Source organism: Mesonia sp. K4-1 (assembly GCF_008017825.1).
Classification (GTDB): domain Bacteria; phylum Bacteroidota; class Bacteroidia; order Flavobacteriales; family Flavobacteriaceae; genus Mesonia.
Genome location: NZ_VRLS01000057.1, coordinates 1 through 57,671 on the forward strand (window position 1 = coordinate 1; position 57,671 = coordinate 57,671).

44 protein-coding genes (1 of these 44 running past the window's edge) are annotated in these 57,671 nt (G+C 32.5%); 16 read left to right on the top strand and 28 right to left on the bottom strand.

The window, feature by feature from the left end:
• Positions 1 to 154: 154 nt before the first annotated feature.
• From FT986_RS10185 to FT986_RS10215, 7 genes are all read right to left on the bottom strand, one after another.
• Positions 155 to 1,744 carry a type I restriction-modification system subunit M gene (locus tag FT986_RS10185; RefSeq protein WP_147864948.1) on the bottom strand — a complete coding sequence of 530 codons (1,590 nt, stop codon included), beginning with the start codon at positions 1,742 to 1,744 and terminating at the stop codon, positions 155 to 157.
• 130 nt (positions 1,745 to 1,874) lie between these two features.
• A complete protein-coding gene (locus FT986_RS10190) occupies positions 1,875 to 4,967 on the bottom strand; it encodes a metallophosphoesterase (RefSeq protein WP_147864949.1) in 3,093 nt (1,030 codons plus the stop codon).
• 133 nt (positions 4,968 to 5,100) lie between these two features.
• Positions 5,101 to 6,129 (bottom strand): hypothetical protein, encoded by a 1,029-nt coding sequence (locus FT986_RS10195; RefSeq protein WP_147864950.1) that lies wholly within the window; start codon positions 6,127 to 6,129, stop codon positions 5,101 to 5,103.
• On the bottom strand, positions 6,129 to 6,341 hold the full coding sequence (locus FT986_RS10200) for a KTSC domain-containing protein (protein ID WP_147864951.1): 213 nt from the start codon (positions 6,339 to 6,341) through the stop codon (positions 6,129 to 6,131). Before FT986_RS10200 ends, FT986_RS10195 begins: the two co-directional genes overlap by 1 nt.
• Positions 6,342 to 6,364: 23 nt before the next feature.
• Complete coding sequence (locus FT986_RS10205; protein WP_147864952.1) at positions 6,365 to 8,164, bottom strand: ATP-binding protein; 1,800 nt, start codon at positions 8,162 to 8,164, stop codon at positions 6,365 to 6,367.
• Positions 8,157 to 9,428 carry an SIR2 family protein gene (locus FT986_RS10210; RefSeq protein WP_147864953.1) on the bottom strand — a complete coding sequence of 424 codons (1,272 nt, stop codon included), beginning with the start codon at positions 9,426 to 9,428 and terminating at the stop codon, positions 8,157 to 8,159. Before FT986_RS10210 ends, FT986_RS10205 begins: the two co-directional genes overlap by 8 nt.
• Before the next feature lie 360 nt (positions 9,429 to 9,788).
• On the bottom strand, positions 9,789 to 10,007 hold the full coding sequence (locus tag FT986_RS10215; protein WP_147864954.1) for a helix-turn-helix transcriptional regulator: 219 nt from the start codon (positions 10,005 to 10,007) through the stop codon (positions 9,789 to 9,791).
• Between the two features lie 207 nt (positions 10,008 to 10,214).
• Here FT986_RS10215 and FT986_RS10220 point away from each other — a divergent pair, with 207 nt between their 5' ends.
• Together FT986_RS10220 and FT986_RS10225 are read left to right on the top strand one after the other, a co-directional pair.
• On the top strand, positions 10,215 to 11,024 hold the full coding sequence (locus FT986_RS10220; RefSeq protein WP_255505945.1) for an RNA polymerase sigma factor: 810 nt from the start codon (positions 10,215 to 10,217) through the stop codon (positions 11,022 to 11,024).
• Between the two features lies 1 nt (position 11,025).
• Positions 11,026 to 12,123 (top strand): transposase, encoded by a 1,098-nt coding sequence (locus FT986_RS10225; protein ID WP_147864955.1) that lies wholly within the window; start codon positions 11,026 to 11,028, stop codon positions 12,121 to 12,123.
• Positions 12,124 to 13,221: 1,098 nt separating this feature from the next.
• Here the strand turns inward: FT986_RS10225 and FT986_RS10230 are convergent.
• The 4 genes from FT986_RS10230 to FT986_RS10245 form a co-directional block, all read right to left on the bottom strand.
• Positions 13,222 to 13,419, bottom strand: a complete 198-nt coding sequence (locus FT986_RS10230) for a hypothetical protein (RefSeq protein ID WP_147864956.1) — start codon at positions 13,417 to 13,419, stop codon at positions 13,222 to 13,224.
• Positions 13,420 to 13,431: 12 nt separating this feature from the next.
• Complete coding sequence (locus tag FT986_RS10235) at positions 13,432 to 13,815, bottom strand: DUF6876 family protein (protein WP_147864957.1); 384 nt, start codon at positions 13,813 to 13,815, stop codon at positions 13,432 to 13,434.
• 121 nt (positions 13,816 to 13,936) lie between these two features.
• The gene (locus FT986_RS10240) at positions 13,937 to 14,281 is read right to left on the bottom strand and encodes a single-stranded DNA-binding protein (protein WP_147864958.1); all 345 of its coding nucleotides are present in this window, start codon (positions 14,279 to 14,281) and stop codon (positions 13,937 to 13,939) included.
• A 965-nt stretch (positions 14,282 to 15,246) separates the two neighbouring features.
• The gene (locus tag FT986_RS10245) at positions 15,247 to 18,207 is read right to left on the bottom strand and encodes a P-loop NTPase fold protein (RefSeq protein ID WP_147864959.1); all 2,961 of its coding nucleotides are present in this window, start codon (positions 18,205 to 18,207) and stop codon (positions 15,247 to 15,249) included.
• A gap of 275 nt (positions 18,208 to 18,482) precedes the next feature.
• Between FT986_RS10245 and FT986_RS10250 the strand changes: the two genes are divergently transcribed.
• Positions 18,483 to 18,971 (top strand): hypothetical protein, encoded by a 489-nt coding sequence (locus FT986_RS10250; protein WP_147864960.1) that lies wholly within the window; start codon positions 18,483 to 18,485, stop codon positions 18,969 to 18,971.
• A 295-nt stretch (positions 18,972 to 19,266) separates the two neighbouring features.
• Here FT986_RS10250 and FT986_RS10255 read toward each other — a convergent pair whose 3' ends face one another.
• From FT986_RS10255 to FT986_RS10280, 6 genes are all read right to left on the bottom strand, one after another.
• Positions 19,267 to 19,620, bottom strand: coding sequence for a hypothetical protein (locus tag FT986_RS10255; protein WP_147864961.1), 354 nt, complete (start codon positions 19,618 to 19,620; stop codon positions 19,267 to 19,269).
• A gap of 12 nt (positions 19,621 to 19,632) precedes the next feature.
• Positions 19,633 to 19,926 carry a hypothetical protein gene (locus tag FT986_RS10260; protein ID WP_147864962.1) on the bottom strand — a complete coding sequence of 98 codons (294 nt, stop codon included), beginning with the start codon at positions 19,924 to 19,926 and terminating at the stop codon, positions 19,633 to 19,635.
• Positions 19,927 to 20,377: 451 nt separating this feature from the next.
• Positions 20,378 to 20,650: a hypothetical protein gene (locus tag FT986_RS10265; RefSeq protein WP_147864963.1), complete on the bottom strand. Its 273-nt coding sequence runs from the start codon at positions 20,648 to 20,650 to the stop codon at positions 20,378 to 20,380.
• 15 nt (positions 20,651 to 20,665) lie between these two features.
• Complete coding sequence (locus FT986_RS10270) at positions 20,666 to 20,992, bottom strand: hypothetical protein (RefSeq protein WP_147864964.1); 327 nt, start codon at positions 20,990 to 20,992, stop codon at positions 20,666 to 20,668.
• A 13-nt stretch (positions 20,993 to 21,005) separates the two neighbouring features.
• On the bottom strand, positions 21,006 to 21,299 hold the full coding sequence (locus FT986_RS10275; RefSeq protein WP_147864965.1) for a hypothetical protein: 294 nt from the start codon (positions 21,297 to 21,299) through the stop codon (positions 21,006 to 21,008).
• A gap of 311 nt (positions 21,300 to 21,610) precedes the next feature.
• Entirely contained in the window at positions 21,611 to 21,955 is a 345-nt protein-coding gene (locus FT986_RS10280; protein WP_147864966.1) for a hypothetical protein, read from the bottom strand.
• A 543-nt stretch (positions 21,956 to 22,498) separates the two neighbouring features.
• On the opposite strand from FT986_RS10280, the gene FT986_RS10285 reads away from it, so the two are divergent.
• The 6 genes from FT986_RS10285 to FT986_RS10310 all read left to right on the top strand — a co-directional run bounded on the left by FT986_RS10285 (position 22,499) and on the right by FT986_RS10310 (position 40,662).
• Positions 22,499 to 25,921, top strand: coding sequence for a hypothetical protein (locus FT986_RS10285; protein WP_147864967.1), 3,423 nt, complete (start codon positions 22,499 to 22,501; stop codon positions 25,919 to 25,921).
• Complete coding sequence (locus FT986_RS10290) at positions 25,911 to 26,657, top strand: hypothetical protein (protein ID WP_147864968.1); 747 nt, start codon at positions 25,911 to 25,913, stop codon at positions 26,655 to 26,657. Before FT986_RS10285 ends, FT986_RS10290 begins: the two co-directional genes overlap by 11 nt.
• An 83-nt stretch (positions 26,658 to 26,740) precedes the next feature.
• Positions 26,741 to 27,316, top strand: coding sequence for a hypothetical protein (locus tag FT986_RS10295; RefSeq protein WP_147864969.1), 576 nt, complete (start codon positions 26,741 to 26,743; stop codon positions 27,314 to 27,316).
• A gap of 247 nt (positions 27,317 to 27,563) precedes the next feature.
• Entirely contained in the window at positions 27,564 to 33,653 is a 6,090-nt protein-coding gene (locus FT986_RS10300) for a hypothetical protein (protein ID WP_147864970.1), read from the top strand.
• A 10-nt stretch (positions 33,654 to 33,663) separates the two neighbouring features.
• Positions 33,664 to 39,939 (top strand): Ig-like domain-containing protein, encoded by a 6,276-nt coding sequence (locus FT986_RS10305; RefSeq protein ID WP_147864971.1) that lies wholly within the window; start codon positions 33,664 to 33,666, stop codon positions 39,937 to 39,939.
• Between the two features lie 60 nt (positions 39,940 to 39,999).
• On the top strand, positions 40,000 to 40,662 hold the full coding sequence (locus FT986_RS10310) for a hypothetical protein (RefSeq protein WP_147864972.1): 663 nt from the start codon (positions 40,000 to 40,002) through the stop codon (positions 40,660 to 40,662).
• Positions 40,663 to 40,957: 295 nt separating this feature from the next.
• On the opposite strand, the gene FT986_RS10315 is transcribed toward FT986_RS10310, so the two are convergent.
• Positions 40,958 to 42,289 carry a tyrosine-type recombinase/integrase gene (locus FT986_RS10315; protein WP_147864973.1) on the bottom strand — a complete coding sequence of 444 codons (1,332 nt, stop codon included), beginning with the start codon at positions 42,287 to 42,289 and terminating at the stop codon, positions 40,958 to 40,960.
• 597 nt (positions 42,290 to 42,886) lie between these two features.
• Here FT986_RS10315 and FT986_RS10320 point away from each other — a divergent pair.
• Positions 42,887 to 44,065, top strand: a complete 1,179-nt coding sequence (locus FT986_RS10320) for a hypothetical protein (RefSeq protein WP_147864974.1) — start codon at positions 42,887 to 42,889, stop codon at positions 44,063 to 44,065.
• A 534-nt stretch (positions 44,066 to 44,599) separates the two neighbouring features.
• Here the strand turns inward: FT986_RS10320 and hisS are convergent.
• Positions 44,600 to 45,970: a histidine--tRNA ligase gene (hisS, locus tag FT986_RS10325; protein ID WP_147864975.1), complete on the bottom strand. Its 1,371-nt coding sequence runs from the start codon at positions 45,968 to 45,970 to the stop codon at positions 44,600 to 44,602.
• A gap of 99 nt (positions 45,971 to 46,069) precedes the next feature.
• On the opposite strand from hisS, the gene FT986_RS10330 reads away from it, so the two are divergent.
• Positions 46,070 to 47,311 carry an ABC transporter permease gene (locus FT986_RS10330; RefSeq protein WP_147864976.1) on the top strand — a complete coding sequence of 414 codons (1,242 nt, stop codon included), beginning with the start codon at positions 46,070 to 46,072 and terminating at the stop codon, positions 47,309 to 47,311.
• An 11-nt stretch (positions 47,312 to 47,322) separates the two neighbouring features.
• On the opposite strand, the gene FT986_RS10335 is transcribed toward FT986_RS10330, so the two are convergent.
• The 4 genes from FT986_RS10335 to rpsF form a co-directional block, all read right to left on the bottom strand.
• A complete protein-coding gene (locus FT986_RS10335) occupies positions 47,323 to 47,799 on the bottom strand; it encodes a DUF6495 family protein (protein WP_147864977.1) in 477 nt (158 codons plus the stop codon).
• A 76-nt stretch (positions 47,800 to 47,875) separates the two neighbouring features.
• A complete protein-coding gene (gene rplI / locus FT986_RS10340) occupies positions 47,876 to 48,328 on the bottom strand; it encodes a 50S ribosomal protein L9 (protein ID WP_111541635.1) in 453 nt (150 codons plus the stop codon).
• A 13-nt stretch (positions 48,329 to 48,341) separates the two neighbouring features.
• Positions 48,342 to 48,638: a 30S ribosomal protein S18 gene (gene rpsR / locus FT986_RS10345; protein ID WP_111541634.1), complete on the bottom strand. Its 297-nt coding sequence runs from the start codon at positions 48,636 to 48,638 to the stop codon at positions 48,342 to 48,344.
• A 3-nt stretch (positions 48,639 to 48,641) separates the two neighbouring features.
• Positions 48,642 to 48,980, bottom strand: coding sequence for a 30S ribosomal protein S6 (rpsF, locus tag FT986_RS10350; RefSeq protein ID WP_111541684.1), 339 nt, complete (start codon positions 48,978 to 48,980; stop codon positions 48,642 to 48,644).
• Between the two features lie 260 nt (positions 48,981 to 49,240).
• Between rpsF and FT986_RS10355 the strand changes: the two genes are divergently transcribed.
• Entirely contained in the window at positions 49,241 to 49,960 is a 720-nt protein-coding gene (locus FT986_RS10355) for a LytTR family DNA-binding domain-containing protein (protein WP_147864978.1), read from the top strand.
• Here FT986_RS10355 and priA read toward each other — a convergent pair.
• From priA to nadC, 5 genes are all read right to left on the bottom strand, one after another.
• Complete coding sequence (gene priA / locus FT986_RS10360; protein WP_147864979.1) at positions 49,957 to 52,407, bottom strand: primosomal protein N'; 2,451 nt, start codon at positions 52,405 to 52,407, stop codon at positions 49,957 to 49,959. The two genes, FT986_RS10355 and priA, sit on opposite strands and share 4 nt — an antisense overlap.
• 107 nt (positions 52,408 to 52,514) lie before the next feature.
• Positions 52,515 to 52,940: a DUF2147 domain-containing protein gene (locus FT986_RS10365; protein WP_147864980.1), complete on the bottom strand. Its 426-nt coding sequence runs from the start codon at positions 52,938 to 52,940 to the stop codon at positions 52,515 to 52,517.
• A 38-nt stretch (positions 52,941 to 52,978) separates the two neighbouring features.
• A complete protein-coding gene (locus tag FT986_RS10370) occupies positions 52,979 to 53,542 on the bottom strand; it encodes a chalcone isomerase family protein (protein ID WP_147864981.1) in 564 nt (187 codons plus the stop codon).
• Positions 53,543 to 53,577: 35 nt separating this feature from the next.
• Positions 53,578 to 54,498: a YihY/virulence factor BrkB family protein gene (locus FT986_RS10375; RefSeq protein ID WP_147864982.1), complete on the bottom strand. Its 921-nt coding sequence runs from the start codon at positions 54,496 to 54,498 to the stop codon at positions 53,578 to 53,580.
• On the bottom strand, positions 54,499 to 55,359 hold the full coding sequence (gene nadC / locus FT986_RS10380; protein ID WP_147864983.1) for a carboxylating nicotinate-nucleotide diphosphorylase: 861 nt from the start codon (positions 55,357 to 55,359) through the stop codon (positions 54,499 to 54,501).
• A gap of 46 nt (positions 55,360 to 55,405) precedes the next feature.
• Here nadC and FT986_RS10385 point away from each other — a divergent pair, with 46 nt between their 5' ends.
• The 4 genes from FT986_RS10385 to FT986_RS10400 form a co-directional block, all read left to right on the top strand.
• Complete coding sequence (locus tag FT986_RS10385; protein ID WP_147864984.1) at positions 55,406 to 56,272, top strand: hypothetical protein; 867 nt, start codon at positions 55,406 to 55,408, stop codon at positions 56,270 to 56,272.
• Complete coding sequence (gene rlmH, locus FT986_RS10390; RefSeq protein ID WP_147864985.1) at positions 56,272 to 56,745, top strand: 23S rRNA (pseudouridine(1915)-N(3))-methyltransferase RlmH; 474 nt, start codon at positions 56,272 to 56,274, stop codon at positions 56,743 to 56,745. The genes FT986_RS10385 and rlmH overlap by 1 nt, the downstream gene beginning before the upstream one ends.
• A gap of 36 nt (positions 56,746 to 56,781) precedes the next feature.
• Positions 56,782 to 57,354: a non-canonical purine NTP diphosphatase gene (locus tag FT986_RS10395; protein ID WP_147864986.1), complete on the top strand. Its 573-nt coding sequence runs from the start codon at positions 56,782 to 56,784 to the stop codon at positions 57,352 to 57,354.
• Positions 57,355 to 57,420: 66 nt separating this feature from the next.
• Positions 57,421 to 57,671, top strand: partial view of a DEAD/DEAH box helicase gene (locus tag FT986_RS10400; RefSeq protein ID WP_111541683.1) — the beginning only. Its footprint extends 1,558 nt past the window's final position; 251 of the gene's 1,809 nt are visible here — the first part of the coding sequence; its start codon is at positions 57,421 to 57,423; its stop codon lies off the right edge, out of view.

Sequence of the window (57,671 nt, forward strand, 5' to 3'; positions counted from 1 at the left end):
GAAATAAAACTAGAAATGTCTCCTAATCGAATTTCTTTCCACTCACTCTCAAAACCCGGGAATCTTAAATTGGGGACATTAGGTGTATTTTTGCTACTTTTTTTCATCTTGATTATTCCGTTACTTTTTAAAATTACCTTAAGGATTTTCGGACTTAAAATGCAAGCCCCAATTCTTGAAAATAGCCTTCAATTTCTTTGTCCAGTTCTGCTCGTTCGGCTTCCAAGATTTTAATTTCCTTCATCACCAAGTCAATATCAACTGGTTCTTCTTCCTCGAACGTATCAACATAACGTGGAATATTCAGGTTATAATCATTTTCCTTGATTTCTTCCAATCTTGCTCGGTAACTGAATTTTTCAATTTCCTCCCGACTGGTATAGCAATCGGTAATTTTATCAATATGTTCCGGGAGCAAACGGTTTTTATTACCCTGTTTTTCAAATTCTTTACTCGCATCAATAAACAACACATCTTCATCTACTTCACGACATTTTTTGATGACCAGAATACAAGTAGGAATACTTGTACCAAAAAAGATATTCGCCGGTAATCCAATAATGGCATCGATATAATTACGGTCTTCGATTAAGTATTTACGGATATGCCCTTCGGCAGCTCCCCTAAACAACACGCCGTGTGGTAACACGGTTGCCATAATCCCGCTTTCATCCAAATGATGAATCATATGTTGAACAAAGGCAAAATCGGCTTTGCTTTTTGGGGCTAATTTCCCATACTGACTAAAACGATCATCACTTGAAAATATGCCTTTCGCACTCCAATTTGCCGAAAACGGCGGATTGGCAACGATGGCTTCCGCTTGTACGTCCAAGTGTTGCGGTTCTTCTAAAGTATCTTCTTGCTTTAAGTCAAATTTTGAAAAATGCACATCGTGCAAAATCATATTCATTCGGGCTAAGTTATAGGTAGTTCTGTTCAACTCTTGCCCATAAAAATAACCCACATCTTCTACTTCTTTGGCCACTCGTAATAATAATGAACCCGAACCACAAGTAGGGTCATATACCGATTTAATGCGTTTTTTACGAGAGGTAACGATCTTCGCTAAAATGGTCGAAACTTCCTGAGGCGTATAAAATTCCCCTGCCTTTTTTCCTCCGCTTTCGGCAAACTGTCCGATTAGGTATTCATAGGCATCGCCTAATACATCACTTTCCAAATCTTCCAATTGAAAATCAATCTGATTCAGATGCGCCAGTATTTTTGCAATCAGTTCATTTTTAGCTTTGAGTGTTCTTCCCAATTTAGAAGACGTTAAATCTAAGTCTTCAAACAAACGTACAAAATCATCTTCACTATCGGTGCCCATGGTACTCTGCTCAATATTGTTGAGAATACGTTCTAAATCTTCAATAATAAAAAACTGTGTAGCCTCGTCGTTATCGTTGGTTTCTACTTCCGTTAAATTAAAACCTTTGCTAGCGATACTGATAAACAACTCCGAAGGTTTTAAAAAATACCCTAAATTCTTAATACAGGCTTTTTTAACCGCTTCAATATAGAGTTTTCCGTTCTCTGAATGCTCATCGATATCTTGGTACTTTAGTTGATCGGGCGCCAGAATATCATTAGCATAAAGATGCAGTTTTTCCGATAAATACTTAAAGAAAATAAATCCTAAAATATAGTTACGGTAATCATCGGCATCCATTTTCCCGCGTAACAAATTGGCAATAGCCCATAATTGTTTTTCGAGTGCTTTCTTTTGTTCTTCAGACATATATTGATTGGATTAATGTTTATGGATATAAAATTTTTTATATTTCTTTTATATATAAATCATGGTACTCTTTGATTTTTTTAAGCTTATCTGCCCCCATTTATATATTCTTTAGTTTTAAGATATAAGTTTAGTAATTTCTATTTGTCTTATTAACACTTTGTATTCGTTGCTCAATTGCACCAATCCTTTGGTTGTTATCTATTTTTAATTCTTGCTTTTTTATAAGTTTTTCAATCTTCTCTTTTAAATATTTATTTCCGTTACATTTAAAACTCAGATATAAATACATTTTGAATACTGTTGTTTGCTTCAAAATAGGAATATTAATTTCATCAATTATATCTTCTAGATATCTAAAATGTTCTTTTAAGTCTAAATCAACTAATGAAAAATAAAGGATAAGAAGTTTAAGCTCATTTCCTTTTTTAAATTTTTTTAACTCCTCAATTTTTTCTATTAAAATCACTTCAAGATTACTTTGTATACTCATATCGTAAAAAAAGGTCTGAGCCACGATTGGAAGAAATTGAGTTAATAATTTGATAAGGTTTTCTTCAGAAATATCATCACCCATCTCTGTAACATTCTGTGAGCCGATCTCTTCAATTAGTGAAAGAGAAAAAGTACAAGTTGAATCTAATATAAAATCAAATAGTTTTTCATTGAATGCGTCATTTCTTTTCAACTTAGAGTTTCTAAATACTCTTCCCAAAATATAAAGTGCATTCTCTAGATCATCAGAATCATTACTGATTTCAAGATAGAATTTTTTTTGTTTAACATCTGAAATTCTTTGAACGGAAGGCGATATACTTTCAAGTATTGAATCTTGCTGCTCAGGCTTTAAAGAGTCAGTTATAGTTTCTTTCAATATCTTGCTTACTCCACTACTAAGGTTAAACGTATTTGCTACTTTACTAATTAGCAAATTATCAATAGTGTTATTTTCTAAGATTTTATTAGTACCTTCAAATATTAACACTGTTTTATTATAAATTTTTTCTACGAACTCATGATTTTGAGGAATTAGTCCCGCACATACTTCAAATTCATTTTTAAAGGATAAATAAAAATGGTCGTCTCGAATTGCTTTATTTCTAAAGTTTTCATCATAAGCCATATAATGACCTACAAAATATTCAAAAACACCATTGAGCCTAAATGTATATTTATCACTATCTATTGATTTCACTATCCCTTTTTCGATAAGTAAATCAGCTAAGTCTTTTGTATTTATAACAAACCTTTTATTATCAAATTTGTATTCTTCAATAAATTTGATAAAATTGGAGTATTTCATTAAATAACTACTCTTATGGTAATTTGTAATTAATTCATGAGCAAGAGAAGCTAAAAAATCTTTTAAATCATCAAAATCAATTTTGTATTTATTAGACAATATAAAATTATCTTTATCTAACAGACTATCTATGTATAACTCGATCAATTGAAAGTTATTCCCTAAGTTAGCATCAATATTTTTCTCAAAAATCCAAATGAATAAAGATACCGTCCAATAATTAGAGGGTATATTCAGCTGACTAAAAACAGTATGAATTTTTTCGATAACTTTTTCTCTCTTATTGGGAGAGATATTAGGCCATTTATCAGCTAACAATCTAATTTCTACTCGAGTTATATCATGGATATACCTACTCACGAAATCTATATCACCAATTAAGCCACCAGTAAAAGAGACAAATAAAGTTTCATTACCTAAAGCTATTATTGAAGAGTTTTTATTAGCTTTTATATAATTTTCTATTGGATTTAGAATAATAGATTCATTTTCTTTAAAATTATCTAATAAGATTTTTATGTGATATTTTTCTGATAATTCGTTTGCAGTCTTTCGATTGATTTCATAAAAATTTTTCAATAAATCGACAACATCTATTTCACTTTCTTTTTTTATATAAACATTACAATCAATTAGTAATGGAAGCATCTGTAATTCATTAAAATCTCTTAAAATATCTAAAGCAATTTTATATACAATCGCTGATTTACCACTTTTATCTTTTCCAAAAATCACTTGATTCTCATTTAAATTAGAAATTATATTTTCTATATTAAATTTAGTTTTATTCTTAGGTTTTGGATTTGTTTGAGAATTTAGTCTAATGATTGGTGGCGTAAACAAATTAAGGAAATCATTCTCTTCTTTTATTTCTTTATATGAAAGAAATAACTTGTTGGCTTCATTAGAAAGACTTTCGAAACGTTTTCTTATAGTTTTTCTTAGTTTATTTTGATCTCGCTTTTCTTCGTCTAATGGGATTTGTACTATCTTGGCTTTTCCAAAATAAAATTGTTCTTCATTCTTATTGTAGATGGTATTAGTAATATTTAATTCAAAAGACTCTTGGTTAAGGTCAATTATAGAATAGCCCATCGAATCATTTTTTGAGCTTAAAGTAGCAGCTGACGTACAATGATAAATCCCTATCCCTGAAGTTATATGAATTGAATCTCTATTGTTATGCACATGTCCCGAAAACATTAAGTCATAATCCTTATATATAATATCTTCTAATGCAAATTGATTCCAATGTTTAAAATCGTGCAAAGGATGATGAAGCATTAAAATCTTAATATCACAATTTTTAATTTCTCTTATTGCCTCTTTTAGATAAGTGATTGGAAACATTAAATTTCCACTATCCGTTTCTGAATCATTAGATCTCCAAGCTGAATTAATGGTAGTAATCCCTACATTTTTTCCATCAACAATTCTCTTATGAGAAGTATATAAATTCTCAATAAGTTTGTCATTTTTTTCCTCAATATGTTTTTGATAGTAATCTGACTGAAAATTAAAATAATTATTTAGATTTTCTAAACTTGCTTTTAGTGTTCTTCCATTATTTTTAAGAACCATATCATCAAGTTCTTCAATACTTATAACCTTTTCTAAAGAATCTGTTATTGCTTCAAGTTCCTGATGACGATATACATCATGATTTCCTGGGCATATAAAAATTGAGGTTTTTTCAACATTAAGCTCTAAAGATAATTTATCCAATAATAATTCCTTTGTTTTATAAAAATCTTCAATCTTATTTCCTTGCCATACTAAATCACCCGTAAAAAAAATGAAGTCTAAATTACTTTTATAAGGTTTAAGACTTTTGATTAAAGCTTCAACTAACCGTATTTCGTTTTCTTTATACTTTCCATTACCATCAAAATGAAAATCTGTTAGGTGTAATATCTTCATCTCTCTAATCTTTTTAAGTTCTTTAATATTTCCTTAATTACAATTGGTTTCATTCTCATATACTTTTTTTAGGGTTAAAAATGAATCGAGGAGTTTTTACAATATAGGTTTTACTCCAAATTAACGATTAACTTTAAAGCTCATTGATTTCTTTTTCGATAATGCGATAATTTTCTTTTACATTTTCCCCCATATAAAAATTTAGTAAGTCCTTTTTTGTCAAACTACCGGTTTTAAGAAACTGGGTTAAATACTTTTGATTAAACTCCATTAGCAAAATAGATTTCTCAATTTGTTTCAGTATTTCTTTATTATTATCAATATTCTTATTCACCAAGTTTTTAATAGCGGTAATTTCCTGAATATCTTTTATTATTCGCGTGATCAGTACGGATAAAATATCCTTGTCCAATTCCACCTCTTTTGCATTGATTGCAATATCTCGAGCTAGCATATAGGCTATAACAAGATTTTTGTAATCGCCTTTTTGTGAATCAATAATGGCTATAAAACCAATTTCGGGAATATACCCTACATTTTCAGTATATTTTAATACGGAATTGTCGACTAGTGAAATATCAAAGACAATTAGACTCACCTTTGAATTTCTATTAGCATCAGATTCGATTAATTGACTCCAAGCTGTATCTGTTCTGCGAGTGAATATATTTTTACTATCAATTTCCCCAAGTTTCACGCTTTTGTCAAACTTACATTCAATCGTAATTTTTAAATCTGATTCTCCATTTACTTGACAAATAATATCCCCTGTTTTATTTTTAGGTAAGGCGCCACGCGAGTTACCTGAAAGTAGTGCTACATCCTTTAGCCCTTTCGATTTAAAATATTCGTTTAAATATTCGGCAATTTCATCTTCTGCTAAAGCGCCTTTAATAGAAGACTTATAAAAAAGCTCTTTCTTCATTTCGAAGATCATTTTTAAACTCTCAAGTTCAGTTCCTAATTCATTGCTTGTTTTTGATAAAAAGGCTGAAATACGATCTTCCATTAAAGCCAAAACGCCTATATAAATAGATCGGATTAACTTTTCATCTCGCTCTGCAGCAGGAAGATTATCGAAGTAGTTAAATACAATTTCATTATCTAGTTCAAAACTAGATATTTCTACTCGCTTAAGTTTTTGGTTTAAGGATAATGTCATTAGCCTACTTTTTCATATGGATATTGTCCTTTAATGTTTTGATGTAGATATGACCCTACGGAAGGTGCATCTCTTAAAGCTTCATACTCCATTTGACCAACCCCAGTGTAATCATATACCGAACCATTTAAAAACCAAACTCTAAGAGTTTCTGTATTCTCATCGTGTCCTACTGCTTCAACATTTGACGATTGAACATATTCTTTTTCCATATTTACTTATTTTAATTAATAAATCACTTTAGTTTTCTATTTCTCCATCTTAACATCAATTCTTCATATTCCTTTGAATCAGGTTTTTCCTTGACCCAACTTTCGGACACTAATGGATCGCTACTTTTTGGTGCAAATGGAATTTTATCAAATTTAACTCTAGATGGTATTTTCACAGCTTCCCCCATTACTAGTCCTTCTCCAGTTCTAAGACTTGGTAGAATTGACACTAAATCATTAAGGTCATCTGGCATAACACTTCCCACGTGTCCACGATCCTTTGAATTAGTCATTCTAAGAGCAATTAAAGAACCTAACTGGCTTAAAACGGTTTCATCTAATTCTGATGGTCTTTGAGTTATTAAAAGTAAACCAACGCCATACTTTCTTCCCTCCTTAGCAATTGTTTGCACTATACGGGATGAAATAGAATCTTCGCCTGCTTTAAGATAACTGTGTGCCTCTTCCAAGGTTAACAGAATTGGTTGTCTTCTTCCTCCAACATTTAATTCTTGTCCCCAAAACAATGAATCATATATAATCTTCAAAATAGTACCGGAAATAGATGTCATGATTTCTGATGGCACGCCTGATAAATCTAAAATTGTTATTGGGCTATCATGATTTAACCAATCTGACAATAATGAATCTAAATCTTTTGTTACTTTGCCATCAATATCAGGTTGATAATCCCCTAAATCAAATAAAAAACCATATCTATCATCAAGAATTCTATTTCTAATCCCGTTTAAATAGGTTAAAATTCCCATAGCTCCTCTATTAATATTTGGATTACCTCCTCCTGCTGCTGGCGGATGATGCTTACTAGGTATAAGACTTTCTGGTTCTCCCAGTTCTATCCTATCAGCCATCTCCAACTTAGTATTAGCACCTGTACCGATTTTATTGAATACTTGCTTCTCAAAATCATCTAAATCATACCAAAGTTTATTTATACTAAAAGGAATAGGACTGTCCGCATTTATAGAGTGTTCTAGAGGAGGTTTAATTAAGTATTGTGCTGATTCTATTTTTCTTTTTTGAATATTAACTCTTATTGAATCAGAAGCAGTTTCTTTCAATGCACCAGGAAAAACGGAAAAAAGTTCATTATAAGGAAGTGCCCAGAATGGTATCTTAAGCTCACATTCATTATTTTTTTTGTCAGCGCCAATTTTAAAAACTTTACTATGAGATTTTAAAGTTTCATTATATTCTCCATGGGGATCAATTAATAGAACTCTGGAAGATTTAAATTTTTTATTTGAGGCGATTGCATCTAAAATTATTGAAACTGCATTAGATTTTCCACTTCCTGTGCTACCTACTATAGCACTATGTCGGGATAAGAATTTATTTAGGTCAATATGGGCTGGTAAACTTTCCGATGCACTTATTTGACCCACTGTGAGGGAACTTTCACTATCAATTTCACTATAGATTATCTTAAGGTCATCTATTGTTACAAGGTGAACCTCATCGTCAGGAGTAGGGTATTGAATAACTCCTCTTTCAAATCTATTTCTCACTCTTTCTCCAATTAATACAACAGACATCCAACGTGAACCTTGTTGAATGTCCCCAAAGGAATCCTTCCCTATCAATTTTTCAGGAATTGCATCAGCACCAGCTTGAGTTACGATTCCATACAAATGGGCATACCCAAGAGGTATTCTCACAAAAGAACCAATCTGGCCGATCCTATATATAATTCCATTAATGATTGGCATAGACGATTTGAAATCATCAGATAACTTGATCGATAAACGACTTCCATTTACACTTTTAACCTGTCCAATTATTGTATGTAACTGATCACTCATATTTTCCATCATTTGGATAAGAAAGATCTACAAGGAACTCAATTAGTTTATTGAAATCAACAAGTTTTAACTCACCAGTCGAAAGTTCTTTTTCATCACCTTGACCTTTATTAGCTTCCGGTAAAGGAGCATCACGATCAAAAAATTGATCAATGAATTCAAAATCATCTTTAGCTGGCTCTCGTTTAAGAGCCCATTTACCAAAAACTCCTCCAATTAAAGCAGATTTGTTTCCACAAATCATGAATTTATTGGAATTCCTTCCGACTTTTATTGCCGTAGAATCTTTATCGAGGAATTTGTCGAAAACCAATGCAATTACAGTAGTTGATTTTGATTGCGCTAAAGCATTTATAATGGTATCATTAATATGTTCGTCTCCGAATGAATACCCACAAATAAATAACACGCCATCATCCTTTTTTATAAATGACGAAAGCCGTTCTATGTAACTTGAATATGGTTGTTTCCTTGAATCGTCATATTTTAACAAAGAAGGGTAGATTACAATTCCGTCATCACTAATTTCTCTACTCCGGATAATTCTTTCTTCTTTGTCATCATAACCCCAGCCTAGTGAACCGTGCAATTTCCATAATCTAGTCCATTTGGGTATCAAATAATCGTTCTCGACACTTACTGGGTCAAAGAAGGGCTTGTATCCACCAACAAATCCATCAAAATAAGGCAACTTTTTAGACTCAAACCCTAATTCAAATAGGTAGTCATAATTTGTAGTAAAAACCTCGACAGCATTTTTTCTAGAAGCGTTATTCACCCATCTAGCAAAATCAGAATGAAGTTTAGAAGACTTCTCAATATTTATATCAGTGTTATTATGTACAGAAACCAAAGAGCGTATTTCTTTCTGAAAAAGTTCCCTCAGATCTTTCAACCCATCTTTATTAAGTCCACAGAGAGTATCTTTACCTATCACTTTTAATTTTTGGTCGATAGAAGAAATGATATTTTCAAGCATAAAATCTGAGTTGTTTTCTTTCAATTCAGACCTAATAGTTACCAATGCCCTTTTAAACTTGTATTGAGTAATGCCTTTAATAATGGCATCTGTCATAGCCCAAACTCCAGGGATTAATGGTTTCACCCTGTTTTTCTTGTCCTTTATTAACTCTCCTGTCTTATTAGTCAAAGGAGCGGCCATCGAAGTACCTGCACCAAATAAAAAACCTATTCTAATAGTATTATTAATAAGAATCTGTTGTATTCCCCTTATGAACTCTCTTGGGTCATGTACTTTATCCATTCTTTGTTATTTTTGAATTATAAGTTATTGTTACAGCTATTATTCTTACATACTTTTTCCAATTTTATAAGATTGTAAAAATCAAATTAGCAGGAGTTTTACCCCACATACAAGTCCGCTCTTACTGTTAACCTCTTCAACTCTGATTGTAAAATTAAATCTTACACAGCTATAAATTTTACGGTTATCCATAAACAAATAAAACCTCCCTACTCCCTATAAGTTTTATTTGTTGAATTCTCATTGGGGAAAAATAAAATCAAAAAACTCTTTAGGATTAATTTTTAAAAACAAACTTTTTTTATAATTTGATTGTCGAATAAAAATAATTAGGAGAAACTGTAAAATCTAAAATTTTATTTATTCTTTTGGCAACTCTATATTCTTACAAACTTGTCTAAAAAGGAAACCAGGCTCTTCATCAATAGCTAAGGCTATGAGATATAACTCTCTTACTCTTAATTGAGTGTTTGGATTATTCGCCAATTCACTCAAACGAGTTTTACTAATTCCTGTTTTACGAGAAACATCTGATCTATTAATAGATTTTTTAGCAAAGTAGAGTCCTAATTCTGTCATCAATTTATCTCGTTTTCAATACATAAAGTTAGGCTTTAAGTTAAAGTTTTCCGATAATCTAAACTTATAGTTGTTATTTTGTCTTTTTATATGTACATTTATTCCGATTTTAAGAACAAATTTTCCTGATTATTAAATTTTAATTTTTTAGTTTATTAATATATTATTCCATTTCATAACCTTATTTCTACCTTAAAAAGCTAAAAAATGCGCATTAAAACACAAAACCTTATGCAACTATCACACTACACGCAATTAAAGCAAAGCGACCCTATAGCTTTAGAACATCTGTATAAAAGGTACGACCGCATGCTTTTTTGGCTGGGTAAGCAATTGATTCGGGATGAGTTTGTGATTAATACATTGGTACAGGAAAGTTTTCTAACCCTTTGGAAAAAGCGAGAGACCATAGAAACACCAGAGCATATCTTCTTTTTCCTGCGCTATGTCATGAAACGGGAATGCACCTATTATTACTGTCGACCCAAAAATAAGTTTAACCGCTCCATCAACCGCTTAAGTTTTTACGGGAACTATGAAGATTATATGCTGGGGCACGATCCTGCCGCTGAGGAAGACCAGCATTTGCAGAAGCAAGAGACGATACAAAAAGCTTTTGAACAGGTGCAACAGGTACTGCCCTTTTTAGGGGCGGAGCGGCAGCGTTTAATAGAACTTTGCTTGACCTATGGCTTTCAATACAAAGCCATAGCCGAGGTGATGGGAAAAGGAATCACCGAAACGGCCAATGAGGTAAAACGCAGTATTGAAACCTTAAAGAAGATCGTACACCAAGGCCATTCCATAGAAAATAATGACCGTATTCGTCCGCTTAAAATACAAGGCGGAATGACCCCAGCGCAATCTGAAATCTTTCAACTGCGTTGCGAACAGGAGTTGTCGTTTGCAGATATAGCCCAACAGCTCAACCTATCGCAAAAAGAAGTGCACCAAGCCTTTACAGTGGCTTATACGTTGATGCAGCAACAAGCCGAGCAATCACTAGAATCTGCTTAAGATGAAAAAGAAGACGATGAAACTCACGCGAAAAATACAGGTGGTCATCGACTTGCCTACGGCAGAAGAACGCAAAGAAGCCTTGGGGAAACTTTATGGATGGCAGGACCGTGCGTATAGAACCGCCAATTTAATGGTGTCTCACTTGTATGTACAGGAGATGATCAAAGATTTTTTCTATTTATCGGAGGGGATTCAATATAAACTGGCGGATGAACAAAAAGACGAAGCGGGGATTTTACAAACCTCCCGGATGAATACCATCTACCAAGTGACGTCCAAACGCTTTAAGGGCGAGATGCCCACCAATATTATTTCTTGCTTAAAAGCAAGCTTGTACAGCACTTTTAAAAAGAACCAAGACACCTACTGGCGGGGTGAGTCTTCCCTGATGAATTTTAAAAAGGATATGCCCTTCCCCTTTACCACCGAAGGGATGAGTAAGCTGGAGTACGACCCCGAAAAGAAAGTTTTTTGCTTTCGCCTGTTTAAAATCCCCTTAAAAACTTATTTAGGTCGGGATTATAGCGATAAGTGGCGGTTACTGCAGCGGGTAAGTCAGGGAGAACTCAAATTGTGTACCTCGCACCTGCAATTGAAAGACGGGAAGACGTTTTGGTTGGCGGTATTTGAACTGGAAAAAGAAGCGCATAAGTTAAACCCCGGAGTGATCGCCGAAGTTTCCCTATCCTTGGAATACCCCATCGTGGTGAAGGTGGGGAAAGTCCGACACCAAATTGGTAATAAAGAAGAGTTTTTATACCGTAGATTGGCGATACAGGCCGCCCGCAAACGGGCTCAGTTGGGGGCTACTTACAGCAAATCGGGCAAAGGGCGAAAACGCAAGCTGAAAGCCGTAGATAGGTTCCGTCAAAAGGAAAAAAACTACATCCGCCAGCGTTTGCATGTATATAGCCGTAGGCTGATTGATTTTTGCATTCAGCACCAAGCAGGAACCTTGATGCTGATGCATCAAGAAGATAAAATAGGGATCGCCAAGGAAGAAGGATTTGTCTTCCGTAATTGGAGTTACGGCAAGTTATTGACTAAAATAGAATATAAAGCCAACAAAGCAGGGATTGAAGTAATTGTCTGCTAAGAATTTATGGAGGGTGCTTGCTCACCCGTAAGGTGAGGTGATCATCACACTCACTAAGTGGGATCTCCCATCTGCAACGCGTGGGCTCTCTCTTTTTTAAAAGTGAGAGGAGATATCAGGTTTGAATAATTAACACGAGATGCTTATTGATTTAATTTGTAAAATAGTTAGAGAGTCAAGATAGTATTTCGGTTATTCATTAATACTGAAGCTTTGAATAAAAATAATTCTAGATCTATTGAGTTAATTATCATATTAAATCAACAGGTAGAATTAGTAACATAAGAAGTGGTCTAATTTTGAGATAGTCTTCAGGTTATTGTAAAAATTTTTCTAAAAATTTATCTCTGAAACAGCAGAGGTTAGACATTTTAAAAGGTATTAGTTTAGAATTCAAACAAGAAACCATTTTTCAGTTTATGAGAAGTAAAACGATTAAAATTTCAGAAATTGAATGAGAATATTACAGTCGACAAGATGTCATTTCTTCTATACAAAAAGATTAGAAGTTCATACTAAACTCATAGACACATAAGATCGAAGACACAAGAAATAGTCGAATTAATGATAGAGGTTACAATGCATTCCATCTCTCCCCTTACGGTAAAGTTAATTAAAGATAAGCATAGATAATACTCTCTTCTTTAATACTAGTAAATAAGTCCATATTTCGCCAATTTGTCACAAAATCTTCCCTAAAAATGGGTCTTTACAGCCCGTTTGTCGCAAATCGTTGATTGTCAAAAGATTATAAATTATTCAAATTACTGATAATCAGACACTTGAAAACAAAAAGGAATCCGAAACATCGCGTAGCGTGTTACCCTCTTGCTATTCCTTTTCGTCACGCTTGCGCGTGACAAAAATTCATACAATCCAGCTAAAAGACGATTGCCATTTTCAGGAAAAATGATTTTACGATATGTTAATTTTCTATGTGCCAGATTATCGTTGAAGGTCGAAAAAGGGATAACCCTACGTAATTTTGAATGCTAAATTTCAGCGAAATAAAGATACTTTTTTTCTTGACTATAAATTAATTATATACAAAAAGCACCTCTAAGTTTTTAAAGGTGCTTTTTTTATTAAGAATAAAAATTATATGTTGAAAACATAGGTATAGGAATATAAATTCCGTAATGCTTCTTCATCCAACATCTTGTCCAAATTGGCATTATGCTTTGTGGCATAATCCATTATATCCTTGCCATACTTTTCTTTTACTTCTTCTTTGGAATTGGCAATTAATCGCTCTTGGGTTTCCTCACTCAAATCGGTAAAATTTAGATATATCATAACTTCCGATTTTCAATATTCATTTGGTAACATCAGCGTGTCATTTACAAAAAACAACCGCAGTTCATCGAGTGGGAAATCTGTCGCTCGATACCCGTGTTTTTCTAAGATATTGTCGTTACCATCGCTGTAAATTATTTCGGCTTCGTAACCAGAATAATCCTGTTTTCTTTTGGGCAATCTTTTAAAGTCTATTGTGATAAATTCGTTTCGGTTCATCAGACTTTTTGCAATTACGGACGTGTCCGTAATGAGCCAAAAACATTCTGCTACGGTAGAAAGATATTTTAATCCGTCTGTAAATCTTGTTCGTATGAGCGGTAAAGAATAGAACATTTCTGTTCCCGTAAAATATTGCAATCGCTCTTTTATTTCGTTAACTTGTGCTTTACTCATCGTTTCTATTTTTTTAATGGAAATCGTGAATCTTCGATTTCATTGTGCATATATTTAAATGTGTGAATAATGAAAAAGAGGACGCAACTTTCGAGAGGAACGCCCTCTTTCTTTTTGAAGATTACTTATCGCCCTTGCTTCCAAGTAATAGGATTTCATCGGCTACAACTTCTGTAACGTAGCGTTGTTCATCATTATCGGTTGTATAACTTCGGGTTTTAAGTTTTCCCGATATTCCAACTTCTTTGCCTTTTTCGACAAATTTCTCAACGATTTCAGCAGTCTTGCTCCAAGCTACTACGGTGTGCCAGTTGGTGTCCGTTTGCTTTTCGCCTTTGCTGTCTTTGTAATACTCATTTGTAGCAAGTGAGAAGCGGGCTACTTTCTTACCGCTTTCAAGGTTCGTAATGGTTGGCTCTTGACCAACGTTTCCAATCAATTGTACGTGATTTCTAATAGTACTCATAATAAAATATTTAAGTGATTTATATTTCCCCTATACATTTAAAACAGATTAAATTTTAAGGGGTGTTTGTTCTTTTCTTCTGTGCACCGCACAATGGATAAAGTGGGTTTTGTCAAGACTTTTCGGGAATAAATCAGGTGTGTTTGCGACGTAGTAAATCCGCCTTTTCGGCGGATTTCAAGGAAGTAGAAACCTTATTTTTCACTAAAACTTGTATAGTCTTGACAAGTTCCATAAGGGCATTAGCAATTCTTTTAAACGCAGTTGCGTTTGAGCGTACCGACAGTTAAGCGAGATAAGTAGCTGTGTTTACATTAGAATTGGTTATGTCGTGCCTATTTTTCGACGCCCCGAAAAACAACAAAAGCTTTATCCATTATAAACCCCTTAAAATGTGTAAGACAGCGGTTTGGTTTTTAGGGATTTTCGAGTGAGGGCTCAAGAAGTCCGAGCCGAAAATCCTGTCAAGAAAATCAAGCCGATGGCTTTCCGATTAAAAAAGCGGACTTGATTCACGATTTTGGCTCTGGAATGAAGTGTTCCTTCCCAGCCCCGAAGTTTCGGAACGGGAAGGTTTAACGGAATGGAAAGCTGAAATTGGGGATTGTGTCCAAGAGAAATGTAGTGAAGCTCTTTTCCCGAAGTGTAGTGGTTGCCTGCTTTTTCAGCAGGCGAGCGTGGAATGTAGGGGAATGTGCTGAGTGGGTTATGAAAATTTATTTCCCTTTTCCGTAGGGTTTAACGCGGACTTAATTTGAAAAATGTAGATTGGAATGAAGCGATTCTGCCATTTTTCTGGCAGGTTCAGCGCAATGGAAATCGTAGTCTTTCAAATTGTGTCCAAGACCTCCGTAACGAAGTGCTTTTCCCGAAATGAAGTTTTTTCTGCGGAATGTAGGGGAATGGGCTGTGTGGTTTTATGATAACAATATTTTATTTAACCTGGTAAGAAATACAAGTACTATTTATTCGCTATAATCATTAGGCTGAACAGATAAGACCTTCAATACCGTTTCCTCATCTCTTAGTATTTCTTTTTTCTTTAAATTTAACGTATAATCTTTACTATTTTGAATAGTATCTCGATAATGTTTTAAAAGATTCGGTACTGTATTATGAATGTCAGTGGTAGTCACCCTTATTTTAGTAAAGTATTCTCCATCATTTTCATAGTAGTTATTGCTTACAAGACTTGGAAATTTATTTACTGTAACATTTGTAAAAGTGGATTTGTAAATTTCTTCTTCAAACGATTGCACATAAATCTCTACTATGTTCACATACTCATCACGAGAAAGACGGTTATTTGTTTTAATAGCTTCTAATTTCTGTTTTATTTCTTTAAAGTGTAAAAAATCAAACCTAATATAAGTGTAAAATTTTGTAAAAGATTCTAAATTGAGAAACTTCTTATATTCAATCAAACCTGCATCTGTAACATCTCTTAATTTATCAAAGACAAAATCTTTATACTTCTGTTTTGACTCAAAAATTGTTGCTGCATGGTCAGATGTTTTAAGCATTCTAATAGTCCATGTTTCATTTTCAACCATTTGAGCGCAAAGGATCTTAATATCATTATTTTCCCAAAAATCAATGACCAGCGGATTAATATTTTCAGCGTTATGGAACTTGCTTACTTTGTGATATGCGTGGTAAAAAGTGTAGTCTGTTATTTCCCATAATTGCCCGTTTTTTTCATCAAGAAACGATTTATAAATAACTAAAGAGAGTTCTTTCAAATCCTCTTCCAATATGCCCCATTCCGTAAAGTCCAATCTAATTCTATTTTCGCTCAGAAATGTAAGAAATTCCAACTTTTTGAAAGATTTGTAATCTTCATCTAAAAATTCAGTTTTTATAAATTTCCATAAATTCTCGTTCTTATTGTCTTCATTATTTTCTGATACGACGCTCTTAATAAAATCACTTAAAATTTGCAACACGTGTATAGAGTGCGCGCCCATTGTTTCAGCATCATTAAAAATATATAATAGTAAACTGATAATATTTTTAATTTCATCACTATTCTCAGGGGAATAAAATGTAATCCTGTCTATTATGTCTTCTACTTTACCCGCGTCTACAGCTCTCCTTAATGATTCAAAACTATCACCCTCATTAATAATAGATTGAAATTCTAAATTTGTAAGGTCATTTGCTGTAATTTTCTGCTGTAATAATTTTCGAAGGTTATTACCGAATTTAATAGAAGTATGTTTTGGATTTTTATTCTCTTTTCCGAATAACACAATCAATGTCTTGCCTAGTAGATCATTTTGATGATTTGATAGCGTACTGCTTTTCAAAGAAGTTTCTTCTTTCTTCAGTTCGGATGTGATCCTGTAATCATTCAATTTCGGGTTGAATCTACTATTACCTGAAAACAACCTTGTTCTATGTATTAATTTGAATAAATCCTTATCCAGATCGTCGCTGCCATCACCTGAGTCTTCTAACTCTCTAAGTTTAGAATCTGGATTGTAAGGAAGAATTTCCTGCCAGTTATTATTTAAAAACTTTATTGCTGATGGGAATGACATTTTAAGATATGTAAAGTTTAAAAAGTCATTTGTATCAAGTTCATCAGGTAGCATTTCATAATCAAACACTAACTGATTTACCAATCGTTTAGCACCACGATGGTTTGAGATGTAATCGTCAAAAAGATTATTTGTCTGGTAAATAGATTTACTTACTGACTCAATGAATTCAGTTTTACCTTGAAGTCCAGAATTTTCAAGTTGGGTAATAAAATCTTCTTTGAGTTGAAGTTTATCTATTTCAGGTAGATATACTTCTAACTGGAAAAATTTGTCCACGAACGTATGGTCGGAAATATCATTATTGCTCACTAAAGTATTGAGTACATAGTCCTTGTCTAAAGCAATTACAAATATAAAATTTCTAAAATTTGCAGTATTGCGTACCAACTTTAATACTTGTAACACCTCTTTGCTAGATAATCTATCGAGATCGTCAATAAAAACAATAAATCTCTTATTGAGCTTTTCCAATACCCGATTGATCTTGCGATAAGTTCCAATTGAGGTATTTTCTGAATATTCTCTTGAAACTCTACGCGCAAAAAATTCTTTGATATTTTTGTTCTTATATAATTTTAAAAGTTTATCAGAATACTCCACGATAAAATCTGCAAGTTCTCCATTGTAATTGCTAATCTCTCCACTTAATTGTGTAAAGAATTCAGAAATTATTTCAGACTCACTATGGTTTAAATACGGTAAAAATTTAAGATGTAAAGTCTGCTGCAGAGGTTCTTCTTCAATCTGTCGTTCCATTAGTTCTATCAAACTAGACTTACCGTTCCCCCAAGGACCAACAATACCGATGGTAAAAGACTTTTTAAAGTTAGATTGACTTAGCAGCTCAATAATAGACTTAGCTCTATCTTTATAACCTAGTTGATCGTCTTCTAAATTAAGAATAGGGTCGTCTGCCGTAAAGGGGGTAATTTCATAGTTGATTTTAGGAATACCATATTTTCTCCAAAGTAAGCCATCTAAAAATCCAATAAAAAACCATACAAGCAATAGACCAAGAAGATCTACATACTTTAAACCTGTATCTCCAAAATCTATAAAGAACCAACCATTTCTATACGAAGTAAATCTCAAAAGCAAATAAACCACTACTGTAAAGCCTAATAATCTCATTAAAAATGAAGAAGGGTTGTATAACTTGAGAATTATTTTATAAAATATAAACAGAAATCCTACCAGAGCAAGACCCCCTGAAAGCCAAAAAGTTAGGTTATCAAATGATGTAATATCCACCGTGAGATTAGCAGTAATCTTTTCGTTAAACCAATCCTTGAGCGTCCATACTACTAAAATAAAAATGGTAATTGAGATTATAAATTTTGTAAATGGGGAACGAAAAATGCGGTCAAGGATCTTAGTCATGAAAATCTATTTTTTTAGTAATATATCATTTTTTTATTGACCTATATTAATTTAGTGGTCATATTCGAGATCCCATAACAAGTTTTAAACCCCAATAAATTATTAGAAGTGAATGTTTATAGATTTTTTCTTTAAGGTATCGATTATCATATACATTAATTTTTTATAAAAAACAAATAAAACTGCTATAATAATGCTTATTTAATTATATTTGCGACCATTGATCTTCAACTAATTAAAAGAAGACAAATAAAAAATAACTTTAAAAAAAGACAATGATGAAACGATTAATGTATTTAAATTTTTTATTGCTTGCACTTGTATTTGCAAGCTGTAGTTCAGATGATGATTCTGGAAACAACAATGGTGGTTCAGAAATTCCAGACACACTAGCTAGTGGAGAACTGTTTGGTGAACCTTTTACTGCTAACGGCAGTAGTGCAGATCTTACCGAAGGTTTTGGGGAAGAGCGCATTACCGTATTTTTAAGTAGTGAAGATGTGGATTGTGAAACCAATCAATTCTCCGATGCTTATACTATTACGATTTCAGGACCTCGTTCTGAAGGTACTACCTCTGATGTATTTGTAAACTTTAGTGATCCAAATTCTGAAGACTTTATTAGCGTAGGTAGTGGTATCGATTACGAGATAATTTCTATTACCGATACCGAAATTGAGGCCAAAATTCGAGTAAGCAGCTCAGACGGGGAAAATAACCTTGAGGGTAAATTTACCGCTCCAATCTGTTCTGATGAAGGATAAGAATTGAAATAAGATCAATAAAAAAAGGATAGCCTAAAGCTGTCCTTTTTTTATATTGTAATACATATATCATTATTGAAAATTTTATTTTGTTTTAATACCTTAACTATGCTATGGATTGAATTTACTTTTTCTCCTAATTACTACTTAAAGTTGATATTTTTTACACTTTTAAACAGTTAGTTTTAAAGCTTACAGATACAAGATCTATAAAATCCTGATAATGGGAATAATTGCTTCCTTTCCATTTTCCTGCATTATTAATCAAATCCGATTCCAATAGAAACCTTATGAGTCAAATGTTGTTGTTTAACAAACTGCCCTTAGTATTGTGAGATAACTCATATGCAAACCATATGGTTAAAATCGCTAAAATTATATTAAATAAATACCATAAAAATAATCTTATCTTACCGTCTTTTTTAACTTTCACAACAAGAAAAATATACCATACAAAGGCACCTAATTGAATTAAAAAATTATAATATATCGGATTAGTATATTCAGGGAAAGTTCCAGACAAAGATTGAGTTAGAAAATCAGAATTAAATATATAGTCTATATAAGGAAATATCATAGCCAACAGAAAAGGGAGAATGTAGGTAATAAGAAAAGATACCAAACTAATTTTAAAAAGTTTTTTTTCCATGGTGGGCTAAATTTATTCGTTTTGAAAACCGGTTTCTATAAACTGTAGAAATTTATCCACCAAATATTGCGCATCTCCAGTTGTATAATTTGGAGAAAGCGAAGTTGGAATAACAGTAAATGAAAGATTATTCTTAAGTTCCATAAAAATTGTTGCAGCATAAGGCTTAACAGCTTTATATTTTATATAAAATCCTGCAAAATATAAGAAAGGCGAAATTTCTATAGTACGATCTATAAAATCCTGATAATAGGAAGAATTGCTACCTTTCCAATTGTCCGCGTAATCATTCAAATCCCATTCCATATATTTGTTAAATCTTTTAGAGTGAAAAATTAATTACTATTTTTGTGTAAACAGTTTTATCCTGATACTTACAAATAACTTTACAAAGCACCTCAGAAATCTATAAATAAAAATTCCTTATAGACCCCGTAATCCCGGCTGGAAAGTGATAGATAAATAAACTGTAAATAAAGAAAATATAACTATTCCAAATAACCAAAGGCATATCAAAATATCTGAAAATGTTATTTTAATTTTCGAACGTGAAAAGGAGAAATAAAAAAAAAGTGTAAATTGTATAATACCATTTATATATATTAAAATTGAAGATATAAAATTTTCTTTTGACATAGAAATATTAATTAATGCATTTTTTCCTGGCCCAACTATATTCACTATGAACGGAAGGACTATAAAAAGAATTAGTGAAGTCATGCTAATAAAAAATATTTTTTTGTTAATTTTATTAAATCTATTCATTTTGATATCCTGTATGTACAAATTGTAAAAATTTATTAGTTAGATATTTAACATCTGGAGCAGAGTAGTTGGGGACATCCGAAATATCTAAAAAAGTATCAGAAAGATTAATAAGTAATTCTGCACCTATTCGGTATTTACTTTCAGTATTCGAAGTAAAATATAGGAATGTTGAAATAGCTAATACACGATCTATAAAATCCTGATAAAAGGAGGAATTGTTACCTTTCCAATTACCTGCATAATCAATCAAATCGCACTCCATTGAAAATCATATGAATTAAATGTTGTTATTTAATAAACTCCCCTTAGTATTAAGAGATAACTCATATGCAAACCAGATTGAAAAACCAGCAATAATGATATTTGTTATGAACCAAAAATATAACCATAAATTCCCTTTATCCTTTACTTTTTTACTGAAAATATAAAAAAACAAAACCGCAATTTGGATAATAATATTATAATATATAGGATTAGCGTATTCAGGCCACGGACCACGAAGATCACGAGCTGTTTGAGGAGATACTAAAACCGCTAACCATAGAGGTATAACATAAGTAATAAAAAACGATATCAAACTGATTTTAAAGAGTTTTCTTTCCATACAAGTAATTGATTTATTCATTTTGATACCCGCTATAGATAAATTGCAGAAATTTATCTACCAAATATTGCGCATCTTGAGCTGAATAAGTCGGCGCCTGAGATATTGGAATAATAGTAGATGAGCGGTTATTATGTAGTTCGATGAATATTCTTGAAGCATAGGGCTTAATAATTTTTTTTACTAAATAAAACCCAGAAAAATATAGGAAAGGCGAAATTGCTATAGTTCGGTCTATAAAATCCTGATAAAATGAAGAGTTACTACCTTTCCAATTGCCAGCGTAATCAATCAAATCCCATTCCATTGCAAATCTGGTAAACCTTTTGGTATAATGTGTTGTTTTATCATTTAGTATTTGGCTTCCGTAATAGGGTTCAAAAACATCAACTAATCCAGCATAGGATTAGATGAGGTCACTTCATCATAAGCGGCTTTTAAGCCAAAAGAATTTATATCTCCATATTGATCGGCTGATCCAAACTTCCGACTGTATTGGTCATCAAGCTCTGTGCTGGTAGGATTGTTAACATATTTATTGTAAATCTCTACTAAAGCAGACGCAATATCGCCAATAAAACTGGCAAAATCTAAAGAATTATCAATTCCAAAAGCATTTTAATAATAAATATCCGGTAAACTGTCTACCCCTCCATTAAAAAGCACATCAAATCCATATAATGCGTGCGTAATATCCAATAAAATAACTTGATGGTAAAAGCACCTTTTAGTTAATGCGTTATAACTATCAGTATCTATTTCATTTTCATTTAAATATCTTAACCTACAATCTAAAAAATCAGGATTATAATTTTCAAGAATAAATCCTATGCTAAAAGGCTCTTCCTGTACACTGCATTGATTTTCATGTTCCTGTTTGGCTTCGATATATGGGCATCTGAGCAGCCTTACTGAAAGCCATTGAATCCAATTTTTCTTAAAATCCTTTTCCACGATAGCCAAACGAATGCACCTTGATTCGAGTAAGCAGCTCAGACGGGGAAAATAACCTTGAGGGTAAATTTATCGCTCCGATCTGTTATGATGAAGAATAATAATTGAAATAAGATCAATTTTTATTGAGCTTCTACATAACAACAGTTCTATCTTGTTGAACTATTATTAATTACTTAATATTTTTAACAATTTATTGTTGTTAAATCAACTTATTAAGAAATATATTTTAATTTATTTTATTATAATTGTATAGGGCTTTAATTATCCTTATCTAAATTGGAATGAATATGGTGTTCCCAGTTTTTTACTCCATTTAAAAATTAATTTAATCAAATACGGATTCTCTGTATTGATTTTCTTTTTTTGGTCGACTCCTAAAAAAGGTATTGATTTCATTTAGGATTTTAAGGTATTTTTCTTGTTCCTTTTATAAAAATCAAGCATGTTTTTTCACCTGAAATTGGTAGTTGAGTCTAGATGATAAATACAAAAGAAAGAACTGTAATCAGGTCTTGAAACAAGCTTACTTTTAATTTAAAAATATAAAATATGGCCACTAATAAATATGAACCTAACTCACATTTTTTTGTAGACCACGCCAATCTCTCTGAACCAATCCCTGCGAATATATCTACGGATGCTTACGGGCCGGTAGAGGGCAATGAAATAAGCCAATATAGAACAACCTCTTTTATTAGAGCTTCTTCCAATTCAAAAGTTTTTGCAATATGTGACGGGCATATTTTAATTCAACCGTGTGATGGAGATAGTAATAAGGTAAATTTAATATTAAAACCTACCGCTTCATACTCACCATTTAAAATCAAGTATTTTATTTATAGGGGAGTTGATATAAACGACCTTATTGTGGGTTTTGATGTAGCACCACAAACAGCTAACTCTCCGGAGTTTATAAAAAGAGTTTGGAAAGCAAGTAATGATTTAGCAGAAGCATTAGGCGAGCCTTTACCTTCAAATTTAGATGCTAAATTTATAGGTTATGATTTGGGCATACCTGATGATGAATTACTGAGTTATGTTTTTTTCGGAGGAGGGACAGTAGACTTTAATCTTTACAATATTCCTAAATGTTTTAAAGGAGAACTCATAGGGAATTTTACAAATAAAATTGGACTTGATATTATTTTGGATTATGGTGATTATGAATTAGATTATGAAGAGCAATTGTTTAAGTTGGATTTAGGATATGCCCGCAAACCTGAACATGTTTTCGATGTTTCTACTATTACAGGAGCCATTAAACAAAAAAGATATAGAGAATATATACATCAATTTATTGACGCCGCAGCTTTTTGGGGTTCACATATAGATTGCGGGAAGATTTCTTTATATAATGCTAATACTATAACAAACACTGAATATATCTATCCCGTTTTAGTAAGCAAGTATCAAACAGCGAATAGACTATATCTTTATATTCAAGCTGAAAGAGGACGGTCTCTTAATTTTTACGGAACTTATCCAACAAACAATGTGCATTTTGAGTTAGAGGATTCTAGCCCCAATCCTAGTTCTAATTATCTACCTTATTCCTTTGAAAGTTGGCCAATTCTTATAAAAAAATTTACACAAGATGTAAATACGGCAATAAATAAAATAGATGTTAAATTGGCTTATACCCCTGACCCAAATGTTACCCAATTAGATAGACATCAAATCACACACGTGTTAATGTCTAATTGGTATCAAAAAGATAAAGAGAATCCGGAAGAAAGCTTTGTGTCTCGAACTTTTTCTCAAAGTTTCATTAGTTCAGATATATCGTCAACAGAACAGTCATCTGTGTCGAATATGATTGTAATTACATATTTTAGTATTGAGGACAATCCAGAGATACCATATTATGATGATCTTTTTGGTTTAGTTAATATTGAAAGTGTTTTAGCTCTTCCCCAAAATACATCTGACAAATTTGGTTATTGGACAGGATATATCCAGAAAAGAGCCTTAAACCTGAATACAATTAATAGGTTTAAGAACTCCATTATAAATACCAAAGTAGTTTTTGATAAAGGAAAAAATAATTCATCTCTAGTAAAAGAACGAAGATTGTATATTTCAGAAACTGTAGATCTTACAGAAACAGAATCACAATTTATAATGAGCAAGATTACATCTGAATATAAAAGAGACATTAAAAAGAGTTATTTTTTAGACTTATATGGAACTCCCCATTTTGAAATATATAAAGGAGAATTAGATGACTCAGGAGTTGTTAATACACTAACTTTAGTAAACACAAAAAATCATTTATTAAAACAGTCCTTTTTTCAATTAGGAATTTTGGAAGAAGAATATAATAAGTTAATCTATGATAGCCTTACAGTTCCTGATCCACTTCCTTCTCCTCCACATATACCTATAGGGATTTCAAAAATATTCTTTCATTTGGAAGAAATTTCAATATCAAGTAGTTTAGACTTTAGAAAATTTAAGTTGGGGTTAAAATATGAAAATACATCAGGAAATATAGAGGTTAAGTATCCGTCAAGTGCAAATACCGTTGATATGTATACAATTGATGGGTTTTTCTTTTTCTCTCCGGGGTATAGTGAATTTCAAGACCTGTATAAAACGTTTGCAAAAATTTCTGCCCATTTTAGACCATTGACAAATTGGACAGGGGAATATGGTTTCGATTGGATAAGGGTAAAAGATTCAGGGCTTAATGGAGACAATACAGATGACAGAAAGTATTTTAATATTTTAGGTCATTATTATGACAACTCCAATCCACCTAAAAAAGTTCCCACTGACCCTTCGCCTAATGATAATTTTCTAAGAGAAAAAACCGAATGGCAGGCACTTCATAGAATTTACCCTTCCTATGCTAAATTATCGACCAACTATAATTTATTAGATACGTATTCTCAATATGGAAGCTCCTATCTATCCCTTTACCCTTCATTAAGCACGAATGGGATTCCAACTCCATTTCCAAAACAAACTTCCAATCAAATAGATAAATGCTTAACAGAACGCTTTTTAAACCTCAAAATATACATTGATAGCAGCCCAAGTAGCTTGAAGATTCGTTTTGAAAAAGATCACTTTGATATTAACTCAATACCGTTATCAGACACTACACTGATACCTGATATTATCGATCATCAAAGATACACTTGCCTAGAAATCAATGATAAATCAACGGGAACAAATGATATTGAGCTTAGAATTAAAGCATTAAAAGAGTTTAAAGAAGATAAAAAAATACAGGTTTTAGCCACTGAAAATGGCAATGAGAATTTAGCAGGGGAAATGCTTGTAAAAGCAAATACTAAATCATTAAGAAGGGAAGTGAAAATCTTATTTATAAATGTAGAGTCGAACCTTTTTAATAGTGGAGAAACAGGAATTCCAAATTCATCTATAGCGGAAGCGCTTGAAGATATGACAACAGCTTTTTTTAATCAAGGACTTACAGATGTCATACAAATTACAAGCTTAAATCTCAATTTAACAGATTCTGCTGGTAATACCTTTTTGAATAATTATGTAAATTCAGGGAATTTTCATTACGGTAATGGTAATGATTTCCACCTTGAAATTTTTAATCGACTAAAGAATGATCCTAACGTTAACTATTTGCCAGAATATGATGATTATGTAAAAGCTTTCTTTTTTGGCTTTAGCGACATAAAACCTAATGGTAATGTAGTTGGTGGTGCTGCTGACCCTCAAAGAAGAGATATGGCCGTAGTGTGTGTATTTGAAGATGGTACTACAATCATAAATGGTCTAATAAGAGAAACAACCGCACATGAACTACTGCATGTAGTAGGGTTAGATCATACTTTTAATGCTAAAAACAACTATGTTTTTAAGCAATATATTACTGATAATATAATGGATTACTACTATCCTAATACAAGCCCTAACAGGCGTGTAAGCATATCCACATATCAAAATGGAATCTATAAGAAAAATAATAAGATAAGCTATGAGCAATAAAGTATTATACATTGTTTCCTGCTTTACTATGGCTATACTATTAGCACAATGTGCTCCTGCCATTACAAAGAAATACATAAATAAAAAAAATAATCAGGTCATGGAAAAAATAGATGTCAACGCCTTATTAAAGGCAAAGAGAATAGAAAACTCTGAAAAAAAAGTAGTTGTGGAGAACAAAACATATTTTCCTGATGGAAGAGTATCCAATCTAGACTACTATGAAGAAAACTATAAAACAGGAAAAACAACTACCATATCTTGGACTCCAACCCGAATAAGTAAAAGAATATACACTATTGACTCTCCAATTGTCCAGATATATACTTTTTATCCAGATGGTTCTCTAAAAGCTCAATATGATAAATATGTGGGGAATATAACCAAGGGTAGAAGCATGGGGGAATTTATCTTTTCATCTGGGTATGATGTTGTAATTGGAAAGCTTTATCTCTACGATGAAGACGGAAATATAGAAAAAGTAACAGATTACGATGAGAAGTACCCGTTTTCTATTGAACAGGTTTTGAAATTAATGAAAGAAAAATATGAAGCAAACATAAAATATATGAAAATAAGCCAAAGAGGATTGGGAGTTCGAAATTTTGATACCGACAAACCTTATTGGGAAGTAGTATATACAAGTTCAGAGAAACGTGGCGAATGGCTCCTTCATATAGATGGAAAAACCGGAGAAGTAACTGAAAAGGGAGAGTTTATTGTACATGAATCATAAAGATTAAATTATGCTCCACTAATTCATTGTCTTATCCTAATTGATTAGATGTCAATATAAAACGAGAAATTCTTTTATAACAGATGAGAAGTAAAACAATCAATAAATACGTTTTAATAGCAATAAGTTTTGTTTTTATTCAGTGCAAAGCACAACTTACCGAGGAGTATATTAATAAAAAAAATAATCAAATTATGGAACGATTAAATATAGATAATTTTAAAAAAAATAAGGAAATAAATACCAAAGAAAAACAGGTTTCGGTAGGTTTTAGTGAAAGTTTGGGTGATCCAAAATTTTATTTTTCATATTATAAAAAGGATAAAACTATAGGAAAAGAAATAAATATTTCTGGAAACAAAAAAGCAGGTTATAGAAAGGAAATTACTTACGAAGATTGTCCCTATCAGGAAAACCTCGAGTTTTATCCGAATGGTAATTTAAGGCGCAGAGTCACGAGCTATATTGGTGATTTGAGGAAAGAAAAGGACGGTGTATTGAGAAGACCTCATTTCTCCTTGACGCCCTTCCCTGTTGGGAAAGGATACAAATATAATGAGAACGAGGAGATAATAGAAGAATTTGACTATGATAAAGGATATAATGTTTCAATTAAAGACTTAGAAAGAATACTTCTCGACAAAAAAAAATATACCTAAGTAAAGATGTAACGGATATTTCAAAATATTCACATAAGCGAATTTCAGGAGTAGTATTTGTAGGCTGGAAAGAAGAGCATACGGGATATTGGTTTATAAAATATCAAAAGCAAGGAGATACAGCTAGAATAATTATAGTAAGTGGTAAAACAGGAGAGATATTGCAAGAAGGGGAGGCTATCGGAGTTGAGAAATAATAGGGTCAAATCATTCAGGGAAAATATTAAATAGTAAAAAAATTGAAATTATGCCAAGCAATAATAATCCATATTATCCAGTACTTACTGACGTGGTTAGTTCTGAAGACTTACCCGATATTCTCGGTTTTTTTAAAGATGGCATTCAAGAACTTTTTAGTGATGTTTTCTATAAGAATTTTCAATTTTCCAAAAGTGTAAATGGAGACATTGCTTTTTATAGCCTTGATATTGTAAGTGCTAAAAAATTATCTATTGAGTTGCCGGGAACAGGCATTTTTTTAGTACTAAATCCCGATTATCAGGATTACAATATATCTGCTTTTCCAATTACAGTATCTTGGGACTGGAAAATATTGAGGTATAAACGATTTTTTAATATTGATAGTTTTTCTTTTTCAATAAATGATTATCACTATTTATTAATAGATATTTTTGAGATTAGTGAATATGATGCTTTAGACTTTACGCTAAAACGATTTGTTATATCAAACAGTTCGACTACTTCCCGAATAGAGCAATTAGTTGAGGATTTAAACAATTTCTACAATATATCTATAACGGTACCAACAAATCCAGAAACTGAAATTGAAGAAATTATTTTAGAGCTGCACCAACAAGCTAACGTTACTACATATCAGGCTGTTTTTACTTTGTATATAGGTGTTGGGTCTTTGGAAGAGCAAGAAAACAGGTTGGATGATTTTTTTTCAGAATTTATCCCTGAGGATATTCCAACTTTTATCAAAGAAGTAATTTTTCCAAAAATTAGGGCAACCCTTGAGCTTTCTGCAGGATTGGAATTTCCAAGAAATATTTTGAAACCTGTTTATGATGCTAACGGTAACAATACTTATGATTCTAACGCCACAGGAGGAACACCTTTTGATATAATTCCTGAAGACGGAACAACCGGATACCCTAAAGTGGTTTTGCGTTTTGCTGAAGCTCTGTTTTATGCGGATACAAAACAAGGATTGGGGTATAATATGGATATAGCCCTTAGCACGAATGTTCCTGCCCAAATTGGAAATACAGGATTAATTATCGATTTCCAAAACTTAAAAATAGATTTGAGTTCAACCCAAAATTTTGCAGAAGCAAATTTGCAAGGGCTGTCATCTGAATTCATGGGAGTCTATACAAGTTATACTGTTATTGTTTTACCTAAAAAATGGTTCAACAACATTGATAATTCTACTTTACAAGTAGCTGGTTATAATATGCTTATCGGTACAGGAGGAATATCGGGTACTATTGCTTTGGAAACCGTCGGTGGACAACCGAACAATGGGGCAGCTTATATGGATATGAAAATTGGCAATTGGGAAATTGGCTTCAACCATTTTGCACTCACCTTCAAACAAAATTCAATTACTGACTCCAACATAGGCGGAAGATTAAAAATCCCAAAACTTAAAGATGCTCAAGGTAATGAAGCAGAAATATACTTGAATGGTCATCTAAATGAAGAAGGTGATTTTAACCTAACAGCCTCAGAACCAGAAGGGATTCCTTTAAACTTATTCAATTTTGTAACCTTCAATTTCTTAACCCTAGAACTAGGTAGGGAAAACAATGAATTCTATCTAGGCACTTCGTGCCAAATCTGGTTTGATAATCCTATAATGGCAAAGCTACTCGATAACCAGATCATCGAAATTCCTCAATTACGGGTATATGACAATGGTACGGTAGAAATTGTAGGGGGTAATGGTTTTATTCCTTTGAGTATTTCCTTAGACCTTGGGCCTATTGAAATGGCAGTAACAGGCGTTCATTATGGTTCTTCTCAGCTAGAGTATAATGGCGATATCCGTAAATACAATTACTGGGGTTTTGATGGTGGGGTTAGTTTAGATCCGTTAGGGCTAGATATTCGTGGTGATGGAGTAAAATACTATTACACCACAGATAATGATGAAAAAGATGAAAATGGGAATCTTAAATATACGAGTGGAGATTCATTTATCCATATCAAAACATTAGAGATAGATTTGGTAATCCCTGGCAACGCAAGTCCAGAAAATGCCGTTGCCATTATCAATGGAATGTTATCGCTCCCAGATCCTGGTGAGTCTCCAGAATATATAGGAGAGATTTCGTTAAAACTTCCAAAAGCAAAAATTGCAGGAGGAGCATCAATGAAATTACAACCTAGACATCCTGCTTTCATCATAGATGCTTATATAGACCTTCCTGCTCCTATCCCACTTGGCCCATTGGGTATATACGGGTTTAGGGGATTATTAGGTTATAGTTATGTAGCCGAAAAAGAGGCCGTAGGACTTGTCTCAGGAGAAGACACTTGGTATGATTATTATACTTATCCACCACGGGGAGTGCATGTTTCCAAGTTTACAGGACCTCCAGAAAGTCAAGATTACAACACCCCTGTTTCTTTAGGAGCAGGAGCTGTATTGGGGACTAGCTTTGATGGTGGTTCAGTTATTTCAACTAGGGTAATGCTTGTGCTTTCATTGCCTACTTTATTTATGCTAGATGGTAGGGCTTCTATACTAAGTGCAAGATTAGGACTCGACAGTACCAACGAACCCCCATTCTTTGCTTTCTTAGCGTGGGACGATAATTCAATCGAGATGGGTATGGGAGCAGATTTTCAACTTCCTTCCAGTAACGGCTGGATTCTAGATCTTTATGCTCAAGTAGAAGCTAGTTTTTTCTTTGATTATCCTTCGAGTTGGTATGTCAATTTTGGTACTAAAAACAACCCTGTTACAATCAAACTATTTAAAGATATTATCAATTTAAATGGTCAAGGATATTTAATGCTGTCGGCACAAGGTATAGAAACAGGTGCTGGAATAGAGTTTGATTTAAGGAAACGATTTGGCCCGGCTAAAGTACATTTATATGCTTACCTAGAAGTTGGTGGTTTTATAAGTTTTGAGCGTCCACAAATTGGAGGGTATATTGCTGCGGGAGGTGGTATCGATGTAGATATATGGAAAATAGGTATATCAATTAGTCTTAGCGCATTGTTCTCTGCTGAGGCAACAAAACCTTTCTTGATTTATGCAGAAATAAATGTAAAAGGCTGTATAAAGCTTGTATTTGTTAAGTTATGTAAATCCTTCACGGTCAAACTCAAATGGGAAAAAAGCAAAACTGTTGATCGCTCTCCTGTTAATCCACTCCCTAGTAGCAGAAAAAAAGAATTGGTGAAAGGGGTACACATGCTCACCAACCAAGAGTTTGAACTCAATGATTTTACCAGTGTGCCTTCACACACAGCTATAGATAAAGTGATTCCTTTAGACACGTACATAGACATCAAGACACAAAAAGGCTTGATCCCAAGTGCCATTTCTGATAAGATTGGAGGTTATACTTTTGGACCTCAAAAGGCTGTCGATTTAATCCCTCCAAGAAAAACCGTTCGGGGTGGTCTAGAAATGCGTCAAGTAAAGCACCGTTATTTTATTGAAGATATAGAGATAAAAGCATGGAATGGCTCTTGGCAAGATTACCACCCTTTTGAAGCAGTAGTAGAAGAAGCTGCTAGATCTCAAGTAGAAAATCTCAAAATTGGTTTTTGGCAACTTAAAGATAAACAATACGACACTATACGCTTATTAGCTACAGCTCCTTTTTCTTATATGGAAGCAGGAGAACCGGGTTGGCATATCCCAGAAGTGTATGGACTCACTCCCTCTACTTTGTACTGCAAAGAAACTTTAATAGAAGAACGTTGCGCTAATGTTCTTAACAAACCTCCAGGTAGAAGGTATTACCCTCCAACGCAATATAAAGGTAACTATATCAATGGAGTTTATTTCACTTTATTGGTAAACCCTGGATACACCATTGTTAATAATGCAATAGTACCGATAGAGGATAATTATATGGAAGTGACCAATGCTTCTAATATTCACGGTTTTGCAAAATCACTTTCATTTCAAAACCATAATGAGTTAGTCATTCTTCTTCCAGAAAGCTCTGTAAGTGTAAATTTAATGCTCACAAGCTTAGCAAAAGGAGTAAGCATTCAATATTACAAATCGCTCATAAATAATAGCAGAAGTCTAGTACAGTACCAATTAGTTGATCAAGAATACAAAACCGCTACTCAGCTTAATTCAGTAGTGGAGTATTTTAATGAAAACGAGCCTATCAGCAAAATAATTATCAAACCTGATAGCTCCAATATGATAGCTATTAAGAATATCGAAAAACAAATTGCTCAATTATTTAAGACCACTTATGAGGAAGTAGATGGCTCAGTAAATATTACCGAACCTAATGATACTGAGTTATATGATCAACTAATCACACAATTAGAAGAACTGAAAAATGAGGGTTGTACTCAAACAGAAAGTGAATGCCAAAAAGATGAAGCTTTATGTGAACTATATACACAATTACTCACTTTATATGAAAACTGTTTCATTTTTCCTATTAATGAAGAACAAATCAACCTTATTTATGAAAATCTAGAATGTTATCGAGAGTTTTATAACATCATTATCAATTTCCACGATGCCAATCCAGAACTATTTGATACTTATTATAGTTTATTAGACAGCCTTTTCGCATTATTTGAAAGATATCCAGAAGAATATTCTCCTGATGAAATACTTAGCATTTATAACGAATTGAGAGAAATAGCTATCATAATTCTAGATTACATTAGAGAAACAGGTCAATGTGATTGTGATGATGATACGCCACAATTAAATTGTTCCACAGCGCTTCAACAAATTTGTTGGTTATCGCAAGAAGATCACCAATGGAACGAAACAGTACCAGGTACACAAGCAATTGAAGAGGATTTTGAAGCAATGATAGAGGGAATGGAAAAGGAAGCACAACCTATTTGGAGACCCAACACAACCTATTACATTAAATTCACTTTAAAAGATGAAGTAGATGATGGGGAAAGTACGCCTGGAAATTTCAATTTATATTATGGTTTTAAAACAGTAGGGCCATTAGGACATTACCATAAAAACCCACAGGCAGATTACCTACCGTCTGGAGCAAAACCAGACGAATACCAACTAACTTCATTAAGATCATATATAGATTATAACCGTTCTTATCCAAATGCCGATGGGAATCTATTAAAGTCTAAACCTTTGTTTTACGGAAACGAACAATGTAAAATTGCAGTATTTTTCAGCAAACCGTATACAGAACATATGTTTCAAATTTGGCATTTATATAACAATATGGAAGAACTGAATGGGCAATTACATATCGCAATAAAAGATCCAGTAACTGATAAAATCATTCCTTATCCACTTCCTGCAAATTATAGTGAAAAAACAGTACCTATTCCTAATCAATTAGGATATCAATGGAGCATTGATGATAATCCGTTACTTCCTCCTCACATCCAAGTAATCAATAATATGATTGAAAATGGAGAATTGCCATGTGAAATTGATTTAGGAGATTCTATTAAGCCAAAAAGCAAGTACTTTAATGTAACTCTAACCAATTTAAAACCACAAAAATTGTATACAGCTTTACTTTATAATGCTTTTGAGCAAACTACAGATAATGTGGTTAGCGAACAAGTACATGAGTTTGTGTTCCAAACGTCAAGGTATCTCAATTTTGAAGAGCAAGTAAACAGTTATATAATGGTCGATGAAGAAACTTCAACTCAAAAGCAAGCTGTATTTGAATTAAATAGAAGCTTAGCTTCTTCGGGTATTCAAAAAGCATACGATATCATCATCAATCCCAATGCTCAAACCAACGATTACCCATTGGCTGACCGATACCAACATTTATTCGATAGAATCATAGAAGGGGTTTGGGAAATCACTCCAATTGATCCGCCTGTTAGAACAGAATTTATAAAAATAATCAATAGTGATACGCAAGAAGTGATTGCGATATGGCTTAGAAATCCAGAACCTTTCAATAACCCAAAGATTCCATTAAATGAAATCGAAGATACAATAGCAATTATCAACAGTTCGGGCAATATAGACAACAACTACAAAGTGTTATATAATAAAGACTATGCACAGGCTTTAATCATGCACAGTAGCTTAGAAATTACAGCTTCAAAGGTAAATGTTAGATTCCAATATAAAAATTGGAATGGTGATGAATATGAAATAGTAGATACCATTCAAGTACAAAACATTAGTTTAAACGATTAAAAAAATAGCAATGGCTTACGTCAATTTATACAATTCAATAAGTAACGGATATATTCGTCGGTTAGTAAGATTAGGGAACTACAACTTTGCGTTGGGTTGGGTAGCTTCCAGTCAACCTTACCTAGCCAAATACGACACCAATGGTAATTTAATTTGGCAGAAAAAATATAACATTTCAGGAGTTGATAATGGAAATTGGATTTGGGATAAAGCCCACTTTACAGATATCATAGAATTAATAAATACAGGAGAATTATTGGTATTAGCAAGTGATCAAAGTAATTTTTTTATCTTAAAATTAGCGAGTAACGGTAACCTCATTTCTAGTAAAAAAATATACGATAAATCTGACACTCCTCTTGCATATAATGGTTTAAGTGTCAATGCTAGACTTTTTAAACTACACGAAGATGCCATCGTATTAAAGATAACAGATATTCATTCTCAAAATGGTAGTGTAAAAAGAATAGATCACTTATTTTATAGAATTGATACTATAGAGGTTGCTGTGATTGGTGCCAATAAAATAGTATCTCAAAACCCTGTATTACTCATTAGGGACGAACAAGTGAGTGAGAATAATTTAGTGTTATATGGAAATAAAAGAGATCAGGGGATAATCATTAGTATAGACGCAGATTTAAACCTAGTCCAATCCTCAGCTTTATATTACAATGGAGAACTAAGAGGATTTAATAATTTACACATCTATACCGTAAGTCCTGTTCATAATGGAAAATATGCCGTGATGGGTTCTTATTATCATTATGATCCAGATGGTGGTGAAGACGATTTGCTTTCATTTACCTTAAATACGCGGGAGAATGAACTTATCATAAGAGACGTTATAGCAGTGTTAGCAGAATATACAGAACCACTTCCAGACCGTTTTAACAGATTCTTTATTGCAGAAATAAGCCAAGATCATAGTACGATCCTCAATGAAAAATTATTGGAAAAAGAGTTTTCTCCTACATATCAATCCGTATATACAAATACCCAAGGTATATTTTTTAGTGTGGGAAGTCAACTATATAAATGCAATAACAATCTAACAAATACAGATTGGACAAAAAAGATTATAGTACCAGAATTGTCATCAAACTTCAGTTTATTACTCAACAAAAGTATAGGGAATTCTTTTGATGCTTATGCAAATAAAGCAATAGGAGGTAAATTTGCTGTTGCCTCAACATCCCTCAACTACGAATCATGTAAAACAGAAGTTGTAGATGATGAAGTAAGGCTTATTAACCAAAACTTTGCAATTACAGATTTAGCGATAGATATGGAAGGGCATGATCCATCCGAATACGATAATCCTTCTGTAAATGTAACCACAATCAACAATGATTCTGAAGAACTCTGTGAAGACGAGGGTCCTATTCTCGACCTCGAAAATAGCACTATTACAGCAAATCCTGCTGTAATAAATGCAGATGGAAGTTCTACATCATTAATTATCGTAACACTTAAAGATAATCAAGGAAACACTATCAACCCTAGCAGTTATACGGTTCAAATAAACACAAATGCAGGTACTTGGGTAAATGCGGTTAACTCTTCTGGTAATGGCATGTACACCAGAACTTTACGCTCTACAGTGTTACAGCAAATCGCCATAGTCAACTTTTCTGTTTCGGGTATTGGCACAAGTCCTAACACAACCAACGTTCAATTTATTGCTGAAGGAGAGGGAGAACCCATAACTATTGAGGAAGGTTTAACAAGTATCCAATCAGACTATTTATACTTACAAGCTACGGGCTCAGAAGGAGCCGATAGTACAGAAGGAAGACATTTAAGATGGGCGCTTCGCGGAACCCTCGGAGAAAAACATTTACCAAAAGGAAATTATGCTTCCAACAATGTTAACTTTAACAAATCAGAGGATTTTGTAAAAATTTATAAAGCAGCTTATATAAAAAAAACGGTTAAGCTAGACCTTAAAAACCAAAACCCTGCTGTAATAGATGACACCAATCACCTTTGGATATATCGTTTATACGAACAAGAAGAGTTTTATATTTATTTTAGAAATACAGTAAAATATAATCAAGTAAGAGCCTCTATCAACCCGGTTTCTAATGCCCCTCAATTTATCAATAATTACGGCAGCGAACTTATTGAAGTTGAAAGTATTAAAAAACCTTTCTTTGCGGCGACTTGTAATTTCTCATCGGTAACCTCAGGGGCACAGCTTAAAGTAGAAACACTTTCAGTAAGCACTTTAGACATCAATGCCTTTAAGGTAGTTAGCAACCGAAAAGCCATAAATAACCCTCAGTTAAATAATTCTCTGGAGTTAATAATGGAAAACGGAAGATCAATTCGTTGGCAAATCAATAATGCAAAACTAGACTCTATAGATTTTGAGTTTTATGAAAATACTATCCAAGAAGTAAATAATACAACGGGGTGGACGCTCATGGGAGATTTTGCTTTAACCGAAAATGATTCGGTAGCATTCAGCCAATTAGAGGCTTCTCCAGGGGATGTAGATAAGTTGTGGGAGCAATTTAATACAGAAGCGCTGGTGAAGGTTTCAAATTACCATAAAAAATGGAATGCAACACCTGAACCAGGTGACCGAAATATTAAACAAGTAGTAAATAAATACATCCAATTAAGTGATAATATAAACAATCCTCTTGCTGAAGAAAGTATTTCATTAGGAAATGACCCTTCAGATCCAGATGATTATATGCATTTATCGAATTTAGGAATGCTTAACTTTTTAGCCAATGATTATCATATGGCGAGGATGTTGGGCTTGGGGATATTAGACACAGATATCACTTCACCAATAAATAAATGGTTATATATTGCAGAATATTATACCACAGCAGACTTAGAAGATGGTTTAGGAGAAAGAGATGTACAGCATTTGTATATGAGTCTTCCTACCACCAACCAAGATTTTAGACTGCCAGCAGCAATAGATTTAAAAGATATAGTACCAGGCATTTTCTTCCAAGGAGATAATAATTCGTCATTGACAGACGAAGATGGTTATATCCCTAATGGGATGGCGAGATATGTAAGTTTATATACTGAAGACTTACTGGAAGATGATATCAACACACCCTTTTTCATCACAAATAATGAAATCAATCTAAGTATAATCACCACACCTGTTTACGGAGGTCTAAAATACCGTTTGGATAATGGAGATTGGGTGAAACCAGAATTATCAAATAATCCAGATTATTTGCATGCAGCTCCTCCAGGAGAAAATGAGTTTTTTGAAACAAGGTTTATACTCATCCCTGAACCTCTAAAGGCATATTATACTCATAAACAATCAGCAAGTGGCACACATAAATACAAATCTTATGGTATCAATTGGTTTTCTAGAGTAAAAGTAAGCTCTATAGAGCTTCAAATCAACACACTCATAAAACAACAAAATCCGCTACTGGCTCCATCAAACACTAATGCTTTATTAGTAAGAGAAGAAAACCCGCTATTTCTAACTTCAAATATAGAACAAGAACGTTTATCCTTGATCAGTGATGGAAATGATAAGACTTTAATAAGGCTAACCTATGATTACCATTCCTTTCACGAATTAAAAAATTACAATGTCTCTGTAGATTCTCCATATAACAACCAAGACTTAATCAATTTAGTAAATGATCCACAAGTGCTTTTTCCAGATAATGAAGAGATTTTTGCGGAAGAGATAGATATATTTTTTAGAAATCAAATGCCTAAAAATATTACAGGAAAAGCACTTACGGTAATAGATCATAGTTCTCAAGAAGTTTTATCAGTAATAACTACGGGTTCATATACCCTAGTTTCTACAGGCGAATCAATTACTCCCATATTAACTCCGGGAGAAGAAAATAACTATGTGGGCGGGGTGTTTGTTTCAGGCAACAACAAATATATCATACATAGTGTTACGCAGGGTGTTCAAGGTCCCACATTAACTGTGTATAAAAAAGAAATTAGCGATTCTATAGTAAATGGCGGCATACCCACTATTCCTACAGATAACATTTTAGAAGCTCCTATTTTAGTTACAGATGGACTGTTTATGGCGATAGAAAATATGCAAACACCTAGCACATGGGGCAATTTAAACCCCCTAACTTATAAAGTGCAAGTGGGTGACAACTGGTCTATACATCGAGAAGTAATTGAAGAGATTGACGACGCAGGTGAGACCATAAAAAAAGTCGAAAAATCACGTGGTATTTGGGATAATGCTACGGTTACTCCCATCGATGAACCCATAGCCGTAAACCCTAGTGATCCTGATAACCCTATTATGGGCTTCAAAGGTTTATACAGAATCGAATTTGATAATTTTATATTAAATCAACACCCACAATTTAACAACACAGGGGTGTCTACAGAATGGTATAAAGGCATTGTCAGAATTTTCACTGAAGATGCTGTAGCTCCTACTGTTCCAAAAAATTCAAGAAAAGTACTTCCAGTAATGAAAATTGAAAATATCGATACTGGTAACAAACTTGTTGTGTTTATAAAAGATCCTACTTACGACGATGATACCAACTATGATAAGATTCAAACAGGAGCAAGTATTAGTGTGAATTTCTATCCCGGCTATAAAGTTTACTTTTATGAAAATGAAACTTACGGTTTAACAGAAGAAAATATTCTTCCGGCAGAAGGTGAAGGTACACGATATAGTATTTTTGGGTTTAGAAGTAACGATCTTAATGAAGGCCATGTATCAAAAATTAGTACCCCAGCACCAATGTTCGCTCAAGAAATAATAGAAGCACTGCCTCCTGAACAACCAGAAGGAGCACTTTATGCTACACGACCAGATTTCTTCGGACGATCTACCTATACATTAACTACAGAATATAAACACAAACCACACGGCGTTATATTTTATCGCGCCAATGATGAGGCGCTGCTCAATGCTTTATACGAAAAATCTACTGTAAAAACCATTAGGGAAAACTTAGAAACACTAGGCGGCAACGATGAAGAATATTTAGTGAACCGTTGGGAAAATTTTTTAGATTTTGGAACGCTTGGCAACGATGGTGATTATACCATATACCCGCCAGCAGGAGTTTCTCCAGATGGCTACAAGTTTCCTAATCCCGACAAACAAGCCTTCTTTGATTGGGCTAACCAAATTCTTACTGATTTAGGAGGAGGACAAACTATTTCTGATCAACCAGGTACTTTGCAGGTAGGTGACCCTAAAATTATTGGATTTGTAAAAGGAGCTATTTATAATGCTTTTGTTTCTTTAACAGAGACGCCTGTCTTGTATCAATACATTAAGGGTAGTAATTATAAACCTCAAGACAAGCCACAAGTCATAAAAGACCGAAATGGGCATACTATTCCTCCAGGAAGTCCCGATTTTGAAATGGCTCCAATGATGAAAGTCACAGGTACTTCTCCCCATAAAACCTTGTTTACAGATTTTAAGCTAGATGGTACTTCAAACAATTTATATTTTTATGGAGTAAAAGAATTAAGTTCGCAAATGAAAATGAGTGGGTTTAGTCCTTTCCTAGGGCCTATAAAATTGGTAAACACCAATGCTCCTGAAGCACCAGAAATAAAACGCATTGTCCCTGTATTAGAAAATGCTGTACTCGGGATAAACCCAAAAATCCAAATAGAAATAAACGCATTCCCAAAGGTTCAGCAAATAAGAAAAATAAATATTTACCGAGCTTTTTCTTTACTTGAAGCACAATCAATCTTATCGATGCAATTAGTCAAAGTAATTGATTTAGAAGATGGGGCAATCATCGACGAACCAATTTGGACAGTAGCAGACAAATTCGAAGATTTAGCAGAAATTCCTTATGGAGATGGTATTTTCTATAGAGTTACCGCATCAAGAAAAGTAGAATATGCAGAAGCCGATGGCACAGTAGTTTTAGAGTACGCCCCTTCACAACCTTCAAAAATTGTAGCAAGTTTGATAGTTGAAGTAAATACTCCATCAGCTCCAACCCTAGATTATACTTCTACTCCACCCGATGCAAATGACGAAATTCACAACGTGATATTAAATTGGGATAAAACGGCGTATAAAGCAAAATACCACCTTTATAAAATGAATAACCAAGGAAATTGGTTCAAAGTATACCAGCTCCAAACAAATGATAATCAAATATCTCTTGGATTAGTCAATACAGATTTGCAATCTGGTATTCTAAATTTAACCAATAACGAGGGTGATCCAGTATATCATCACTTTAAAGTAGTAACAGAAAATACTGCAGGGGTATTAAGTACAGAAGAAAAAATTTTTACTATTCCAAGCAATTGAATTTATAATGGTATGCTTATTGATAAAAATACCGTTATAAAATAACAAAAAATAAACTTTATGAAATCATTTAAAATTTCTTTCCTATTAATAGGAATAACTTTGATAGGTTTAGCTTCCTGTAGCAAAGACGATTCAAATAGTGATGACGACCCAAATTTAGACAACGAATGTGAAATCACTACTATCGCTTCCGCTGAAGCAGCAACAAATTTTAGTGATGCCAACGATGACAACTACACTAATCTATGCAATGATTATAAAGCTGCATTGGAGGCTCAAATCGATGCTTGCGGAGACCCCAACGGTAATATTCAATCAATAATTGATGATTTGGGAGACTGCAGCCAAGACCCAGAACAAAATGTACAAGGGGAACTAAGTGTGACAGTGGGCACACTTCCTGTTGATTTTGAGATCATCTCTATTGTTTTGGAAAATGGTTTAATAAAAGTTAATGGAGAGGATACTTCATCTTCTTCTCACAAAATGTATTTTGAAGTTTCTGAAGATGTAACAGGTGAAGATGCTATACAAAATTTTCAAATAGAACTTAATGGTACTATTTATTATCCTTACAATGAAGGAAGTCAATTTGATTTTACTTCAGAAATAGAGACCAACTCCGATGGGGTGTTAGTAGGCTCTTTTTTCAATGTTGTTACCAGTAACGAAGGTGCAGATATAAGTTTATCAAACGGAAGTATTGACTTAGAATATTAAATTGCCATAAAAAGCCCTCCACTCAACTGGGGGCTTTTTAATTTCGCTAACAATAATTAGAAAAGATCTTAATATTTTGAGAATAAGTAGGAATGGAAACCTAACCTATATAATATACAAGATCAAAAAAGTTTTACTGTCGTTTTAAGCAGATTTAAAATTCGCTATTAGAAAGTAGTCAAGTCAATGTTGGATTGGAAGGTTTTCCTCAAAAAGACGAATTAATTAATTTTCTTACCATAAAAATTAATATACAAATTTATGAGTATGAGATTAGAGATATTTTGATATAATATTAAAAATTGATAACGCTATCCAATGCTTCATCAGCATCACGATGAATAAAATTAGCTTGATAATTCAAGGTTGTTTTTAAATCGCTATGACGATATAATTTTTGCAGCATCAATGGATGAATTTTATCTCCTGCTAAATTTCCAAAACTATGCCGAGCAATATGATTTGATAAATTCTTCTTGATATTACATTCTGAAGCAATTAGCTTCAAATATTTATTTAATTTTTTCGTAGAACTTTTTACTTTTCTATATATATCTTCAGGATCGTTAATATTAGCATGCTGAATTAAAGGAAATACATAATTACTGTTATTGTCCTTATTTTTTTTATAATTTGCTAGAATAGCTTCGGCCTTAATTGGTACTTTAAAACTTAAAGGCTTTTCATTTTTATGCATGACGTAATAAAGACGATTATCTTTAAAGTCGGACCATTTTAATTTGAGAATGTCAGATATTCTTATTCCAGCAAAATAGAATGCTACTAACCAAATATTTCTAGTATGCCACATAATTGAACCCTCTTCTAACTGAAGCAATTCAATTTGTCTAATCTCTTTCCTATTCAATCCAACTTTATTTCCTGATTTCAGTTTAATTTTTTCTTTATTGCCTGCAAAAGGATAATATTTTATATCGACTACTCCCTCTTTAATTGCAATATTAAATAAAGTTCGTATAAAAATAAGTTGATTCGTAATTGTTCGTGTTTTTTGTCCAAGGTATGAGGAACAAAACGTTTTATAACGTTCAATAAACGATTGATCAATATCTTTAAAATCCAAGCTTTTCTTTTTTTTAAAATAATTGACACCATCCAGAAAAGAGTTTTTTGATTTTCTTGCTCTACTGATTCTATCATTTCTTCTTTGTTTAATATCCTCAATGATTTTTGATTTACTTTTGGTTTTAATCAAATTCAAAAACTCCTCAATATTAAACAATATTGATAATTCAGATTTAGCAACGGAAAAAGTTCCTCGATCATATTTTTGCAATATTCTTTCAGTAGCCAAAAGAAAAAATGATTTTCTAATTTTAGCGCTAATAATCTTTTTTTTTATTTCTTTGGGAGAGACTTCATTATTAGATTGAAATGAGATATTATGTGCTTCTGTTAATTTTTTTCTTAAAAAATTATTTAACTGTTGAGAATTAGGGTAACTACGTTTTACTAATCCTGTTTCTTTATTCCAATGCTTTTCTAGTACATATTGTCCTAAAAAACAGTAATTAGTTTGATAGTTCTCACTTATTCTTAAGGCAAGCGGTGCGGTTCCGTCCTTACGTTGTTTATTTTTGCGCCTAACAATTTTAATAGCTGCCATGATGCTAAATATTTATATTTGATAAATATAAGAAAATACTTAAAAAAAAAGGGTACAGAATAGGTACAGAATAAGTTGATTTTAAATATAATTATTTAATGATGTTTAAAATTAAAAAACTGAAAGTAATTATATTACAATGCAATTACAGAATTATGATACGCTAATTTTCAGGTTCATAACCCGGAGGTCCCGAGTTCAAATCTCGGTCTCGCTACATAGATTACAAAAACCCCTGTACTTACGGGGGTTTTTAGTTTTTACCACGAAATACTGGTTCATATTTGGTTCAATCTATTTTTAGCTACTTTTTTAAGACGGCTAAAAAATATGGAAACTTCTCAAAAAACCACTTCACAAAAGCTCCTCTACTTTTTTTGGTAACACAAATCACAATAATTTATCTTATTGATAATTAGATCTTTTGCTATACCTAAACGTTGATTAAAATGTCTTGTATTAATACTCCTTGCACAGTGTTAAATGGAATTAATATAGCTATCAAAATAGTTTTCTGTGAATAAGATGTCTATAACTTTTTAAAAAAGTTTTATATGGAAGGGTTATCTTTATGGGAAATAAATAATATCAAATTTAATGAGTAATTTTAAAAAAATTAGGCTTCTTATTTCTCGCCCAAGTGATGTTAAAAATGAATTAGATTCTATAAAATTAATCACAGAGGAAATTTCTAAAACATTAGGTGATCAAAATAATTATATATTAGAATTAATTAATTGGGATCAAGATACATATACCCAAATTGGTGATGATGCACAAGATGTCCTCAACAAACAATTCAAAAATAAATATGAAATTCTCATTGGCATAATTTGGTCAAAAATAGGTACAGAAACTAAAAGGGATAAATCCGGAACAGTAGAAGAAATAAATTTAGCTATATCGAATCCCAACAAGGAACAATTAATTTACTTCAATACACAAACACCAGGAGACATGTCAAGTATCGACCCCTATCAATTAATAAAAATTAATGATTTTAAAAAAGACTTACAAAACAAAGGTGTTTTATATAAAGAATATAGTTCTATACAAAAATTCGAAAGTCTCTTTAGACTTAATTTAATTAATTTGATTAATGATAAATTTATTAATAAGAAAGAATCGAAAGTATTAGAGGTCGAAGTTTTAAATGAAGAAACTACCAATGATAAATACGCCCATATTACTAAAATTATTGAAAAAGTAGATAATTATGATGAAAATAATATGGATTTAGATTTATATGATACTGTTCGAATTGCTAAATCAAATCTTGATTTAGTTACTTCTTCTTTAAATTCTATTACTGAAACTATGAATGACTGGACAACTACATTAACCAATAGAACAAAAGAGATATATCAAATTCAAAAAATTAAAGATAATAGGCTTAAAGAAAAAAGACATATAGCTTTAATAAATGTTGTAGCCAATGAATTATTAGATTTTAATAATAGAATAAAAAATGAAATCTCAATTTTCTCTGAAAATTTCAGGAAAGTTGGAACTTCTTACTCAAAAATAATGTTAATAGCTAAAAATTATGATGAAAAAGAACTTGAAAGTATAAAACAGGGAGCTATGGAATTAAGAAATAATTCCGAGTATTCGCTTGAGAGTTTAGGAGGTTTATTAACTACTATTATTGAGTTGCCACCATTAAATTTTAAATTTAATAAGGCAAGAAGAGAAACTGAATTGACTATTAGAGAATTAACTTATGAGACATTAGAAGGCATTAAACTTTTAAATGCGGCTTTAGATAATGAGTAAATTTGCAATTACAATTGATGCACAGATAAAAAAATTTAACTATTGAGGTTTAATTTTTGACACTGGGAAGTAAAAAAAAAGGAAATAAATAAAACTATTAAAAAATTAAAATGTCTACTCACTTTAACTTAAAACAGATACATTAATTTATTTGTAAGAAAAATAATAAGAATAAAGAAATTAAGCGTAAAAATTAATACTCTATAAACGTATCAGAAGTAAAAAAAAATTTAAATAATTAAACTTTAATCTATCCATTTCAAACTAATGTGATTTAGTGTAGATATAAAAGTAATTAATTCAAACTACTAACTATTAATCTTCCTGTATTTTCTTCCGCGTAAGCCTTATAATTTTCTCTTTCAGCTTAGAAGATTATCACATCACTCTAGCTGAAATCAAAATATTCTTTTATTTACATTAAGTCAAGCTATATTTTTATTGATGCTCTAATTATTATTTAACCCAGTTAGAACACAGCAGCTTTAACCACATTAAAAAAATCCCGAACAATTGTTCGGGATTTTTTTTTAATTATTTGATGGTGTTAAGCATTTCCTCTAGAGTTACGGTAGATTGCTCTCCAGATACCATATTTTTTAAGGTAAACGTTTCTTCTTCCATTTCTTTGGTTCCTGCTAAAACTACAAAAGGAATATTACGCTTATTAGCGTGATTCATTTGTTTTTTCATTTTAGCAGCATCAGGATACATTTCGGCAGCGACATTTTGGTTTCTTAATTCTCTTACCGCTTTCATCACGTATAGCGCTTCTTTTTCTCCAAAATTGATAAAAATGATTTGTGTATTTGCTTCCGCGGAAGCTGGAAATAAACCAAGTTCTTCTAAGACCAAATAAATTCTATCTAAGCCAAACGAAATACCAACTCCGCTCATATTTTTAAGTCCGAATATGCCTGTAAGGTCATCATAACGACCTCCACCGCCTATCGATCCCATTTTCACATTTTTGGGAGCAGCAACTTCAAAAATAGCACCAGTGTAATAATTAAGTCCGCGTGCTAAAGTCACATCTAAATCTAATTTAGCTGTTTTTAAAGGCATCGCTTCGATGGCTCGCTGTATAAACTCTAATTCTTCTATTCCTTTTTTTCCTTCTTCAGAAGAGTTTAAAATAGCTTTTAAGCCTTCAATTTTAGTAGAGAAATCTCCAGTTAGAGAAAATATAGGCGTAATGGTTTTTATCGCTTCCGCGGATATTCCTTTAGCCTGCATTTCTTTAATGACACCCTCTTCTCCTATTTTATCTAATTTATCTAATGCTACGGTAAAATCGATGAGTTTATCGCTTTCTCCAATCACTTCGGCAAAACCAGAAAGAATTTTTCTATTATTAATTTTTATAGTTACCCCCTCCAAACCTAAAGCAGTAAATACAGCATCATAAAGCTGAACGAATTCTACTTCTTGCCAAAGGCTATCGCTCCCTACTACATCTGCATCACACTGATAAAATTCTCTAAACCTTCCTTTTTGCGGACGGTCTGCACGCCACACGGGTTGTATTTGGTAACGTTTAAAGGGAAATTCAATGTCGTTTTGATGTTGTACTACATATCTCGCGAAAGGAACAGTAAGGTCATAACGCAATGCTTTTTCTGAAATTTGCGGAGTAATGGCTTGGCTATTTTTTTCCGCGAAAGCGTCATCATTTACTTTCTTAAGGAAATCTCCGCTATTGAGAATCTTAAAAATAAGTCGGTCCCCTTCTTCTCCATATTTCCCCATTAAAGTATCTGAGTTTTCAAAACTGGGAGTTTCTATAGGCTGAAATCCGAATTTTTGAAATTGAGATTTGATGGTAGAAAAAATATAATTTCTTTTACTAACTTCGACAGGAGAAAAATCTCTTGTTCCTTTGGGTATTGTTGGTTTTTGTGCCATATCAAAATTTAAAGTCACAAAGATAATTAAACAAAAGACATATTTTAAGTAACTTTTAAAGCTTAAAGTCGTCTTATTAACAACGCTTAACCTTAACTCATGTTTTCATTAGTCAAAGAAAATATAAAAATAGCTTTAGATAGCATTAGAACACAGCTGCTTAGAACTATTTTAACTGTTTTAATTATCGCCATTGGTATTACTGCTCTAGTAGGTATTTTAAGCGCTGTAAATGCTTTAGAAAATACAATTACGAGTGATTTTGCTTCTATGGGAGCCAATACTTTTAATTTACAACGTTATGATTTTACGGTGCAAACCAGAGGAAGTGGCGAGGTTCAAAAAATTAATCCCGTGGTTACTTATCGAGATGCTAAAGAATTTAAAGACAATTTTATTTACCCAAATACCAACACCTCTATCTCATTTACAGGAACTTCTACAGCCGAAATAAGGTACGGAAAAGAAAAAACCGATCCTGAAGTAAGCGTTTTGGGGGTAAATGAATATTTTTTAACCAATTCTGGGCTAGAAGTAGAAACAGGAAGAGATTTTTCTTATTTTGATATTGAAAATAATGTAAGCGTATGCGTAATAGGATCTGATTTAAAAGATGGTATTTTTAAAAATATAGACCCTATAAATAAGACCATTAGTGTACGTGGTGCGAAATTTAAAGTAATTGGAGTTTTAGAAAGTAAGGGTTCGACTTTTGGAAACAATCAAGATTTGCGTGTTTTAATTCCTATTCAAAAAGCACGTACCTTATTTAATTTGGCAAACACCAACTACAATATTAGCGTAAAGGTTGATGATAAGGAGATGATAGAAGGCGCTCAAGATGAAGCTATTATTACTTTTAGAAAAATTAGAAAACTACAACCTAAAGAAGAGAACAATTTTGGACTTGAACGTAGTGACAGCCTTTTAAATGAAATTTTTAAAATCACTGGCTACCTAGATGCTGCCGCTTGGATCATTTCTATTATCACCATTCTAGGTTCTTCTATAGCGTTAATGAATATTATGTTGGTTTCGGTAACCGAAAGAACTCGTGAGATTGGTGTTAGAAAAGCCTTGGGAGCTAAAAAGAATACCATTGCATTTCAGTTTTTTAGCGAAACTATTATTATAGGTCAGCTTGGCGGAATTTTAGGAATTATATTAGGGATGCTAATCGGTTATATTGTGGCTGTAAGTGCCGATTTTGATTTTAGTATTCCTTGGGGAGCTATTATAGCAGCAACTATTATTTCTTTAGTTATTGCAATACTTTCTGGAAGTTACCCTGCTCTTAAAGCTGCTAAACAGAACCCAATAGAATCTTTACGTTATGAATAATAGAGGCTAAATTAATCAACCTCTATTATTCTTTCAAAATATTGAAAAAGCTCACCTTTAGTAATATTGGCTCCTTGCTGAATGAGTGCAAAGATGTCTTTATTACGATCTTCAGATATCGCTTTAACTGAATTATAAATTTCTACATCTTCTTTAAGCAAGTTATCTTGTAACCACGCATAACCTTCTTTGGTAGTGATGTTAATCGCATCATTTTTAACTTTTATTCCGATAAGGCGCATTTGAGTATCGTCTATATGAAATAAAAACAATTGTTGCTTAGAGATGTGTTCTAAGAAATTAGCCTGATTGAGAACTCCTTCCCAAACTAAATCACTAAATACATCTAATTCATCTTCTGCTAATTGTGGTTTATTTTCTTTTATCTCTGCCCACTCCTCTGCGGTAATAGATTGAGAAGCTAGAAAATTTATAAATTCTGGATGCAACTCATCCAATTGCTCTTTTGTTAATCTTGCGTATTTCATTCTAAAAAAATATTATAGTTATAAAAAAACCTACTCTTTTTGAGAGTAGGTTTTATCTTCTTAAAGTAAAAAAAGTTTATTTAGCTTCTCCTACTACATCAAATGTTAAGCTAGAAATCACTTCTCTGTGGAAACGAAGTTTTGCTTCATACTGTCCTAATCTCTTAATGTTTCCACCAAGAATTGAGATGTATTTTTTATCGATGTCTACACCTTCTTTAGATAAAGCTTCGCTTACATCTGCAGTGGTAATGCTCCCAAACATTTTATCTCCAGCTCCTGCTTTTGCAGTAAGCTTAAGCTCAATTCCGTTAAGCTTTTCAGATTGTTTTTTAGCTTCGTCTATATTCTTTTGCTCTTTATAAGCACGTTGTTTTAACGTTTCAGCTAACACTTTCTTTGCAGATGGTGTAGCTAGTTCAGCGTGTCCTTGTGGGATTAAATAATTTCTTCCGTAACCGTTTTTTACGTTTACAACATCATTAGTAAATCCTAAGTTTTCTACGTCTCTTTTTAAAATCAATTCCATAATGTCGTATTTTTTATTTTAATAAATCACCAACGTATGGCATTAATGCTAAGTGACGAGCTCTTTTTACCGCTACAGCAGTTTTTCTTTGATACTTCAAAGAAGTTCCTGTTAATCTACGAGGTAAAAGTTTACCTTGTTCATTTACAAATGCCATTAAAAAATCTGGATCTTTGTAATCGATATACTTGATTCCTGATCTTTTAAAACGACAATATTTTTTTGTCTTTGACGTCTCGATATTAAGCGGAGTTAAATATCTAATTTCTCCGTCTTTCTTTCCTTTTGCTTGTTGCTCTATAGATGACATAACTTACGCTTTTTCTTTGTTTCTTTTTACTCTCTTCTCTGCCCAAGCTACTGCATGTTTGTCTAGTTTTACAGTAAGGTAACGCATCATACGCTCTTCTCTTCTAAACAATAATTCTAAAGGCTCAATTACTTCTCCATCTACTTGAAATTCGAATAAGTTGTAAAATCCACTCTTTTTGTGTTGAATTGGATAAGCTAATTTTTTTAGCCCCCAATTTTCTTTGTTGATCATCTTGGCACCTTTAGAAATAAGAAAATCTTCGTATTTCTTAACTGTCTCCTTTACCTGCTCATCAGATAAAACGGGATTCAAGATGAAAACAGTTTCATAATGATTCATAAATAGTTTATTTAAAATTGAGTGCAAAAGTAATTCTTTTTTTTTATTATAACAATTAACAGAGGTTTTTTGTTTAGATTTGGCTTTCAATTCTTTTAAATTATATCATCCTTAAAGATTAGAATGATTTGAAATTTAAAAAAATTATATTAAATTTAACTTTATTGCAAAAATCTTTGTACTTTATCGATAAGTTTATATTTTTAGAAATTGAAACCCCCCAGGAATTTCGTGATAATTAAAAGTAAAAATTTTTTATTTTGAAAGATATTAAGTTAAAATGTATAGTGGTAGATGATTCGAGTATACAACGACTATCTATTATCAAATTAGTTAAAGACCATCCTAACTTAGAGCTTGTTGGCGAATTTAACAATGGGTTAAAGACGAAAGAGGTTTTGAACAAATTAGAGGTTGATTTAATATTTTTAGATATTGAGATGCCTATTTTATCGGGGTTCGATCTATTAGATAACCTTGAGAACAAACCTGAAATTATTTTCATTACGGGTAAAACTCAATATGCTTTTCAGGCGTTTGATTATGAAGCTGTCGACTACCTTCAGAAGCCAGTAGAAATGAAGAGATTTAATGTTGCGGTAAAAAAAGCCATTGATCTTCATTACTTAAAAAACGAAAAACTCTATTCTAGTGATAGTAATTACATTTTCATAAAGAGTAACCTCAAAAACTTTAAGCTCTTCTTAAAGAATGTAAAGTACGTTGAAGCTTTTGGAGACTATGTAAAAATTATTACTGATGAGCAAACTTATACAGTTCTCTCTACCATGAAAGGTTTTGAAGAAAAGTTACCAGAAAATCAGTTTATGCGCATACATAAGTCTTATATTATTAACTTATTTAGAGTAAAACATTATAATGCTAAGACTATTTGGGTTGATGATTTTGAAATGCCAATTAGCCGTAACCGTAAGAAAACATTAGAAGAAGCTTTATCTGGTATAATTACACACACTTAATAAGGATCTACATTTAAAATTAGCCTTACTTTTTTAAAACTTCCTACAGAATCGTAAGTTTTTCTTACTTTTTCTATAAATTCTTTTGTCTTAGAGATGGAATGCTCTGGAGGTATCTTAATGATGATATTTTTATAGTATTCATTTCTTATTCTTGCTACGGGGGGAAACTCCGGACCTAATACATTCTCTTTCAAACCTTGAGCTAAACCTTTAGCAAACCACGAAGAAGCCTCATTTACTGCATTAAAATCTTTAGCTTTAAATGTTAGCTTAATCAGTCTATAAAATGGTGGGTATTTATAATTCTGTCTTTCTTGTAATTGTTCTTTATACATTTCAAGATAACTATTCGTAGTTACTTGTTGCAAAATTTGATGATTCGGATTGTAAGTTTGAATAAGCACCTTCCCTCTTTGTTTCGTTCTTCCTGCTCGCCCTGCTACTTGTACTAGCATATGAAAACTCCTTTCATGAGCTCTAAAATCTGGAAAATTTAAAAGACTATCTGCACTCATCACCCCTACTAAATCTACGTTTCTAAAATCCAATCCTTTAGTTAGCATTTGAGTACCTATAAGAATATCTATTTCTTGCTGCTCAAAAGCAGTTATGATTTTTTCATATCCGTGTTTACCACGCGTGGTATCCAAATCCATTCTTCCTATTTTATGATTAGGAAATAAGGATTTTAGTTCTGTTTCTATTTGTTCTGTACCAAAACCTTTAGTAGTCACCTCTGTACTCTTACAGGCGATACATTGCAATTGCATAGCTATATGATAGCCGCAGTAATGACAACGCAAAGAATTGTTGTGCTTATGGTAAGTTAAACTAACATCACAATTAGGACATTGAGGCGAATGACCACACGTATTACATTCTAAGATCGGAGAAAACCCTCTTCGGTTTTGAAAAAGAATGACTTGCTTCCCTTCCGATAAGGTAATTTTCATTTCCTCTAAAAGTGTATCAGAAAATCGACCTTTCATCAACTTTTTTTTATACTTTTCTTTCACATCTACTAATTCTACTTGAGGAGGCAGTACATTACCATATCGTCTATTTAATGATACTAATCCATATTTATGATGCTGTGCGTTAAAGTAACTTTCTAAACTTGGTGTCGCAGATCCTAACAATAAATTTGCTTTGGTTATATTTGATAGCACCACAGAAGCATCTCTAGCATGGTAACGCGGTGCAGGATCATACTGTTTAAATGTAGTTTCATGAGATTCGTCTACGATAATAAGCCCTAAATCTTGAAAAGGAAGAAAAATAGAGGACCTGGCTCCAATCACAATTTTTCCTTTGGTTTGCTCTAACACGTGTTGATAAACCTCCACCCTTTCATTCAGCGAATATTTACTATGAAATACCAATACATCTTCCCCAAAATATTGTTGTAGACGAGATATAAGCTGCGTGGTTAAAGCAATTTCAGGTAAAAGATAGAGGACTTGCTTTCCTTGTGAAATAACATCTTTAATAAGCTGAATATAGATTTCAGTTTTACCTGAAGAGGTTATTCCATGTAATAAAGTAACTTTATTAGTTTGAAAGTTTTCATTTATTTCCGCGTAAGCTTGTTGTTGATTCTCGTTGAGATTAACTTGAAATTTTTCTACTTGCTGCTGAGTATCTGTTCGATCTTTCTGCAAATAATATTCATCTAAAACACCTTTATCCACCAAGGTTTTTATAATCGCCGCAGAGGCTTCACTTTCTTTAATCAATTGCTTTACACTTATAGGTTTTTTAGATTTTGCTAAAAGCGAAAACAAGGTTAACACCACACTACTTTGTTTGGGTGCTTTATTTAAGGTCTCTAAAAGTTGCTGTAATTCTTCTTCTTTATGATATAACTCGGCTAACTTTATATACCTAATAAGTTTAGGCTTATATTGCTTATAAAGCTCTTGACTAACTACAGCAACATTCTTTGCTACGAGTTTTTGTAATATTTTGAGTACATTTTTCTTTCCTAAAAGATTGCTTATCTCTTTTATTTTAATGACAGATTGATTCTGCAATGCTTCGTAAACCAAATATTCTTCATCGGTTAAACCTTCTTCATCAATATCTGTTTTTGTGTTTAATTCTACTACTGTTTCGCTTTCCAATAAAAAAGCTCCTGGTAGAGCGGCTTTTAAGATATCTCCTTCTGCACACATATAATATGAAGAAAGCCACTTCCAAAATTTTAACTGCGTTTGGGTCACGATGGGCTTATCATCCAATATTTGCTCTATGAACTTTGCCTTATAGATTTTTGGAGCTTCTTGATGTATATTTGCAGTAATACCTGTATATACTTTCGTTTTTCCAAAAGGAACTGCCACTCGCATTCCTTTCTTTAAATCACCAATCTCCTCTTTTCGAACCTGATAAGTAAACCTTGTCGGAAGTGGTAACGGCAATATAACATCTACAAAGTGATTCATTTTAAATTAAAAATTTTGAAAGTAAAGGTATAAAGGATTTTAAAGTACAAAATAAAAAAGCACGAATTAATTTAAATTAATTCGTGCTTTTTTAAATCTGATAATGATTACTCTATTAGTCTTCGCCACTCCATAGTTTTATAGAAAAAACCAATATAGCCACGAACATTTAAAATATTGGAATTATGCTCATCTACCCAAATTTTTGATTTATATATTCTACCATCATCGGGGTTTAAAATAGTACCATCAACATATTTTTCCTGATCTTTCTTAAAATCTTTTAATAATACTAAACCTAAGATTTTTTTATTTTTTTCCTCTCCTTCACATTCAATACACAAGTTATCTTCTTTTTCTTTGTCTAATATCTCTACTACTTTTCCATTTACAATACCATCGTTTTCATAAATTTCTATAATAGAACGCACTTCTCCTGATTCTTTAAGTATCTCCCATTTCCCAAAAACCGATTGACTTATTGCTAACTGTGAAGAAGCTATACAAACAAAAAGTACTAATATGTATTTCATAATATATAAGGGTAAATTTATATGCTAATCAAAATAAGTTATTTGCCTAACATTCCTTCTTTTAGATCGTCATCTGCAGGTCTATTTGATAACCATATACCAAACAAAGCTTTTTTAAAGTCGGCTCCTTTGATAGTTCCTTTTTCTTCTCCATTTTTATAAGAAACCACACCTTTACCAGGTTGATAAGTAATGTCAAAAACATCTCCTTTTTTTATTTCTTCTTTAAAAAACCCTATAAACTGATCTATTTTAGATTTAAGCGGACCAACTCTACCATCTGTAGAATTTTCAAATCCCTCTTCAACTGCGTCGATCATTTTGCTACTACTCACTAATTTAGAGACAATATGTAATTTTACCGCCATAGCCTCATCACTATTTAAAATTTCATTTGCATTTGAAGATTTATTCGTAAGGTAAAGTCCTCCCACATATAAATCTAACCATAGTTTCTCTCTAATTCCTGCTCCGTTTAAAGTTACCTGGTGTTCTCCAAAAGTCTCAGATGTAGGTAAATCTATTCCTCCTACTTCTTTTGTTTGTGCAAATGAGAAGTTTACTGCAAATGCTACTGCTAAAATAAAAGCTATTTTATTCATGATAAATAAGTTTAAAATTATTGTGGTTTAAGATATTATTTTTTTTGCTTTAATCTATAAATTGATGCATTTAATTCAAATCCTAATAATAAAATATTAGCATTTAACCATATATATAACATTAATATTAACAATACTCCAATAGATCCATACAATTCATTATAACTGCTAAAGTTCTCTATATATATCTTAAACAGGAAAGTAGTAATCAAAATTAATACCATAGTAAAAACGGCTCCTATCGAAAAATACCTAGATTGTCTACCTTCTTTAGTTCCGAAGTAATATAAAGTAGCCACAGCATTGTAGATGATAAGAATAAAAACAACATACCTTCCTATTTGGGCCCACATAAGACTATCAGAAAAAACACCTATAGCCTCTAAATTCTCAATAATATAGGTAAGGTAGAAAACTACAATTACCGCAATTAAAAGCATGAAAGCTATAATTAATGAAACTCCTAAGGCAACAAAGTACTGTCTTATTATAGATCGGTTAATATGGGTATGATATGAATACTCAAATCCCGTAAAAATTGCATTAATACCATTGGTCATTAAAAAAATAGATAAGACAAACACAAATGATAATAAACCCGCTCTAGGCGTGTTGAAAATATCAAAGAAGATCTCATTAAAGAAACTCGATGTTTGAGGAGGTAATAGAGAATCTAAAAATGCCAAGAGTTTTAAATGAAAGTCATCAATAAACCAAACAAATGGAATAAGATTTAGGATAAATAACAAAAAAGGAAATATAGCCATGAAAAAGCTAAAAGCTATCGAACTTGCCCGTGTAGAAAAAGTTCCTTTAACGATTCCTACCGTATAAATTTCACCTAAATCGTATAGACTTAAACCTTCTAAACCCGGAAGAATAATAGCTTTGCTCTTTTTCTCTAACCAGTTTAATATAGAAGTGTTTTTACCTTTTCCTTCTTCCTTTTCTGGCATTTACTCAACTGCTTTTAAACTTAAATCTAAATTTGAAACCGAATGTGTTAATGCTCCACTCGATATGAAGTCTACACCACATTCTGCATAATTCCTTATGGTTTCTAAAGTGATCCCTCCACTAGATTCCGTTTGACAAAAATCTCCAATCATATGCACCGCTTTTTTAGTATCTTCATAATTAAAGTTATCTATTAGGATGCGATGAACCCCTTTATTTTGAAGTATTTCTTGAATCTCAGTTAGATTTCTTGCTTCAACAATGATTTTTAAATTAAGTTGATTTTCTTTTAAGTAAGCTTGTGTTTTTTGTATGGCTTGGGTAATCCCTCCACAGAAATCAATATGATTATCCTTGAGCATGACCATATCATACAAAGCAAAACGGTGGTTCTCCCCTCCTCCAATTTTTACTGCCCATTTCTCAATAGCACGAATTCCTGGTGTAGTTTTTCTAGTATCTAAGACTTTTGCTTTGGTATGCTTTATTTTATCTGCATACTCTTTAGTTTTAGTGGCAATAGCACTCATACGCTGCATGGCATTTAAAACTAAACGCTCTGCTTTCAATATAGATTGACTACTTCCGGTAACGTAAAAAACAATGTCTCCATGCTTTATAACATCCCCCTCTTTTTTTAAAGTTTCCACTTTTAAACCCGCATCTACATAGTTAAAAACCTGTTTAGCAAAATCCACTCCTGCTATAATTCCTTCATCTTTAACCAATAGCTTGGCTTTACCGATTGCTGCTTTAGGAATACAGGCTAGAGAGCTATGATCTCCATCTCCTACATCTTCTCTAATAGCGTTTTCTATTATTATTTGTACTTCTTTTTCGAATTGCTCCTGACTAATCATTATTTATTTATTTTAGCAGTACTAAAATATAGTAAAATTTACACTTTTGAATAGACACACACTACAAATCATTGTTATAATCGTCATTTTCTTTATTTCGGTTCGTGGAGTATCTCAAACATATGTGTATCTAGATGAGAATTCAAAAGAAGTTTCATCACAAATTTTTTATCAGAAATGTAATTCTAGTGATCTTTACAATTGTCTTTCTTATAAATATGATGGGGTTATTATCTCGAAAATTTTATACAGGTATCAATTTGGGAAAATCAGTAAAGATGAGTTTGAGCAACTTAGAAAACTAATTATCAATGACTCTGGAATAGATATTTCTCCTAGTAAAATAATTGTATTAAAAAAATATGATAGTATTTTAAGCTATAAAAGAGAAGTCGAATTACATAAGCAACATGAAAAGTATTATGCAGAAGCAAAAGCAAAAAATGATAGCTTTAACCAACTTGGAGGAGCAAAAAGAAAAATAAGAATATTTAGGCATGATTTCAATAAAGATATTTTTAATGATATCTTAAGTACTTGGCTAAAAGAAACTAAAAAGTGTATAGAAAATTACGAAAGAAAATTTAATATTAAAATGGTATTTCTACACCAAGACGACCCTAATTTAGAAAAACAATATAAAGATTTTAAATGGCTTAAAGACAGAGGGATTTTCAAGCAGATTTTCTTTAAAAATGATAGGCTCCATTATACTTTAATCTTAAAACCCAATGGAGAATATTTTTTAGCAGGTACCCATTTTAAAACTAAAAATTATAAAAAACTAATTAAAAATGATGATTGGTCTAAATATTTAGAGGACTTTGAAAAATCAATCAATGGGAGTTATCCTAATGGCAAAGGTATTTTTAAAAATACTTTTAGCTATCATCATTCTAAACGCTGTTTCTAATGCAAATTAAACTTATAGCCGTTGGCAAAACCGACGATTCTTCTCTAAAAGAGCTCATTAGCACTTATTCAAAAAGGCTTTCCCACTATTGCAATTTTAGTTTCGAAATCATACCCGATTTAAAGAAAACTAAAAACATGGACGAGAGCACTCAAAAAGGCAAAGAAGGAGAGCTTATACTTAAACAAGTTAATCCATCAGACATTTTAGTGCTTTTAGATGAAAAAGGAAAAAGTTTTACGTCAGAAGAGTTTTCAGAAGAAATTCAGAAGAAACTGAATACAGGAATGAAGCAACTTATCTTTGTTATTGGTGGACCTTATGGATTTTCCCCCGAAGTTTACCAGCGCGCCAACCAAAAAATAGCTTTGTCAAAAATGACTTTTTCACACCAGATGGTTCGTTTGTTCTTTACGGAACAATTATACCGAGCATTCACCATTCTAAAAAATGAACCCTACCATCACAGATAAAATTTTAGTAAATTTATTATTAAAAACTTATAATCTATGCGACTTGTTTTTGCTACGCACAATAAAAATAAATTGGAAGAAATTAAAAACATGCTTCCAAATTATATAGAATTACTTTCCTTAACAGAAATTGGTTGCCACGAAGATATTGCCGAAACCGCCGACACTATTGACGGAAACGCTATTCTTAAAGCCAAGTACGTCACCGAAAAATATGGTTATAATTGTTTTGCAGATGATACTGGTTTAGAAGTAGAATCCTTAAATGGTGCGCCTGGTGTATATTCTGCACGTTACGCGGGTGAAGAAAAAAATAACGATGCCAATATTGAAAAATTACTAAAAAACTTAAAAGATAAGCACAATAGAAGTGCACGCTTTAAAACCGTTATCGCTTTATCATTAAATGACCATGAAAGCTTATTTACCGGAATTTGTACAGGAGAAATCACTGAAGAAAAAAGAGGAGAAAAAGGCTTTGGTTATGACTCTATTTTTTTACCAGAAGGAAAAAATAAAACCTTTGCCGAAATGAATAGCGAAGAGAAAAATGAAATTAGCCATCGGGCACGAGCATTTAAACAGCTAGTCAGTTATTTATCAGAATAATAAATAAATTATTTTTATAACATAAGCTGTAAAGGATTGCTTACCTTTGCAGCTTATTTATTTTATATGAACAAATTTGAACAATTAGGGCTTAACGCCGAAATCGTAAATGCAGTAAGTGATATGGGGTTTGAAGCTCCAAGTGATGTACAAGAAAAAGCGATTCCAATTTTATTACAAGAGGAAACCGATTTGGTTGCTCTTGCACAGACCGGAACAGGGAAAACAGCAGCTTTTGGTTTTCCGCTACTCCAAAAAATCAACGCCGATAGTAAACAAACACAGGGACTTATTCTTTCCCCTACAAGAGAATTATG

Bases quoted from the DNA above. Each gene is read 5' to 3' on its own strand.
- FT986_RS10185 (WP_147864948.1), bottom strand. From the start codon at position 1,744: ATGTCTGAAGAACAAAAGAAAGCACTCGAAAAACAATTATGGGCTATT.
- FT986_RS10190 (WP_147864949.1), bottom strand. From the start codon at position 4,967: ATGAAGATATTACACCTAACAGATTTTCATTTTGATGGTAATGGAAAG.
- FT986_RS10195 (WP_147864950.1), bottom strand. From the start codon at position 6,129: ATGACATTATCCTTAAACCAAAAACTTAAGCGAGTAGAAATATCTAGT.
- FT986_RS10200 (WP_147864951.1), bottom strand. From the start codon at position 6,341: ATGGAAAAAGAATATGTTCAATCGTCAAATGTTGAAGCAGTAGGACAC.
- FT986_RS10205 (WP_147864952.1), bottom strand. From the start codon at position 8,164: ATGAGTGATCAGTTACATACAATAATTGGACAGGTTAAAAGTGTAAAT.
- FT986_RS10210 (WP_147864953.1), bottom strand. From the start codon at position 9,428: ATGGATAAAGTACATGACCCAAGAGAGTTCATAAGGGGAATACAACAG.
- FT986_RS10215 (WP_147864954.1), bottom strand. From the start codon at position 10,007: ATGACAGAATTAGGACTCTACTTTGCTAAAAAATCTATTAATAGATCA.
- FT986_RS10220 (WP_255505945.1), top strand. From the start codon at position 10,215: ATGCGCATTAAAACACAAAACCTTATGCAACTATCACACTACACGCAA.
- FT986_RS10225 (WP_147864955.1), top strand. From the start codon at position 11,026: ATGAAAAAGAAGACGATGAAACTCACGCGAAAAATACAGGTGGTCATC.
- FT986_RS10230 (WP_147864956.1), bottom strand. From the start codon at position 13,419: ATGATATATCTAAATTTTACCGATTTGAGTGAGGAAACCCAAGAGCGA.
- FT986_RS10235 (WP_147864957.1), bottom strand. From the start codon at position 13,815: ATGAGTAAAGCACAAGTTAACGAAATAAAAGAGCGATTGCAATATTTT.
- FT986_RS10240 (WP_147864958.1), bottom strand. From the start codon at position 14,281: ATGAGTACTATTAGAAATCACGTACAATTGATTGGAAACGTTGGTCAA.
- FT986_RS10245 (WP_147864959.1), bottom strand. From the start codon at position 18,207: ATGACTAAGATCCTTGACCGCATTTTTCGTTCCCCATTTACAAAATTT.
- FT986_RS10250 (WP_147864960.1), top strand. From the start codon at position 18,483: ATGATGAAACGATTAATGTATTTAAATTTTTTATTGCTTGCACTTGTA.
- FT986_RS10255 (WP_147864961.1), bottom strand. From the start codon at position 19,620: ATGGAAAAAAAACTTTTTAAAATTAGTTTGGTATCTTTTCTTATTACC.
- FT986_RS10260 (WP_147864962.1), bottom strand. From the start codon at position 19,926: ATGGAATGGGATTTGAATGATTACGCGGACAATTGGAAAGGTAGCAAT.
- FT986_RS10265 (WP_147864963.1), bottom strand. From the start codon at position 20,650: ATGGAGTGCGATTTGATTGATTATGCAGGTAATTGGAAAGGTAACAAT.
- FT986_RS10270 (WP_147864964.1), bottom strand. From the start codon at position 20,992: ATGGAAAGAAAACTCTTTAAAATCAGTTTGATATCGTTTTTTATTACT.
- FT986_RS10275 (WP_147864965.1), bottom strand. From the start codon at position 21,299: ATGGAATGGGATTTGATTGATTACGCTGGCAATTGGAAAGGTAGTAAC.
- FT986_RS10285 (WP_147864967.1), top strand. From the start codon at position 22,499: ATGGCCACTAATAAATATGAACCTAACTCACATTTTTTTGTAGACCAC.
- FT986_RS10290 (WP_147864968.1), top strand. From the start codon at position 25,911: ATGAGCAATAAAGTATTATACATTGTTTCCTGCTTTACTATGGCTATA.
- FT986_RS10295 (WP_147864969.1), top strand. From the start codon at position 26,741: ATGAGAAGTAAAACAATCAATAAATACGTTTTAATAGCAATAAGTTTT.
- FT986_RS10300 (WP_147864970.1), top strand. From the start codon at position 27,564: ATGCCAAGCAATAATAATCCATATTATCCAGTACTTACTGACGTGGTT.
- FT986_RS10305 (WP_147864971.1), top strand. From the start codon at position 33,664: ATGGCTTACGTCAATTTATACAATTCAATAAGTAACGGATATATTCGT.
- FT986_RS10310 (WP_147864972.1), top strand. From the start codon at position 40,000: ATGAAATCATTTAAAATTTCTTTCCTATTAATAGGAATAACTTTGATA.
- FT986_RS10315 (WP_147864973.1), bottom strand. From the start codon at position 42,289: ATGGCAGCTATTAAAATTGTTAGGCGCAAAAATAAACAACGTAAGGAC.
- FT986_RS10320 (WP_147864974.1), top strand. From the start codon at position 42,887: ATGAGTAATTTTAAAAAAATTAGGCTTCTTATTTCTCGCCCAAGTGAT.
- hisS (WP_147864975.1), bottom strand. From the start codon at position 45,970: ATGGCACAAAAACCAACAATACCCAAAGGAACAAGAGATTTTTCTCCT.
- FT986_RS10330 (WP_147864976.1), top strand. From the start codon at position 46,070: ATGTTTTCATTAGTCAAAGAAAATATAAAAATAGCTTTAGATAGCATT.
- FT986_RS10335 (WP_147864977.1), bottom strand. From the start codon at position 47,799: ATGAAATACGCAAGATTAACAAAAGAGCAATTGGATGAGTTGCATCCA.
- rplI (WP_111541635.1), bottom strand. From the start codon at position 48,328: ATGGAATTGATTTTAAAAAGAGACGTAGAAAACTTAGGATTTACTAAT.
- rpsR (WP_111541634.1), bottom strand. From the start codon at position 48,638: ATGTCATCTATAGAGCAACAAGCAAAAGGAAAGAAAGACGGAGAAATT.
- rpsF (WP_111541684.1), bottom strand. From the start codon at position 48,980: ATGAATCATTATGAAACTGTTTTCATCTTGAATCCCGTTTTATCTGAT.
- priA (WP_147864979.1), bottom strand. From the start codon at position 52,407: ATGAATCACTTTGTAGATGTTATATTGCCGTTACCACTTCCGACAAGG.
- FT986_RS10365 (WP_147864980.1), bottom strand. From the start codon at position 52,940: ATGAAATACATATTAGTACTTTTTGTTTGTATAGCTTCTTCACAGTTA.
- FT986_RS10370 (WP_147864981.1), bottom strand. From the start codon at position 53,542: ATGAATAAAATAGCTTTTATTTTAGCAGTAGCATTTGCAGTAAACTTC.
- FT986_RS10375 (WP_147864982.1), bottom strand. From the start codon at position 54,498: ATGCCAGAAAAGGAAGAAGGAAAAGGTAAAAACACTTCTATATTAAAC.
- nadC (WP_147864983.1), bottom strand. From the start codon at position 55,359: ATGATTAGTCAGGAGCAATTCGAAAAAGAAGTACAAATAATAATAGAA.
- rlmH (WP_147864985.1), top strand. From the start codon at position 56,272: ATGCAAATTAAACTTATAGCCGTTGGCAAAACCGACGATTCTTCTCTA.
- FT986_RS10395 (WP_147864986.1), top strand. From the start codon at position 56,782: ATGCGACTTGTTTTTGCTACGCACAATAAAAATAAATTGGAAGAAATT.